The 57,671-nt window shown below is 55.8% G+C and carries 45 protein-coding genes and 2 pseudogenes (1 of these 47 running past the window's edge); 26 read left to right on the top strand and 21 right to left on the bottom strand.

Translation table 11 applies throughout. The features are described from left to right. From cysD to Q0796_RS08190, 3 genes are all read right to left on the bottom strand, one after another. Window positions 1-455: the beginning of a sulfate adenylyltransferase subunit CysD gene (cysD, locus tag Q0796_RS08200; protein ID WP_298441865.1), read on the bottom strand. It extends 457 nt beyond the left edge of the window; only the first 455 of its 912 coding nucleotides appear in the window; the start codon lies at window positions 453-455; the stop codon falls past the left edge of the window. Between the two features lie 237 nt (window positions 456-692). Then, window positions 693-1,640: an efflux RND transporter permease subunit gene (locus Q0796_RS08195; protein WP_298441864.1), complete on the bottom strand. Its 948-nt coding sequence runs from the start codon at window positions 1,638-1,640 to the stop codon at window positions 693-695. Between the two features lie 6 nt (window positions 1,641-1,646). Continuing rightward, window positions 1,647-1,934 carry a hypothetical protein gene (locus Q0796_RS08190; RefSeq protein ID WP_298441862.1) on the bottom strand — a complete coding sequence of 96 codons (288 nt, stop codon included), beginning with the start codon at window positions 1,932-1,934 and terminating at the stop codon, window positions 1,647-1,649. Window positions 1,935-2,138: 204 nt separating this feature from the next. Between Q0796_RS08190 and Q0796_RS08185 the strand changes: the two genes are divergently transcribed. Continuing rightward, a complete protein-coding gene (locus tag Q0796_RS08185; protein ID WP_298441860.1) occupies window positions 2,139-2,660 on the top strand; it encodes a hypothetical protein in 522 nt (173 codons plus the stop codon). Between the two features lie 595 nt (window positions 2,661-3,255). Here the strand turns inward: Q0796_RS08185 and Q0796_RS08180 are convergent. Both Q0796_RS08180 and Q0796_RS08175 read right to left on the bottom strand, forming a co-directional pair. Beyond that, a complete protein-coding gene (locus tag Q0796_RS08180) occupies window positions 3,256-4,371 on the bottom strand; it encodes a PilT/PilU family type 4a pilus ATPase (RefSeq protein ID WP_298441858.1) in 1,116 nt (371 codons plus the stop codon). 8 nt (window positions 4,372-4,379) lie between these two features. Next, the gene (locus Q0796_RS08175) at window positions 4,380-5,414 is read right to left on the bottom strand and encodes a type IV pilus twitching motility protein PilT (protein WP_298441856.1); all 1,035 of its coding nucleotides are present in this window, start codon (window positions 5,412-5,414) and stop codon (window positions 4,380-4,382) included. A gap of 33 nt (window positions 5,415-5,447) precedes the next feature. On the opposite strand from Q0796_RS08175, the gene Q0796_RS08170 reads away from it, so the two are divergent. From Q0796_RS08170 to Q0796_RS08130, 9 genes are all read left to right on the top strand, one after another. Then, window positions 5,448-6,134, top strand: coding sequence for a YggS family pyridoxal phosphate-dependent enzyme (locus tag Q0796_RS08170; protein WP_298441854.1), 687 nt, complete (start codon window positions 5,448-5,450; stop codon window positions 6,132-6,134). Between the two features lies 1 nt (window position 6,135). Further along, window positions 6,136-6,954, top strand: a complete 819-nt coding sequence (gene proC / locus Q0796_RS08165) for a pyrroline-5-carboxylate reductase (RefSeq protein ID WP_298441852.1) — start codon at window positions 6,136-6,138, stop codon at window positions 6,952-6,954. Window positions 6,955-6,970: 16 nt separating this feature from the next. Next, the gene (locus Q0796_RS08160) at window positions 6,971-7,519 is read left to right on the top strand and encodes a YggT family protein (protein WP_298441850.1); all 549 of its coding nucleotides are present in this window, start codon (window positions 6,971-6,973) and stop codon (window positions 7,517-7,519) included. Continuing rightward, entirely contained in the window at window positions 7,519-7,815 is a 297-nt protein-coding gene (gene yggU / locus Q0796_RS08155; RefSeq protein ID WP_298441848.1) for a DUF167 family protein YggU, read from the top strand. Before Q0796_RS08160 ends, yggU begins: the two co-directional genes overlap by 1 nt. A 94-nt stretch (window positions 7,816-7,909) precedes the next feature. Continuing rightward, complete coding sequence (locus tag Q0796_RS08150; protein WP_298441846.1) at window positions 7,910-8,347, top strand: DUF4426 domain-containing protein; 438 nt, start codon at window positions 7,910-7,912, stop codon at window positions 8,345-8,347. 51 nt (window positions 8,348-8,398) lie between these two features. Beyond that, on the top strand, window positions 8,399-8,998 hold the full coding sequence (locus Q0796_RS08145) for a histidine phosphatase family protein (RefSeq protein WP_298441844.1): 600 nt from the start codon (window positions 8,399-8,401) through the stop codon (window positions 8,996-8,998). Window positions 8,999-9,082: 84 nt separating this feature from the next. Beyond that, window positions 9,083-9,679, top strand: a complete 597-nt coding sequence (gene rdgB, locus Q0796_RS08140) for an RdgB/HAM1 family non-canonical purine NTP pyrophosphatase (RefSeq protein WP_298441842.1) — start codon at window positions 9,083-9,085, stop codon at window positions 9,677-9,679. After that, window positions 9,676-10,818 carry a radical SAM family heme chaperone HemW gene (gene hemW, locus Q0796_RS08135; protein WP_298441839.1) on the top strand — a complete coding sequence of 381 codons (1,143 nt, stop codon included), beginning with the start codon at window positions 9,676-9,678 and terminating at the stop codon, window positions 10,816-10,818. Before rdgB ends, hemW begins: the two co-directional genes overlap by 4 nt. Before the next feature lie 147 nt (window positions 10,819-10,965). Next, window positions 10,966-12,807 (top strand): DUF885 domain-containing protein, encoded by a 1,842-nt coding sequence (locus Q0796_RS08130; protein WP_298441837.1) that lies wholly within the window; start codon window positions 10,966-10,968, stop codon window positions 12,805-12,807. A 500-nt stretch (window positions 12,808-13,307) separates the two neighbouring features. On the opposite strand, the gene Q0796_RS08125 is transcribed toward Q0796_RS08130, so the two are convergent. Further along, window positions 13,308-14,291: a Gfo/Idh/MocA family oxidoreductase gene (locus Q0796_RS08125; RefSeq protein WP_298441836.1), complete on the bottom strand. Its 984-nt coding sequence runs from the start codon at window positions 14,289-14,291 to the stop codon at window positions 13,308-13,310. Next, window positions 14,288-14,614 carry an antibiotic biosynthesis monooxygenase gene (locus tag Q0796_RS08120; RefSeq protein WP_298441834.1) on the bottom strand — a complete coding sequence of 109 codons (327 nt, stop codon included), beginning with the start codon at window positions 14,612-14,614 and terminating at the stop codon, window positions 14,288-14,290. The genes Q0796_RS08125 and Q0796_RS08120 overlap by 4 nt, the downstream gene beginning before the upstream one ends. 111 nt (window positions 14,615-14,725) lie before the next feature. Here Q0796_RS08120 and Q0796_RS08115 point away from each other — a divergent pair, with 111 nt between their 5' ends. After that, window positions 14,726-15,574 (top strand): LysR family transcriptional regulator, encoded by an 849-nt coding sequence (locus Q0796_RS08115; RefSeq protein WP_298441832.1) that lies wholly within the window; start codon window positions 14,726-14,728, stop codon window positions 15,572-15,574. A gap of 95 nt (window positions 15,575-15,669) precedes the next feature. Here the strand turns inward: Q0796_RS08115 and Q0796_RS08110 are convergent, their stop codons facing one another. Next, the gene (locus tag Q0796_RS08110; protein WP_298441830.1) at window positions 15,670-16,632 is read right to left on the bottom strand and encodes a glucokinase; all 963 of its coding nucleotides are present in this window, start codon (window positions 16,630-16,632) and stop codon (window positions 15,670-15,672) included. Window positions 16,633-16,729: 97 nt separating this feature from the next. Here Q0796_RS08110 and Q0796_RS08105 point away from each other — a divergent pair, with 97 nt between their 5' ends. After that, a complete protein-coding gene (locus Q0796_RS08105; protein WP_298441828.1) occupies window positions 16,730-17,785 on the top strand; it encodes a substrate-binding domain-containing protein in 1,056 nt (351 codons plus the stop codon). Here Q0796_RS08105 and Q0796_RS08100 read toward each other — a convergent pair. Together Q0796_RS08100 and Q0796_RS08095 are read right to left on the bottom strand one after the other, a co-directional pair. Continuing rightward, the gene (locus Q0796_RS08100; protein ID WP_298441826.1) at window positions 17,745-19,400 is read right to left on the bottom strand and encodes an alpha-amylase family glycosyl hydrolase; all 1,656 of its coding nucleotides are present in this window, start codon (window positions 19,398-19,400) and stop codon (window positions 17,745-17,747) included. The genes Q0796_RS08105 and Q0796_RS08100 overlap by 41 nt on opposite strands. Beyond that, window positions 19,397-20,914, bottom strand: a complete 1,518-nt coding sequence (locus tag Q0796_RS08095; RefSeq protein WP_298441824.1) for an MFS transporter — start codon at window positions 20,912-20,914, stop codon at window positions 19,397-19,399. Before Q0796_RS08095 ends, Q0796_RS08100 begins: the two co-directional genes overlap by 4 nt. Before the next feature lie 172 nt (window positions 20,915-21,086). Between Q0796_RS08095 and Q0796_RS08090 the strand changes: the two genes are divergently transcribed. Together Q0796_RS08090 and Q0796_RS08085 are read left to right on the top strand one after the other, a co-directional pair. After that, window positions 21,087-21,263, top strand: coding sequence for a hypothetical protein (locus tag Q0796_RS08090; RefSeq protein ID WP_298441822.1), 177 nt, complete (start codon window positions 21,087-21,089; stop codon window positions 21,261-21,263). Between the two features lie 52 nt (window positions 21,264-21,315). Beyond that, window positions 21,316-22,086: a carboxypeptidase-like regulatory domain-containing protein gene (locus tag Q0796_RS08085; protein WP_298441821.1), complete on the top strand. Its 771-nt coding sequence runs from the start codon at window positions 21,316-21,318 to the stop codon at window positions 22,084-22,086. Between the two features lie 62 nt (window positions 22,087-22,148). On the opposite strand, the gene Q0796_RS08080 is transcribed toward Q0796_RS08085, so the two are convergent. From Q0796_RS08080 to Q0796_RS08060, 5 genes are all read right to left on the bottom strand, one after another. Then, window positions 22,149-24,551 (bottom strand): TIM-barrel domain-containing protein, encoded by a 2,403-nt coding sequence (locus Q0796_RS08080; RefSeq protein ID WP_298441819.1) that lies wholly within the window; start codon window positions 24,549-24,551, stop codon window positions 22,149-22,151. An 11-nt stretch (window positions 24,552-24,562) separates the two neighbouring features. Next, window positions 24,563-26,461: an alpha-amylase family protein gene (locus Q0796_RS08075; RefSeq protein WP_298441817.1), complete on the bottom strand. Its 1,899-nt coding sequence runs from the start codon at window positions 26,459-26,461 to the stop codon at window positions 24,563-24,565. Window positions 26,462-26,471: 10 nt separating this feature from the next. Beyond that, window positions 26,472-29,102 (bottom strand): alpha-amylase family glycosyl hydrolase, encoded by a 2,631-nt coding sequence (locus Q0796_RS08070; protein WP_298441815.1) that lies wholly within the window; start codon window positions 29,100-29,102, stop codon window positions 26,472-26,474. Further along, window positions 29,099-30,601: a tryptophan halogenase family protein gene (locus tag Q0796_RS08065; protein ID WP_298441814.1), complete on the bottom strand. Its 1,503-nt coding sequence runs from the start codon at window positions 30,599-30,601 to the stop codon at window positions 29,099-29,101. Before Q0796_RS08065 ends, Q0796_RS08070 begins: the two co-directional genes overlap by 4 nt. Before the next feature lie 88 nt (window positions 30,602-30,689). Further along, entirely contained in the window at window positions 30,690-33,398 is a 2,709-nt protein-coding gene (locus Q0796_RS08060) for a TonB-dependent receptor (protein ID WP_298441812.1), read from the bottom strand. 634 nt (window positions 33,399-34,032) lie between these two features. Here Q0796_RS08060 and Q0796_RS08055 point away from each other — a divergent pair. After that, window positions 34,033-35,661 (top strand): alpha-glucosidase, encoded by a 1,629-nt coding sequence (locus Q0796_RS08055; protein WP_298441810.1) that lies wholly within the window; start codon window positions 34,033-34,035, stop codon window positions 35,659-35,661. Window positions 35,662-35,758: 97 nt separating this feature from the next. On the opposite strand, the gene galE is transcribed toward Q0796_RS08055, so the two are convergent. Further along, a complete protein-coding gene (gene galE / locus Q0796_RS08050) occupies window positions 35,759-36,778 on the bottom strand; it encodes a UDP-glucose 4-epimerase GalE (RefSeq protein ID WP_298441808.1) in 1,020 nt (339 codons plus the stop codon). A gap of 159 nt (window positions 36,779-36,937) precedes the next feature. Next, window positions 36,938-38,491, bottom strand: a complete 1,554-nt coding sequence (locus tag Q0796_RS08045; RefSeq protein ID WP_298441806.1) for a hypothetical protein — start codon at window positions 38,489-38,491, stop codon at window positions 36,938-36,940. Window positions 38,492-38,829: 338 nt separating this feature from the next. Here Q0796_RS08045 and Q0796_RS08040 point away from each other — a divergent pair, with 338 nt between their 5' ends. Together Q0796_RS08040 and Q0796_RS08035 are read left to right on the top strand one after the other, a co-directional pair. Beyond that, complete coding sequence (locus Q0796_RS08040) at window positions 38,830-39,966, top strand: polysaccharide export protein (protein WP_298441804.1); 1,137 nt, start codon at window positions 38,830-38,832, stop codon at window positions 39,964-39,966. 3 nt (window positions 39,967-39,969) lie between these two features. Next, the gene (locus Q0796_RS08035) at window positions 39,970-42,264 is read left to right on the top strand and encodes a polysaccharide biosynthesis tyrosine autokinase (protein WP_298441802.1); all 2,295 of its coding nucleotides are present in this window, start codon (window positions 39,970-39,972) and stop codon (window positions 42,262-42,264) included. Between the two features lie 202 nt (window positions 42,265-42,466). Here the strand turns inward: Q0796_RS08035 and Q0796_RS08030 are convergent, their stop codons facing one another. Then, complete coding sequence (locus tag Q0796_RS08030; protein ID WP_298441800.1) at window positions 42,467-43,189, bottom strand: GTP pyrophosphokinase; 723 nt, start codon at window positions 43,187-43,189, stop codon at window positions 42,467-42,469. A gap of 447 nt (window positions 43,190-43,636) precedes the next feature. On the opposite strand from Q0796_RS08030, the gene Q0796_RS08025 reads away from it, so the two are divergent. Beyond that, the gene (locus Q0796_RS08025; RefSeq protein ID WP_298441798.1) at window positions 43,637-45,115 is read left to right on the top strand and encodes a capsule assembly Wzi family protein; all 1,479 of its coding nucleotides are present in this window, start codon (window positions 43,637-43,639) and stop codon (window positions 45,113-45,115) included. A gap of 235 nt (window positions 45,116-45,350) precedes the next feature. On the opposite strand, the gene Q0796_RS08020 is transcribed toward Q0796_RS08025, so the two are convergent. Both Q0796_RS08020 and Q0796_RS08015 read right to left on the bottom strand, forming a co-directional pair. Further along, window positions 45,351-45,635 (bottom strand): helix-turn-helix domain-containing protein, encoded by a 285-nt coding sequence (locus Q0796_RS08020; RefSeq protein ID WP_298441797.1) that lies wholly within the window; start codon window positions 45,633-45,635, stop codon window positions 45,351-45,353. A 12-nt stretch (window positions 45,636-45,647) separates the two neighbouring features. Beyond that, window positions 45,648-46,031: a type II toxin-antitoxin system RelE/ParE family toxin gene (locus tag Q0796_RS08015; protein WP_298441795.1), complete on the bottom strand. Its 384-nt coding sequence runs from the start codon at window positions 46,029-46,031 to the stop codon at window positions 45,648-45,650. 142 nt (window positions 46,032-46,173) lie between these two features. Here Q0796_RS08015 and Q0796_RS08010 point away from each other — a divergent pair, with 142 nt between their 5' ends. The 8 genes and pseudogenes from Q0796_RS08010 to Q0796_RS07975 all read left to right on the top strand — a co-directional run bounded on the left by Q0796_RS08010 (window position 46,174) and on the right by Q0796_RS07975 (window position 56,927). Further along, entirely contained in the window at window positions 46,174-46,521 is a 348-nt protein-coding gene (locus Q0796_RS08010; protein WP_298441793.1) for a hypothetical protein, read from the top strand. A 1,265-nt stretch (window positions 46,522-47,786) separates the two neighbouring features. After that, on the top strand, window positions 47,787-48,275 hold the full coding sequence (locus tag Q0796_RS08005; protein WP_298441791.1) for a hypothetical protein: 489 nt from the start codon (window positions 47,787-47,789) through the stop codon (window positions 48,273-48,275). 11 nt (window positions 48,276-48,286) lie between these two features. Continuing rightward, window positions 48,287-49,780, top strand: coding sequence for a hypothetical protein (locus Q0796_RS08000; RefSeq protein WP_298441788.1), 1,494 nt, complete (start codon window positions 48,287-48,289; stop codon window positions 49,778-49,780). Next, window positions 49,777-52,620, top strand: a complete 2,844-nt coding sequence (locus Q0796_RS07995; RefSeq protein ID WP_298441786.1) for a hypothetical protein — start codon at window positions 49,777-49,779, stop codon at window positions 52,618-52,620. The genes Q0796_RS08000 and Q0796_RS07995 overlap by 4 nt, the downstream gene beginning before the upstream one ends. A 15-nt stretch (window positions 52,621-52,635) precedes the next feature. Next, the gene (locus Q0796_RS07990) at window positions 52,636-53,886 is read left to right on the top strand and encodes a hypothetical protein (RefSeq protein ID WP_298441785.1); all 1,251 of its coding nucleotides are present in this window, start codon (window positions 52,636-52,638) and stop codon (window positions 53,884-53,886) included. A gap of 429 nt (window positions 53,887-54,315) precedes the next feature. Continuing rightward, window positions 54,316-55,503 carry a DUF3596 domain-containing protein gene (locus tag Q0796_RS07985; protein WP_298441784.1) on the top strand — a complete coding sequence of 396 codons (1,188 nt, stop codon included), beginning with the start codon at window positions 54,316-54,318 and terminating at the stop codon, window positions 55,501-55,503. Between the two features lie 176 nt (window positions 55,504-55,679). After that, window positions 55,680-55,799 (top strand): annotated as a pseudogene (locus Q0796_RS07980) (helix-turn-helix domain-containing protein); the annotation flags it as partial. A 93-nt stretch (window positions 55,800-55,892) separates the two neighbouring features. Beyond that, on the top strand, window positions 55,893-56,927 hold the full coding sequence (locus tag Q0796_RS07975; RefSeq protein WP_298441783.1) for an IS110 family transposase: 1,035 nt from the start codon (window positions 55,893-55,895) through the stop codon (window positions 56,925-56,927). A 254-nt stretch (window positions 56,928-57,181) separates the two neighbouring features. On the opposite strand, the pseudogene Q0796_RS07970 reads toward Q0796_RS07975, so the two are convergent. Beyond that, a pseudogene (locus Q0796_RS07970) lies at window positions 57,182-57,671 on the bottom strand (IS3 family transposase); the annotation flags it as partial.

The raw sequence follows: 57,671 nt of genomic DNA, 5'->3' as shown, positions 1-57,671 counted from the left end.
AACGAATAGATCCGCTCCTTGGCGCGGGATTTCTCCTCGTCACGGCGAGCACCACCAAAGGCCGCGTCGAACTGATACTTGTCCAGCGCCTGTTTTAACCCTTGGGTTTTCATGATGTCGGTGTGCAAGGCGCTGCCGTGTTCAAACGGGCTGATGTTCATCGCCACCCCTTCCGGGTTCTGATGCACCAACAGCTCGAAGCCGTACTTGGCGGCCATCCGATCACGAAACTGGATCATCTCTTGAAACTTCCACGTGGTGTCCACGTGCAGCAGTGGGAAGGGGATCTTGCCCGGGTAAAACGCTTTGCGCGCCAAGTGCAGCAGTACCGACGAATCTTTGCCGACGCTGTACAGCATTACCGGGTTTTCAAACTCGGCAACCACTTCGCGCATGATGTAGATGCTCTCCGCTTCCAACCGTTGTAGGTGGGTGCGATGCTCTGATGACAGCATGTGTAACCTCAATCCTTAAGACGCCAACGCGTGTTGATAAACGCATTATTGCTTATAAGAACCGAGTTCTTAATTCACTAATGGAATATGTAAGAGCAACATCTTTGTCACAAGCGACACCGGCTGGTGGCCACAAATGGAGCGGATTGCCGCCGCTCGGTAACGAAAACGCCGCCCATTACGGCGGCGCTGATTTCGCATCATCAGTAGAGTAAAGCTGCGGCCATGAACCGAGGCTTAGGGCGCGGTGGTTGCGGTTTTCACCCACCCCAAGTCATTCAAGATGGCGTAGGCGCAAGGCAGTACCAGCACCACCAGCACGGTCGAGGAGAACAAGCCAAACACAATGGAGATCACCAGCGGCTGCACCACTTGCGCCTGCAAGCTGGTTTCCAGCAACAGCGGTAACATCCCTGCCGCCGTGGTCAACGAAGTGATCGCCACCGCCCGAAAGCGTTCACCGGCAGCCTGCACTAACGCGGCTTGCAGTTCGGTTCCGGCGCCAACGTGTTCGCGAATGTATTGCAGCAACAAGATGGAGTTATTCACCACAATCCCCGCCAGCGACACAAAGCCCATGATCGATGGCATCGACAGGGAAAAGCCCAACAGCATGTGGCCCCAAATCACCCCAATCAGGGCAAATGGGATCGCCAACATCACCACCAGGGGTTCGCTGTAGCTGCGAAACTGCAGGCTTAAGATGGCGAAGATCCCAAACAACCCCATTAAGAAGCCCTGCCCCATCGACTTGCCGGTATCGGCGGTCTCTTTCGCTTGGCCTTCAAAGTCCAACCGCACCGAGGGAAACTGCTCGGGCAAGCCAGGCGCCAATTCGGCTTTCAGCTGCGCCACCACTTCTGCGGCGTTGGCGTACCGGTTATCAACGTTGCCGGTTACCGTTACCGTACGCAGGCCATCCACCCGTTGAATACGCACATAACCGCGCTGGAAACTCAGCCGCGCCACGCTCGCGAGCGGCAACGATTGGCCCGAGGCCAGCATCACCGGAAAGCGCTCTAAGGTGCTCATCTTAGCGGCATCGCGTTTATCCAGCAGCACATTGATCTGCAGGTTCTCGGGCCCGACTTGGATCTCATCGGCGGTTTGGCCAAAGTAAGCGGCGCGCAGCTGGGTGGCCACCATCTGCCCATCAATCCCGTAGGCTTCCGCGCCGGGCAGCAAGGTAACTCACACCTCCTCTTTGCCCGGACGCATGTCATCCAGCAGATCCGTTACCCCAGCAAACTGACTGAGGTAGCTTTGCACCGCCACCGAGGCTAGCTTAAGCTGCGCCAGATCCTCGCCTTTTACGCGCACTTCAATGTCTCGACCCGCAGGGCCAAGGCTGGGCTGACTGAATGACAGTGCCACCGGTGCCGCCAGTTCGCCCACGTGCTGACGCCACGCTTCGGTCAGTTCATTCACCGAGGTATTGCGTACTTCGGCGCTGAGCAGATCCAGCCGTACCGTGGCCACGTGCGGCCCCACTTCACCGGCATCTTGGTTGCTGTTGTAGCTTTAGGTTAGGCTCAGCAACAACGGCTGGCCCCTGCGCTGCTTCAAACTTCTGCGCTGGCTTGCTGCAAACCGACGCCGAGTTTGCTCAACTGTGATCTCCCGTGACCGCCACTGGCGGTCGCCTTGAGTTAACCAACATCACCACAAGCAGCGGCAGCCCAGATGCAATTAGAGAAACTCGGCCAACTCATTTACGATCTCGCCAAACAGGAGGAGCGCGACTTAGCTCCCCTCGCCCCAGAAGGGATCTTTTACATGCCAGAACTGGCGTTTGCCTATCAGTGCGGCAAAGCGGTCATGCGCGATCCCGCCGCCATCTTCGGTACCGACAAGGTCACCTGGCACCGCGAGCGAGATCTGGGCAACGGCGGCCCCACCGATCTGCTGTTTGAACTGGATGACGGCCGCCAGCTCGCCATCGAATTTAAGTTACGCAGCACCAGCCGTGCCTATCAAGCCGACGTCAACAAGCTCGCACAGATTGACGACGGCAACTGCACCAAACTGTTTTGTGCTTTAGTGGATGTGTTTAGCAAAGATCTGCCCGACGACGGTCGCCAAAGGCACATTGAAGCGATGTCCACGCCGCAAGTGACGGTGGTGTTTAAACATGAGTTTGCAACTCGACAACAACGTTACGCCTCCGCCGTCAGCTGCGTGGTTGCCCTGTGGCAGATTCATTGACGTTTTAGGGCCAATACTGGCTGTCGCCTACGGCGAGCTTCGATGGCACTGCTTTCAAGTGGTTATGTCGCAATGGCAACGGCACACTCACTCGTAGCAAAGAGGGGGGATTCTCCCTTTGGGATCCCATTGCCTTAGCACAGCTCAACTTTCGCTCCTTGCACTGCGCCATTCGGCACTGCATCGATGCGCCATCCATGACTTAGTGATGCGACAGTAAAGCCAGTGCGGCGTATCTGTCACGGCTAAGTCATCATCTGGCGGTGATAACTTTCTGCCGACTTGGTGACGCCGAGTGCAGCAGTGATGAAGTAAAGCCGAAGGCAGGATGCCGTAGAGGCCAGTTAAGCCATGGATGGCGCATCTGGCCGTTGCTGTAACGTAATGCGGCGAGAACGAGGGGCTGTCGTCACCTCGGAGGCGCTCGGGATTGCAAAGGGATAAGTCCCTTGCCCGCCGCCGGGCGGTCCCGGCAATGACCTTTATGCCGCAGCGGGTCATCCACAATAAGCGCAACAGCTAATTGGTACACAGCACACAAAAACGCCAAGACCGAGGTCTTGGCGTTTGTTATTGGAATCGACAACCGCAACGGTTAATCCAGATCGACGGTCACCCCTTCAAGGTAACCCGAGCCGGTATTGCGTGACTGCTTCAGCTTGATCATCAGGCGCAGATCGTTGGGCGAGTCGGCGTGGTGCAAAGCATCGGCGTAGCTGATCTGATCCGAGTCGTACAAATCAAACAGCGCTTGGTCGAAGGTTTGCATCCCCTGTTCGCGGCTGTTGCTCATGGTCTCTTTCAGCAGGTGCAGATCGCCCTTGGCAATCAGATCCGCCATCCGCGGGGTGTTTAGCAGCACTTCAATCGCCACCCGACGGCCATTACCGTCACGCCGTGGCACCAGTTGCTGCGCCATCACCGCTTTCAGGTTCAAGGAGAGATCGAACATCAGCTGTTCGTGTTTCTCTTTGGGCACCAAGTGGGTGATGCGGTCCAGCGCTTGGTTGGCGTTGTTGGCGTGCAAGGTGGCCATACACAGGTGGCCGGTTTCGGCGAACGCCAAGGCGAATTCCATGGTCTCCTGCGAGCGGATCTCACCAATCAGAATCACATCCGGCGCCTGTCGCAACGAGCTTTTCAGCGCCGCATCGAAGGTTTCGGTGTCCAGCCCTACTTCCCGTTGGGTGACGATGCTTTGTTCGTGGGTATGAACAAATTCAATCGGATCCTCAATGGTCAGGATGTGGCCGCGCTGATTGCGATTGCGGTGGCCCACCATCGCCGCCAGCGAGGTGGATTTACCGGTACCGGTGGCGCCCACCATAATCACCAAGCCGCGCTTGGACATGCAGATCTCTTTCATCACCTCGGGCAGGTACAGCTCTTCCATCGACGGGATCCGCGTTTGGATAGAGCGCAGCACCATCCCTGGGTTATCTCGTTGCCAAAACGCCGAGACTCGAAAACGAGCTTCTTCGTTGTTGCCGGAGTAACCAAAGTTGGCTTCGCGGTGTTTGTGGAAATGGCTTTTAACGTCTTCCGTCATCAAGCTTTCCACCATCGACAACACCTGCTCTAGGTTGAGCACGTCGTTGTTGAGCTTAACCATCTCGCCGTCGACCTTAGCACTGGCGGGAAAGCCGACGGTGATAAACAGATCCGACGCCTTGCGGTCGAGCATCAACTGTAATAGCGGTTGGATATCCATGTGACTTCCTACAGGGTGGTTTGTTTGCCCATTTTGCTCATCGCATCTTGGCGTGAGATCAGGCCGCGATTCACCAAAGTTTGCAGGCTCTGCTCCAAGGTTTGCATGCCGTGGGCCATGCCCGTTTGAATGGCCGAGTACATCTGCGCCACTTTGTCTTCACGGATCAGGTTTCGAATCGCGGGGGTGCCCAGCATGATCTCATGGGCGGCCACTCGACCACCGCCGACCTTCTTACACAGGGTTTGCGAGATCACCGCCTGCAGTGATTCCGACAACATGGTGCGCACCATGTCTTTTTCACCGGCGGGGAACACATCCACTACCCGGTCAATGGTTTTCGCAGCCGAGGTGGTGTGCAAGGTGCCAAACACCAAGTGGCCAGTTTCGGCCGCGGTTAACGCCAAACGGATGGTTTCCAGATCGCGCATCTCACCCACCAGGATGATGTCGGGATCTTCACGCAAAGCGCTACGCAGTGCATTAGAGAAACTGTGGGTGTCTTTGTGCACTTCCCGCTGGTTCACCAGACAGTTTTTCGATTTGTGCACAAATTCGATCGGATCCTCAATGGTGAGGATGTGATCGTGGCGAGCATCATTAATGTAATCGATCATCGCCGCCAAGGTGGTGGACTTACCGGAGCCGGTTGGCCCGGTCACCAGCACCAGCCCACGAGGGTATTCGGCAATGTCGCGGAAGATGTCGGGGGCGCCTAAGGTTTCAAGGCTCAAGACCTCGCTGGGAATGGTACGAAATACCGCACCAGCCCCGCGGCTTTGGTTAAAGGCGTTAACACGAAAACGCGCTAAGCCCGGCACCTCGAACGAAAAGTCGATCTCAAGATGTTCTTCATAGTCTTTGCGCTGCTTATCGTTCATGATGTCGTAGATAAGCCCGTGCACCTCTTTATGGTCCAACGAAGGCAAATTGATTTTTCTTACTTCACCGTCCACACGGATCAGCGGTGGAACACCTGCAGACAAGTGCAGATCAGAGGCGTTGTGCTTTACACTAAACGCCAGTAATTCAGTAATTTCCATGTCACTTCCAGAAGATTAACCCCAAATACTACTATGGCAACCTTAGCAGAGCGGGTATCTGATGCCCAAACAAGAATTGACGCTGCCGCAGCAGCGGCACAGCGAAACTCCAGCAACATCACCCTACTGGCGGTAAGCAAAACCAAACCCGCGCAGATGGTGGTTGAAGCCTATCAGGCGGGGTGCCGCCACTTTGGCGAAAACTACCTGCAAGAGGGCGTTGCTAAAATCACCGAATTAAGCCAATTAGAACACGCCATCTGGCACTTTATTGGCCCGTTGCAGTCCAATAAAACCCGCCAAGTGGCCGAGCATTTTGATTGGATGCACACCCTCGACCGGCTCAAAATCGCTCAGCGCCTGAATGAACAACGGCCCGCCGATAAGCCGCCATTAAACGTCTGCTTACAGGTAAATATCAGCGGTGAATCGAGTAAATCTGGCGTTACCGTGGCAGAATTACCACAATTAGCCCAAGCGGTTGCAGCACTGCCGCAACTGCGCTTGCGTGGCTTAATGGCGATCCCAGCGGCAACCACCGATGTGGCTGCCCAGCGAAACGCCTTTGCCCAGCTGCGCCAGCAATTTGAGCAACTGCAATGCCAGCATCCTCAGCTTGATACGTTATCGATGGGGATGAGTGGCGATATGGATGCCGCCATTATTGAAGGCAGCACCATGGTACGGATCGGCACCGCTATTTTTGGAGCAAGGAATTAACTTGGACACCCGCAAAGTCGTCTTTATTGGCGCCGGCAACATGAGCCGGAGCATCATTGGTGGATTGGTACAAAGTGGCTATCCAGCCAGTGCCATCACCGCCACCAACCCCAGCCAACCGAAACTCGATGCCCTGCAAGCGCAGTTTGGCATCCGCATCGGCAACGATAATCGTCTGGCGTGTCAGCAGGCCGACGTGATCGTACTGGCGGTAAAACCGCAGCTGATGGCATCGGTTTGTAGCGACTTAGCCACATTGGATCTCAGCCAAAAGCTGATCATCACCATTGCCGCGGGCATTCCCGCCAGCCGCTATCAGGATTTCTTCGCACAGCCGATCCAACTGGTACGCACCATGCCCAACACCCCATCAATGTTGGGGCTGGGCTTAACAGGGTTGTATGCCGACGCTCATGTTGAGCAAGCGGATCGCCAGTTTGCCGGCAGCCTGATGGCCGCCGTAGGCGAAATCGTCTGGTTTGAGCACGAACGCGGCATCAATCAGGTGATCGCCTGTGCCGGCAGTTCACCGGCTTATTTCTTCCTGTTTATGGAAGCGATGGAGCAAGCCGCCGCCAAGCTGGGGGTAGCCGATGCCGATGCACGGCTGATGATCCAGCAAGCGGCGGTTGGCGCCGCGCAGATGGTGAAAGCCAATCCCGAGCTATCCTTGGCGCAATTGCGCGCTCAAGTCACCTCGAAAGGCGGCACCACCTTTGAAGCGGTAAACACCTTAGAACAACACAACCTGCGCGACAGCGTAGATGCGGCCATGCAGGCAGCGGTTAACCGCGCCGAGCAGATGGCCGACCAATTTTAATCATTAGGGAATCGATATGAACGCCATGATCTTTTTGGTCTCCACCTTATTTAAGCTGTATTTGATGGTGGTGTTATTACGCCTGTGGCTGCAAAGCGCCCGCGCTGATTTCTACAACCCGTTTAGCCAGTTTGTGGTGAAAGCCACCCAGCCAATCTTAAAGCCGATGCGCCGAGTGTTGCCGTCGTTGGGCAACCTTGATACCGCCTCTTTGGTGTTGGCCTTAATGGTTGGCATCGGCTTTTGGTTCACCATCACCCTGATGGCTGGGCAGCCGCTGGATCCGCTACTGGGCACCTACCTTGGTGTGATCACCGTCATTAAAGAAGCGGGCACCTTACTGTTTTGGGTACTGCTGCTGCGCGCCATCTTAAGCTGGGTATCCCAAGGCCGTAACCCCATTGAATACGTGATGCAGCAGCTGACCGAACCGTTCTTAGCACCCATCCGCCGCTTTATGCCGGATCTGGGCGGCTTGGATCTGTCCATGCTGGTGGTGTTCTTAGCCTTGAACTTCATCAACATCTTGCTAGGCCAATACGTACCGATGTGGGCACAGATTTAATGGCAGCCGTTTCGCAGCAGGGCGATGATCTGCTGCTGAACCTGTACATCCAACCGAAAGCCAGCCGCGATGCGCTGGTAGGATTGCACGGCGATGAATTTAAAGTGGCCATTACCGCCCCGCCGGTTGATGGCAAAGCCAATGGCCACTTAATTAAGTACCTTGCTAAGCAGTTCAAGGTGGCCAAAGGCCAAGTTCACATTCAAAAAGGCGAACTTGGCCGCCACAAACAGATACGGATTATCGAGCCCAAACAACTGCCAGAGTCGATCCGCACGCTGCTTATTGCCCCTTAGGGTTGCAAGCAAAGCCGATGCGTGGCGGTCTACACTTGGTAGATGGGCCTTAAACCACCGCCCTTTGGCGGTGGTTATTCATAGGAGAACCATTATGTTTCGCGCCCTTATTGCACTCATCCTTACCGCCTTAGTCGCTCTGCCTGCCGTGGCCGAACAAAAGATGCAGGTGGGCAAATACGCCATTCACTACGTCACCTTTGGCAGCACCTTTTTAACCCCCGACATTGCCAAAGCCTATGGGGTCAACCGCAGCCGCTACACCGGTTTGGTGAACATCAGCGTGCTCGATAGCAGCCAGCAGGATCTCGACACCAACGCCGTTCGGGTCACCATCAATGGCACCGCCCGGGATTTAACCGGCATCACCAAAACCTTGGAGTTTCGCGAGATCCGCGAAGGCGACGCCATCTACTACATCGCCGAGCTGGATCATCGTAATGAAGAGACCTACCACTTCAATATCGACATCAGCAACCAGCGCGATCTCAGCACCAAGCTCAAGTTCCAGCAAAAATTCTACGTCGATTAAACGGCGCGGCACTCCCTCTGAACATCAGCCGTACCGCCGCGGTACGGTTTGATGCGCATTTCCAACCAAGCCAACGCTGGCCTCCGCTGTGCCGCTGCCCCTAAGCTGCCACCCAAACAGAAGGAGTTATCTGTGCCCCGCTATGCCTTGATGTTGCCGTTGCTGCTGAGCCTGTGCGCCAGCGCCACTGCCGCCCCCTATTCGCTCTATTTAGTCCGTCATGCCGAAAAAGCCGTTGACCCCGCTCAGCCGAAGGATCCGAGCCTAACCGCCTGTGGCATCCAGCGCAGCGCATGGTTGGCGCAGCTGCTGGCCAGCAAACAGATAGAAGCCATCTACAGCAGTGACTATCGCCGCACCCAACACACCGCTGCGCCCAGTGCGACGGCATTTGGGCTAACGGTGCAGTTGTACCATCCGGCTAAGCTGGCCGCCCTGCAGCAATTGCTGCAACAGCGCCAACAAAACGCCATGGTGGTTGGCCATTCCAACACCACCCCGGCCTTAGCGGGGTTGTTGAGCCAACAGCAACTTCAACCCCTTGATGAACAGCAGTTTGATCGGCTCTACCAACTGCAGCTTGATGGCGAACAAGTGAGCTTGAGCATCATTCAGCAAGACTTTAACTGCGATCCCACCCGCACCGACTAGCCACGGGGTTACGGACCCCCCTTCAAGGGAGTGACCACCCCTGCTACACTCTGCGCCAAATTTCCTGCGCGCAAGAGAATGTCGATGCAACAGATCGTTTTGGCCACCGGTAACGCCGGCAAAGTAAAAGAGTTCGCCCGCCTCCTGGCTGATTACCCCTTTGAGGTGCTGCCCCAGTCGCAATTCAACGTGGGTGACGTTGCCGAAGATGGCACCACCTTTGTTGAAAACGCCATCATTAAGGCGCGTCACGCCGCTCGCATCACCGGTTTACCGGCCATTGCCGACGACTCTGGGATTGAAGTGGATGCGCTGCAGGGCCAACCGGGGATCTACAGCGCCCGCTACGCCGGCGATCACGGCAATGCCGAAGCCAACCTGCAAAAGCTGCTGACCACCATGGCAGCCAAAACCGACCGCCGTGCCCGTTTTCAGTGTGTGTTGGTGTTTATGCGCCACGGCGAAGATCCTAGCCCAATCATCGCGCAAGCCAGCTGGGAAGGCGCCATTGCCCACGGCAAAAGTGGCGACGCCGGCCACGGCTACGATCCCATCTTTACCGTGGCGGGGGACAGCCGCAGCGCCGCCGAGCTCAGCGACGATGAAAAGAACGCCGTCAGCCACCGTGGCAAAGCCTTGGCGTTGCTGGTTGCAGGCCTGAAAGAGAAAGGCATTCTGTGAGCCCGTTGCCACCGCTGTCGCTCTACATCCACATTCCGTGGTGCGAGCAAAAGTGCCCCTACTGCGACTTTAACTCTCACGCCCGCAAGGGGGTGATCCCAGAACGCGAGTACGTGGCCGCACTGCTGGCCGACATGGCTGCCGATCTGCCCTTAGCTGGCGAGCGCGCCATCAGCAGCATCTTTATTGGCGGTGGCACCCCATCCCTGTTGTCGCCAGCGGGGATCAAAGCGATCCTCGACGGCAGCAAAGCGTTGTTGCCGTGGGTTGAGCACTGTGAAGTGACCATGGAAGCCAATCCCGGCACCTTGGAAGCCGATCGCTTTAAGCCCTACCGCGACGCGGGCGTTAACCGCTTATCGGTGGGAGTGCAGAGCTTTCAGCAAGATAAGCTGCAAATTTTAGGGCGGATCCACGGCGCAGAAGAAGCCCGTCGGGCGGCCCGCGAAGCACGCAAAGCGGGGTTTGACCGCTTCAATCTGGATTTAATGCACACGCTGCCGAACCAGAGTGTCGAGGATGCCCTGTACGATCTGGCCCAAGCGATTGAGCTCGATCCGCCGCATTTAAGCTGGTATCAGCTCACCATCGAACCCAACACCCAATTTGCTTCTAAGCCGCCAACGCTGCCGGACGAAGACACCCAATGGGCGATCTTCGAACAAGGCAAAGCGATGCTGGAAGCCGCCGGTTATCGCCAGTACGAGATCTCCGCTTGGGCCAAGCCCGGCTATCAGTGCCAGCACAACCTGAACTACTGGCGCTTTGGTGATTACCTTGGCATTGGCTGCGGCGCCCACGGCAAGCTCACCCAAGCCGACGGCCGCATTGTTCGCACCGTTAAGGTGAAGCACCCCAAGGGCTACTTAGACGCCGAGCGACAGCCGCTGGACAGCCACACCGTGGTTGCCAAAGCGGATCAAGCGCTGGAGTACTACATGAATCGGCTGCGGCTGCTCGAGCCGATGCCATTGGCCGAGCTTAACGAACGCACGCAACTGCAAGCTGCCGATGTGGCCGACACACTCGATTGGGCGTTGCAGCGTAAACTGATTGACCGTGATACCAAGCAGATGCAGCTAACCGAACGGGGCCATCGCTATCTGAATGAATTGCTGGGGCAATTTTTGCCAGAGTAAAACCGCAGCGCCCTGCTGCGGGCTCAATTGCACCGCCGTTACGCCAAGGTTACGGCGGTGACAAATCTGTTAACAGTTTCGGTTTTCGCCTTAAATCCACTCCATGCCACAATGCGCGCGATCACCTTTTTTCGCATGGAGTGCTAAATGAACAAGCTCAGTCTCGCCATCGCCTTTGCGCTTGGCAGCGCCACCTTGGCCGGGTGCGCCACCCCCACCGAATCCACGAACAGCAGCAACACCACCACAGCGGTTGTTGCGGTGGCCCAAACCGAATCTGAGCGCGCCAATGCCCTGTTCGAGGCGATGTTCATGGAAAACATCATGGCCTCGCCGGAATACCAAACCTACCTCGGCATTAAAACCGACTACGACAAGTGGGACGATCTGAGCCTCGCCGCCGACGAAGAAGAGCTGGCTCGAAAAAAACGCCACCTCGCGCAATTGGCCAGCATCGACGAAGCTAAGCTCGAAGGCCAAGCTCAGATCAGCTACACCCTGATGAAGCAGAAGCTGGAAAACGACATCGCCGATGATAAGTGGCGCTACTACAGCTACCCGGTAACCCAGATGTACGGCTACCAATCCGGCACCCCGTCGTTTTTGATCAACCAACACAGCATCAACAGCGTCGACGACGCCAAAGCCTACATCAGCCGCCTGCAAGGGGTTGAACTGCGTTTTGAGCAAGCGATCGCCCAGCTGCAAAAGCGCGAAGAGATTGGCGTTATGGCGCCTAAGTTCACCTTCGATTACGTGTTAAACGACAGCCGTAACGTCATCAGCGGCGCGCCATTTGCCGCTGGCGAAGACAGCCCAGTGTGGGCCGACTTTAAAGGCAAAGTGGCCAAGCTCAACATCAGCGAAGCAGACAAAGCGCAGCTGCTGGCCGACGCCAAAGCCGCCCTGCTGAACCAGTTTAAAAACGGTTACGACAACTTCATCGCCTTTATCGACGCGCAATCTCAGCGGGCCAGCACCAAAGATGGCGCTTGGAAGCTGCCACAGGGCGATCAGTACTACGCCAACCGCCTGCAGCGCACCACCACCACCGATCTCAGCGCCAAGCAGATCCACCAGTTGGGGTTGGATGAAGTGGCGCGAATTCACGGTGAGATGCGCGACATCATGAAGCAGGTTGGCTTTAGCGGCGATCTGCAGCAGTTTTTTGAGTTCATGCGAACCGACAAGCAGTTCTACTTAAACTCCGACGAAGAGGGCCGTAACGCTTACCTAGGCCAAGCCACCGCCATCATCGACGACATGGAAGGCCGCTTAGATGAGGTGTTTAACCTCAAGCCACAGGCGCGACTGAAAGTGCAGCGCGTGGAAGAGTTCCGCGAAAAGTCCGCCGGTAAAGCGTTCTACCAGCAACCGGCGCCGGACGGCAGCCGCCCAGGCATTTACTACGCCAACCTGTACGACATGAACGACATGCCCACCTACCAGATGGAAGCGCTGGCGTTCCACGAAGGCATTCCGGGTCACCACATGCAGATCGCCATCTCGCAAGAGCTGCAGGGGATCCCTAAGTTCCGCCGCTTCGGTGGCTACACCGCCTACATCGAAGGATGGGGCCTGTACAGTGAGTACCTGCCGAAAGAGATGGGCTACTACAGCGATCCCTACAGCGACTTTGGCCGCCTCGCGATGGAACTGTGGCGCGCCTGCCGCTTGGTCGTCGACACCGGCATCCACGACAAGCAGTGGACCCGTGAACAAGCGATCGATTACCTCGCCAAGAGCACCCCAAACGCGCACGGCGACGTGGTTAAAGCGATTGAACGCTACATCGTGATGCCAAGCCAAGCCACCGCCTATAAGGTGGGGATGCTGAAAATCCTAGAGCTGCGCGCCAACGCCAAGCAGCAGCTGGGGAATGACTTCAGTTTGCCGAAGTTCCACGATGCCATCCTCGCCAACGGCCCAGTGCCGCTGGACATGCTCGAGCAGCAAGTGAACAACTACATCGGCAGCGTTAAGTTGTAAGCCACAACGGCATCTCGCCGTCATCGTCACATCGTAACAATCGCAAAAGCGCCCTCATGATGAGGGCGCTTTTTTGTGGGGGACAATCCGCTACGGCGCCAACGGCATACCAGAAGCCTCATCACTGTGCTACCTGCCATCATTCAGTCCGCAGAAAAACATCACCACCGGATGAGCGCCTAATCGGGAATGACAACGCCGAGCCTGCTTTGCTGCCGCATCACAGCGTTGAGCGGTGCACTGCAAAATGAGGCTGAGCAACAGGATGTTGCGAGTGCATCGCTAAGCCATGGATGGCGCATCGATGCCGTGCCGAAGAAGGCGGTGCAAAGCGCGAAAGCTAAGCTGTGCTAAGGCGAAGGGATTCCAAAGGGGGGAACCCTCTTTGGGTACCATCGCCACTGCGACCTGCCCCATTAACGCAAAACCGCAGTATCCAGCCGCTGGCATGATCCGAACGGTGCAGCAGCACACGGTTAACTTCCCCTCTCCCCCCTCCCCTACGACACCGCTTGGTGCCACTGCATCAGCAGCGCCATCACTTGGCGGGAATCGTCCACCGTTGCGCTGGGGCGTGCCAACTGCTTCTCGCCACGGCGGAGCGCATCAATCACATGGCGAACTTGGTAGAGGAAACCATCGCCATCGGCGGTCACTTCGATGATCTGCTCCGGCTGTTCATACTCGGCCAACAGCAGCTGATTGCTTTCGCCCGGCAACCACGGGTTGCTGTGACAGCGCAGATAACCTTTGCTGCCCAGCAGCTCAAACTGGTGCGTTAAGCCATAGTCTTCGGCGCTGTGCAGCTGCGCCGTAACGCCATTGCTAAAGCGGGCGGCAACGTTGGCTTCCACGATGTTGCCGTCGCTGCCAACACGGCCAAAGCCGCTGAACTGCGCGCCCTTGCTGCAATCGCTGAGCCCCTGTTGCTGCAACACCAGCTGCAACAACGACAACGGATAGCAGCCCAGATTGAACAAAGTACCTTTAGAACCGGGATTGGTGAATTGGCTGATCGCCGCACTGTAACTGGCGTGCACGCTGTTCAGTTCGCCAATCGCCCCGGTTTGCAGCAGCCGCAACAACTCGCGGATCAGCGGGTGATTCAAATACATCAGCCCTTCGGCGAAGAACACACCGGCTTTGGCAACCGCCGCCAGCGCCCGCTCGGTACTGGCCATGTCTACCGACAGCGACTTTTCGCACACTATCGCTTTGCCCGCCTGCGCCGCTTTCACCACGTACTCGGCGTGCAAATGGTTTGGCAAAGCGATGTAGATGATGTCGATGGCCGGATCGGTGATCAGCGCATCGTAATCGGTGCCATAGGCCAACTGATACTGAGCGGCAAAATCAGCGCAAGTCTGCGGATTGCGACCCGCCACCAGCGCCACTTCACTGCGCCCCTCTAAGCGGATGGCGTCGATCATCACCCCAGAGATAAAACTGGTGCCGATGATCCCCCAACGTAGTGGCTTGCTCATTGCGGGCCTCCGTTGCGGGCGTCGACAAAATCCGCACCGAGCAAACGCCCTTCGGTCACGCTAACCAAGGTCGCGATCCCAGCAGCGATGAACGCTTGGGTGTGGGCCGCATCAAAATGCGCTTGCTGGGCATGCCGATCCACGTAGCGTTCCCACAGGATCAAGCGCCGCTCGTCTTGGCCATCTTGCATCGCATAGGCAAAGCTGCAACCGGGCTCGCGGCGCATGTCGGCACAAAATTGATTGATGGCAGCAAGGCCTGCGGCCAGCTCGATCTGCGGCGACAGCTGCAGTTCTGCGGTAAGGGTAATTTGATGAGGCACAGTGAGGCTCCAAAGCCGATGACAATGCCCCCAGCTTAATTGACAGCCCCACCCCAATAAACCACCATCAGTTTTGTTCTTTATAAACCATTAGTTTTCAATTGAGGTTCAATGGATAAGCTCACCAGCATGCAGGTGTTTGTGAAGGTGGCGGAACTGCGCCATTTCGCCAAGGCGGCGGTGTTGTTCAACATCAGTGCCACCATGGTTGGCAAGCACATCAAAAGCTTAGAGGCACAACTGGGCACCACCTTAATTCAGCGCACCACCCGCAAGCAGTTGCTGACCGAAGCGGGGCAATTTTATTACCGTGAATGTGTGGCGTTGTTGGCGCAGCTTCGCCAAAGCGAACAGCAGCTGCAGCGGATCACCCACAGCCCCAGAGGCGTGGTGCGCTTAAATGCGCCACTGACCTACGGCAATCTGGTGCTGGCGCCATTGCTGGGCAAGTTTCTGGCGCGCTACCCCGACATCGACGTTGAGCTGCAGTTGGACAATCGCCGCATCGCCATTGATGAACAGGTGGATGCCTTGATCCGCATTGGTGAGCTGGGGGAAACCACGCTGGTGGCACGGCAACTGGGGCATTATCCCCTGCGCTACTGCGCCGCCCCCAGTTACTTGGCGAAGCACGGCACCCCGCACACCCCTGCCGAATTAAGCGGCCATCACTGCCTTGGCTTTGATGGCGGCAGCGGCCAGAAACTGCTGCCCAAGCCACGGCTTGTCAGCAACAGCGGCGCCCTGCTGCAGCAAGCGGCGATTGATGGCGGCGGGATCCTGCTGCAGCCGACGATCTTGCTGCAAGCCGCGCTGGAACGCGGTGACTTGGTGCCGATCCTTCCGGATGCCACCCCAGCGCCCATGCCGGTGCAGCTGCTCTACCAAAGCGGCGAGCAGCCGTTGAAAAATCGTGCCTTGATTGAGTTTTTGTTGGCGGAGTTGCGCGAGAACAGTTAAGCGGATGAAGCGCGCGGCCAGCCGACATCACGGCATAAGCCGCGTTACGGGTTCACGGTATCGCCAAACACCGTGATGAACCGCGACCTAAAGCGTTAACAGCGATCCAGATAATACGCCGCCGCGCCCATCACTGCGGTGTCGGATTTTAACGCCAAGATCACCGGCACTGGGGTTAAGTAATCCACCATCAGCCCTTTATTGCCAAAGCAGGCGGTAAAGTCACTGGCGCAGAGGCTATCCACAATGCGGGGCAATATGCCGCCACCCAACCACACCCCACCGCGGGCGCCGTGAGCCAACACCAGATCCCCGGCAACGCTGCCAAGCCAGCGGCAAAATTCCAACACCGTGCGCTGGGCTAACGGGTCGCCATTGGCGGCGGCGTTGGTTAACTGCGCCGGCATATCGTAGCGGGCGGGCTGGCCTTCTAAAATCGCCATGGCGCGATACAGGTTGATCATCCCAGAGCCGCACAGCACCGACTCCACATTGACGTAGGGCAACATCAGCTGCAACTGCCCTAACAGCCGCGCTTGCAGCTCTGACGTGGCGGCCAAGCCGATGTGGCCACCTTCACAAGGATTAACCCGCCAGCCACTGCCGTCGGCCTGTAAGCTGGCCACGCCAAAGCCGGTTCCGGGGCCAAGCACCACCAACGGCGCCCCCGCCAATCCCGTCCCCGCTTTGATGGTTTGGGTGTGCGCCGCAGGCAGCAGCGGCACGCTGTAGGCGTAGGCAACAAAATCGTTGATCAGCCGCACCGGCACCCCCAGTTGCTCACTGAGCTGGCTTTCAGTGGCCAGCCACCCCAAGTTGGTCAGGCTGGCTTCGCCGTTGGTGACCGGCCCCGCCACCGCCAAGCAAGCACCGGTTAAGGTGATGTGGCTGGGTAAGGTGGCCAAATACTTGGCCACCGCATCGGCCAGCGAACGGCAATCGGCGCTGGCAAAGCGTTGCACCAGCTCAATCGAGTGGGCATCGCCAACGGCAATGGCAAAACGGGCGTTGGTGCCACCAATGTCGGCCACCAAGATCTGCTGCTGTGAATTGTTCATATTTATTGCACTTGTCCTTTACGAGGTCTGCGCCTCTTTCTATCCACGAAATCACTAAGTTATAGTGGCAAAACGTCAGTTGAAGGATGATCACATTATGACCAAAGGTAAGGCGACCTCATTTGATATCGCCCATTTGGCCGGAGTATCGCAATCCACCGTATCTCGGGCCCTGCGAAACAGCCCGCTGGTTAAGGCGGAGACCATCGCTCGCGTACACAAAATTGCCCGCGATCTAAATTATAAAGTCGACAAAAACGCCTCGGGATTACGCCTGCAACGCAGCGACACCTTAGCGCTGTTGCTGTTTGAGGATCCCACCAGCGACGATTCCCTGATCAACCCGTTTTTCCACGCCATGCTGGGCGCCATTACCCGCGCCTGCGCCCGCCAAGGCTACGATCTGCTGGTGTCGTTTCAGCAGCTGTCCGACGATTGGACCGCCGATTACGACGACAACCACAAAGCCGATGGCCTGATCTTACTTGGCTACGGCGACGATCTGGATTACCAGCCCAAACTGAAACAGCTTGAGCAACAAGGCACCCGCTTTGTGCGCTGGGGGCCCCAATCGGCGCTGGGGGTGTCCGTTGGCTGCGACAACCGCCGTGGCGGCTTTGAAGCCACCAACCACCTGATTGAACAAGGGCAACAGCGCATCGCCTTTGTGGGTACCGCCTCAGATCACTACCCCGAATTTTTGCAACGCTACCAAGGCTACGCCCAAGCGCTGGTCGCCAACGGCATTGGTCTGGATCCCAGCTTGCAGCAAGACGCCATCACCACCGAACAAGCCGGTGCCGCCGCCGCGTTGGCGCTGCTCGACCACGGCGCTAAGTTCGACGCCATCTTTGCCGCCAGCGATCTGATCGCCATCGGCGTGATCCAAGCCTTAAACGAACGCGGCCTGCGGGTGCCTGCAGACATCGCGGTGGTCGGCTACGACGACATCCAAGTGGCGCGCTTTTGCTCGCCGCCGTTAACCACGGTGCGTCAAGATCCCACCTTAGCGGGGGAAGCCCTAGTGCAAAGCCTGATCCAGCAGATCAGTGGCGACGCCGTCGCCGACACCACCATCCCCACTAAACTGGTGATCCGCAGCAGCTGCGGCGTTAACGCATCATCCGCTGTTGCAACTGCTGAGCAAGCTTAGGCTCGGTTACCGCTTCATCCAGCAACCACACCTGCACCCCATGCGCGGCCACCGTCGTGCTGAGGGTGCCGTTGCTGTGCTGGCCCGTTAACGCTTCGCGCCACGGCCCCGCTTGCAGCTGCTGCGTAAAACGTTGCGGCTGCTCGCCTTTGTTCAACAACACCAACGCCTGCTGCGCCACGCCATCGTGCTGGAATACCCGCATAAAGGCGGCGCGATCGCCCTGAAGTTCCAGCGTCAGTTGCAGCCCTTGCTGCAAAGCAATGTTGGCTTGGCGCACCTTGGCGATGGCGCTGAGCGCTTGCTGAATGGGGTGGCTTTTCGCTTGTTCGATCCGCGCCTGACCAAAGTAGTTGCGATTGCCAAAGTGCTCGCCCTTGCCGCGCTCAAAACCAATCTCAGAGCCGTAATAGATCACCGGAATGCCCCGGGCGGTAAACAACCAGTTGTGGGCATCAATGAAGCCCGCGTCGCTGGTGTTGATCCGTGCCATGTCGTGGTTGTCGTAAAAGGTGGTCAGCTCATAGGGATTCGCGTACGGCTGCTCGCCGCTGTGGGGATCCAGATAGAGGGTGCTGGCTAAGGTTTCAAAGCCTTGCCCCTGTTCAAAAATCTGCCCCAGCGCCTGCTTTTGCGGGAAGTCGAGCACGCTCATGCCGCCATTGTCCGCAAAGGTGTACTGGCCAATTTCTGCCGCATCAAACGAGTACACCTCGCCAAACATAAAGAAATTGGGGTGCTGGGCGCGAATGCGCTGGCTGAACTGCGCCCACGCAAAATTTGGGGCGTGTTTTACCGTATCCAACCGAAATGCCGTGGCGCCTTGGTCAATCCACTGTAAGTAAGCGCCAACAAAATAATCCATCACCGCCGGATTGGCGAAATCAAAGTCCGCTAACTGAGCCAGATCCGGCTGGGTGGCAAACATAGCGTGCAGCGGATTGGCGCGCGGGTTGAGCTGCGCTGGCGGCAGGTTTTGATGATCGGCCAACAGCTGCCCCGCGCCATCGTACAGTTTGCCGTATTCCGGCTGCGGCTGGGCCATGCTGTAAGCGGGCGAACCGTGATTGATCACCACATCCAAGATGGTCTGCAAGCCATTGGCTTGCAGCGCGGCGGTTAAGCCACGGTAATCCAGATCGGCCGAGGGCAGGTGCTCATCCAACTGATAGAAGTTGCTGCCCCAGTAACCGTGATAGGCCGCCTTGCCTCTGTCCATGCCAAACCCATTCAGCTTGATTTCGTCACCGCCAGTAAAGGCGGCGGCTGGGTTATCAACAATCGGCGTTAGCCACACCGCGCCAAAGCCCATGTCGGCAATGTATTTGGCGTTGTTAACCACCCCTTTAAAGTCCCCGCCCAGGTACCCAACGTTCGCCGGGCTATCGTCCTTCAGTTGCAACGGCAGATCAAAGCCAGAACTCGCGGCGTGATTATTGCTGGGATCGCCATCCACAAAGCGATCGGTTAGCAGAAAATACACCGCCTGTTTGGCAAAGGGGTGCAAGGTGCCGTAGTAGCTGCTCGCTTGGTCGCGGGCGGGATCGGCAACCGCGGCACAGCCAGCCAGATTGGCGCTGATCAGGGCGGTCAACAGCAGCGGGCGGATGCTCATGATTGGCTCACTCCTTGAACGTGACCGGCCGCAACCGAATCGTCCTGTACCGCAAACACGGCCACGGCCGCGATAACCCAACTTACGGCACCAATGAACAGGGCGTAGATCGGTTCGCTGTTAAAGCCGAGGCGCAGCAGCAGCCCCAACACGGTTGCCGCCACCAATTGCGGGATCACAATGAAGAAGTTAAAGATCCCCATGTACACCCCCAGCTTTTGCACCGGCAAGCAGCCCGCCAACATGGCGTAAGGCAGCGATAAAATCGAGGCCCACGCAAAGCCAACCCCCACCATCGCCACCATCAGCAGATCCGGGTTGTCGATCCACAGGAACGACATAAAGCCTGCGGCCCCCAACAGCAAGTTAAACTGATGCGCGCCACGCAACCCCAACAGCCGCACCAGCAAGGGGATGATCAGCGCGGCAATGGCGGCAAAGCCGTTGTAACCCGCAAACAGCATGCCCACCCAGTTGGCGCCTTGGTTATACAGCGCCGAAGCCGGATCGGTGCTGCCAAAATGGGTCGAAGTCACCGCTGGGGTCATGTAGATCCACATCGCGAACAGCGCGAACCACGAGAAAAACTGCACCACCGCCAAGCGCTTCATCGCCGTTGGCATCGAGAACAGATCGTTCATCACGCTGGTAACGCCGCTGCCATCGGCCGCCCGCTGGCCACGGCTCAGCCACAACTGCAACAGGCCAAACACCGCCAGCCCTAAGGTTAAGATGTACAGCTCTTTGTCCAGTGCAAACAGCGCAACCACCGCGGTGGCCAGCACCCCAGGCAGCGCCCACATTAAGCCACTGCGTTGCCATTGGGGCGCGCTGCGCTGCTGCAGTTGGTATTCGGCGCTGTGGCTTTCCTCAAAGCTGGCCAGCTGCTCTGGCGAATACTCTTTCGAAGAGAACACCGTCCAGCCCACCGCCAGCAGCAACACCACGGCACCCGCGTAAAACGAGTAGATCACTGTATCGGGCAAGGTGCCGGCGGCAGCGGTGTTGTTGACCCCCGCTTTTTCCAGCAGCCACGGCATGGCCGACGCCACAACCGCCCCCACGCCGATAAAGAAGCTTTGCATCGAGTAACCCTGCGCCTGTTGCCGCTTAGGCAGGTTATCGCCCACGAAAGCGCGAAACGGTTCCATCGACACGTTAATGGCGGCGTCGAGGATCCACAGGGTACCTGCCGCCATCCACAACGCCGACGCGTTGGGCATCACCACCAGCGCCAGCGACGTGGCAATGGCACCGTAGAGGAAGTAAGGGCGACGACGGCCAAGGCGGGTCCAGGTTTTATCGCTGAAGTGGCCAATGATTGGCTGCACCAGCAAGCCGGTTAAGGGCGCGGCAATCCATAGGATCGGCAGGGTGTCCATGTCGGCACCCAAGGTTTGAAAGATGCGACTGACGTTGCCGTTTTGCAGGGCAAAACCAAACTGGATCCCCAGAAAACCAAAACACATGTTCCAGATCTGCCAAAACGACAGCTGCGGTTTTTCCTTACCCATCCCAAGTTCCTCTCAGGCTGCGGAGTGTGCAAGCGCGTGATGCGGCGTTGCCATTCCGTCTCATAATGTGAATTTCAGTGAAATTGATGTAATCACAGCGCCAACGCCGCAACAACTTTTGCATACGTATTCATGCAGCAGTGCAAACTCCTGCGGCGAAATCGCGGCACTTTTGAGCAAATCGAAGAAAGTGGGCCCCCACGGCTTTCGTTGGCTTCCCGTTGGCTTGACCGTCGCCCTAGCCCAGCGCCATGACAAATCCGTTGATGCCGTGGCGCTGACGCTCCAAGCGTGGCTTATGGCCACGCAACGGCTGCACAACAGCGCCGTTGCAACGCTGGATTTTTAACCGCATATGCGTAAGTTAAGCCTTTGTTTATTGTGCACAACAAGGAGGTTTTATGCGTTTGTTCCCCGCCGCGCTGTTGGCGCTACTGCCGCTGACGGCGCTGGCTGACGACACGGTGACCATCAGCGGTAAGGTCACCGATCGCCACGGCCAACCGATCAGCCAGTGCGATGTGATCTTTAACCCCAGCGCCTTCATCGGGGACGATTCCCTCTACTTTAAATGCGATGAAAATGGGCGCTATCGCGCCGAGGTGCCCGCAGGCCACTACAACTCGCTGTACAGCCTCGATCTGCCCCAATACGCCAAGACTCAGCTGGAGTTTTGGGGCTGGAATTTAACGCTGACCGAAGACGAGGTGATCGACATCGCCTTCGACACCATCGAGGTGTACTCCCTTAATGTGTGGGCCTCTAATGGCGGCTCCAATTCGGTGTTCGCGGCCTTTCGACCGATGCATCTGGCCAAGGCGTTAGCGCCGCAATACCGGCGCACCACCATGCAGGGCAATGACATTGCGGTGTTCGACATCACCCCAGAACTGGACGCCAGCCAGATCCTTGCCCACATTGATGGCAAGCCGCTGCAGTTGCTCAACTACCACTGGAGCTATGAGCAGATCGGCGACTGTGGCCAGCAAGCGCCAGCGGGCATTAACGCCAACGAGCCCTGCCATATGCCGATGATCATTGCCCAATTCAAGAAGCCAACGCTGAGCCCCGGCAAACACCAGTTTCGCTTGCGGATCAGTGATAAACGCAGCGGCGACATTGGCGAAGGGCTCACCCACTTTGTCAGCAATCAGGTGGGGCTTGGGTTTTAAGCGCCACTTGGATCCCGCGCAGCAAGGCGCGCCCGGCGTTCGATGCCACCGCGGCTCGGCGCTTACCAGCTGGCCTCAATCCTCTTGTCGGCGTCCGCCCAATCAAACTGCACCACAATGGCGTTGCCATCCCGTTGCCACGACAGCGGCTTGCCATCCAGCAGCAGGCGCTGTGGCTCTGGCAACTGCTGCAGCTTCAGCGTCAGTTGCCGTTGCTCCGGCTTGCCGGGGTAGTCACCGCCTTGGCGCTGCAAGTGGATGCTGACCCCGTTGGCGGCGGCCTTGGCCTTAAACTGCAGCAGCTCGTGCTGGCCGTTGGCGATGGCGTTGGGATCAACGCCGTCGTCTTCGTACATCATGCCGCTGCTGGTGGCGGCGCTGGGATCAAAGTAGTAGTTCAGCTCTAACTCTGCGCTGCTGTACTGCTTGGTGGAAGGCTTAGCCGCCACCATCGGCACAAAGCTGCCCGCTTGCACCAACACTGGAATGGTCTCTTGGGTGACCGGCACCAGCACCTTGCTGCCGCCAACGTAGCGTTTGCCACTGAAGAAATCGAAGTAGATCCCCTTTGGTAGATCAAAGCTAACGTGGGTCACCGCAGCGTCGGTCACCGGCGCCACCACCAAGGCATCGCCAAAGCGGTAGGCGTCGCGCACATCAAACAGTTCGGTTTGATCCATCAACAGCGGTCGCATCAGCGGCACCCCTTGGCTGCTGTTTTGGTAAGCCATGGTGTAGATGTACGGCAGTAAGCGGTAACGCAGCTTGATGTAATCGCGCACAATCCGCTTCACTTCGCCATCGTGAAAAATCGGCTCTGGGGCGATGTTCTCTTGGGCGTGGGGGCGATACACCGGCTGGAACACCCCGTACTGCAACCAGCGCAGGTACAGTTCGGGGTTGAACACTTCGCCGCCAGCAAAACCGCCCAGATCCGAGTGGTTGTAGCCTAAGCCCAACATGCCCATCTGCAGCGACAACTCCACCTGCGGTTTTAGCCCGCCCCAACTGCGAGAGACGTCGCCGGTCCAAGGGATCATGCCGTAACGCTGGGAGCCAACAAAGCCGGAGCGCATCATGATCATCGGCCGTTGATCCGGCTGCGCTTGCTGCAAGCCGTCGAACACCATTTTCGCCCATTGATGGCCATAGGCGTTGTGTATCTCGTCGCCGCTGGCGCTTAAGTTGGCGCTATCCAGTTGGTGTTGGGATCCGGCCGGATGCACTTCCGGCTCGCCCAGATCGCCCCACCAACCACTGACGCCATCGGCCAGTAATCGCTGGTAAGCCTGCCAGAACCACTGCTGGCCGTTGTTGCTGAACACGTCCACTAAGCCGGTGTTACCGAAGTAAAAATCAAAGGTTTGTGGCTGGGCATCAACGGTTGTGGCCAACGCCTTGGCGTCCACCGCTTCTTGCCAGCGGTTGGCGCTGGTCAGCACAAACGGTTCGGTGATCACCACGGTGTTGACCCCTTGCTGCTTGAAGTCGGCGATCATCTGCGCGGGGGTTGGCCACGCGGCGTGATCCCACGCCAGATTGCCCATGTGGCCTTTTACGTCTTTGCCGAACCAGTACAGATCCAGCACGATCGCATCCAGCGGAATGTCTTGCTCGCGAAAGCTGGCCACCACGTCTCGCGCTTCTTGTTCGTTGTGGTAGCCAAAGCGGCTGGCAAAGTTGCCCAGCGCCCAGCGCGGTGGCAGCGGCTGCCGACCGACGGCGGCGGTGTAGTTGCTCAGCAGTTCGGGGTAGTCTTCGCCGGCGCTGATCAAATAACTGGTGCGCCCGCCCATCGCTTCAAAAGCCAGCACCTCGGCGTCGGTTTTGCCGATATCAAGCCAGCCCGAGGCGGAGTTATCGAACACCAGCGCGTATTTGCGATCGGACATCACCGCCGACAAGCCGTAATACATCTGTTCGGCGTGGGTGGTGTAGCCGTAGCTGGCTTTGTTGTACAGCGGCAAGCGCTGACCGCGCCGATCCATCCCCACCACCCGCTGACCGCCGCCCAGCAGCCGTTCCTCGGGGCTTAACGAGAACTGAAAGCCGCGGCGGTCCTCGCTCAGCACCAACCCTGGCGCTTCGCTGGTCAGCAGCTGGTTATGCTCATCAACAAAGCGGATCCGCAGCGGACTGGTGCTCACCAGCGCGCTGATGTCGGCCAAGGCAAAGCGCAGCTCACCAGCGGTTTGGCTGAGCTGACCTTGCCCTTTGGGCGCGTCTTCGGCAACGGCGAACGACGGCAATTGGGTCAGCCCCTCGGGGCGATAATCCACCGCGATGGTGCCCTTGCCGATGGCCCGTAAGGCCACCTGCCCTTCGTCGGTCTGCAGGGTTAAGGTGCTGCCATCTTGGCTCAGTTGATGGCCACTGACGGTGGCGGCCAGCGCGGGCAACGCCAACGTTGGCAGGGTTAGAGCGGTGGCGACACAAGCGCCCAGTACGGTTCGGCTAAACTGCATCCGAATAATCCTTATTGTCGTTGCCAGATCTGCGATTGCAGCGGGGCTACGTAGCTGTTGATGGTGCCAATGCCGTTGCGAACAATCAGCTGATTTTTTAAGCCACTGAGGCGATCGATCACGCTGTAGCGGCCATCGCTCAGTTGCCACTGGCTGATCAGCGCCGCTGGCACGGTCAGCGCCAATTGGCTGCCTTGGTTCTGGCTGAAGTTGTTGACGATCAGCAACTGCTGTTGCTCGCTCCAGCGGGCAAAACTGAACAGTTTCGAGTGGTAGCCGTCGCTGTTTTTATTGGCTTGATGCAGGCTTTGGTACTGCCCCAGCAGCGCTGGGCTGCTGGCGCTAAAGCGCATTAGGGTGACGTAATAATCTCGCAATTGCCGCTCGGCGTCGCTCAGCTGGCCGCCATCGAACTTGCCGTTGTTCATCCAGCGTTGATGGTGCGGTACGCCCCAGTAATCGAAGATGGTGGTGCGGGTGGCTTGGCCAAAGCCCGCATCGCCCGCACCGGGTTCGCCCACCTCTTGGCCGAAGTAGAGCATGGTGGGCGCGGTTGAGATGGTGGCCGACAGCACCATCGCTGGCAGCGCATTTTCCGCCTTACCGGCAAAATCGGCACTGGCGATCCGCTGTTCGTCGTGGTTTTCCAAGAAGTGCAGCATGTGCTGTTCGATGTCCGCCAGCCCCGCTTGAATTGGCGCAATCTCGTCGGTGGACTGCTTGTCTTGGATGATCCCTTTAAGGGTGTCGTACAGTTCCACTTTGTCGTACAGGTAATCCATCCGCCCCAAATTGATGTAGTTGCGGTACTCCTTGGGGTTGTACACCTCGGCCAGTAAGAAGGCGTCGGGGTTGGCCTGCTTGATGGCGCTGTTCATGAAGCTCCAAAACTCGACCGGCACCATCTCTGCCATGTCGTAGCGGAAGCCATCAATGCCGAAGGCGGTCCAGAACAGGGCGATGTCGCGAAACTTCAACCAGGATGACGGCACCGATTTGCCCTGCCAGAAGGCGTAGTGATCCTCGATCGGGCGATTGGCGTAATCCGCCGGCAGCAGCGGGAAATCTTTGCTGCCATCGGGGCGGATCCCGTAGTTCACCTTGATGGTTTCATACCAATCGTGAAAGCCCGGTTTGGCGGCGCGGGCGCCGTTGCCGGTCCATTTGGCGGGGGATTCCGCAAACTGACCATCCACCAGCGGGTTGGCTTCGCCCCCCAGCGGCTGGTAGCCGTCTTGCCAATCCGGCAGCTGGAACGCTTGCCCCGGCACGTAGTAGAAGTTGTTGTCGCGGGCGTAGGCCACGCTGGTGTCGTCATCGGCGCCAAAATCGCGCACGCCTTCCGGCTTGCCCAGCGACCGGTAATCCCGAGCGATGTGGTTCGGCACGATGTCGATCAGCACCTTCATGCCGTGGCGGTGGGTGCGTTCCACCAACGCTTTGAATTCCGCCATCCGCTGAGCCGGATCTTGGGCTAAATCGGGGTTAACGCTGTAGTAATCCTTCACCGCGTAAGGCGAGCCCGCCCGCCCCTTAATCACATCGGGATCGTCGTTGCTGATCCCATGCGCGCGGTAATCGGTGGCGGTGGCGTGGTGCAACACGCCGGTGTACCACACGTGGCTCACCCCCAGCTGTTTGATCCCCTGCAGCGCGGCGTCGTTAATGTCGGCAAACTTACCCACGCCGTTCTCCTCGAGGCTGCCCCAAGGCTGGTTGGTTTGGTTGGTGTTGCCAAACAAACGAGTGAACATCTGATACACCACCGCTTTGCGTTCGGGCTGCGCCGCGCTGGCCGGGGCGTGCTCAGCAGCCCCGCTGCGATCGTTGTGATGGCTGATGTTGGCCGCGCAGCCACCCAGCGCCAAACTGACGCCGATGGCGGTCGCTAATGTGTGTTTACGAAGCATCCACTTGTCCTTATTGATTATCTTGTGGCAGCTGCAACAGCAACTGATCCATGATTTTTGCCCCGTGGCCGCCAAATGCCCAAGGCCCAGGTTGCGCCGCCAGCGGCCGCAGTTCGCCTTCGCCACTGCGATCCCAACTGCTGATGTGGATGGCAACCCCATCCCATTGGGTTATGTCAAAGGCGGCCGCATCGTAGCTTAGGGTGATCTGCTGCTGAGCCGGATCGGTGTTGATGGTGGCCGCCGGCGACACCAACTCGCCCCGTTGTTGTGGTTGGGCGGGGTTGGCGCGAAACAAACTGCTGCCCCAGCCATACACGCTGTGGCCGATGTGCCAGCCTTGCGGCCACTGGGCGTTCAATTGTGGCAAGGCCGTTACCTGGCTGGGGCCACGCTGGGCGCTCAGATCAAAAAACAGCGACAGCGCCAGGTTGTCGAAACCGTTGCTGGGCTGCCAACCGTTGCTGAGCTCGGCCATGGTTAGGGTAAGCCGTAATACGCTGCCCGCCGCTTCCGCCTTGGCACTGAGGATCTCGCGCTGCTGGCCACTGTTGGCGTGGGTGGGGTTGCGGTAGCTGCCATCCAAACCAAAGCCGTCGTTGCTGGGATCTAACACCTGCACCTGCAAACTGGGCTGGCGCAGTTCGGTGCGGTAATGGACGCTGGGACTGACCGCCCCGCTGCCCGGTTGCAGCAGATTAAAGCGGTGCTGGCTCAGCCCCAGATCCGTCACCGGCAACCGCAGCTCAAAGTGGCCATCATCATCCACCGCCAATTCTTGCAGCGTGGCAGGCGCGCCATCAAACAGCAGCTGCAACGACGACACGTCGGCCTGCGCTAACTGGCCGCGCAGGCGGGTGGCTTGGGTTAGGGGGTGCTGCGGCAGTGGGTCGAGCCAACGGATCGCCAAGGGCGCCACGCTGTCGCCTTGGCGGCGCAGCAGCTGATAGACCTGAATGCTGCTTCCTTGCAGCGGCAGCATTGGCCCCCATGGGGTTGCCTCTGCTGCTGTTGAATCGGCTGCTGTTGAATCGGCTGCTGTTAAATCGGCAGCTGTTAAATCGGCAGAGACGGCGCCGTTTTGATCCAACAGCAAGCGCAGCGCATCGTTACGGCCCAAGCCCAGTTCGGCACGGCTAAGCAAACGCGGGCTGGTGGCGGTGTTCATCAACACCAACACTTCCCGCCCTTGGTATTCGCGCAGATAGGCCAGCGCGCCGGGGCCACTGGCTTCGGCGTACAGCTGGGTTAAGCTGCCGCGACTGAACAGCTTGTCGCTGCGGCGCAGCTGCGCCAACTGTTGCACAAAGCGAAACAGCGTCGACGTGTCATCAAACTGATCCTGCTGGCTCAGGTAGCCGCCAGCAAACATCGCTTGGCGGCTGTGCTGCAGCCCTTGCTCATCCCCTTGGTAGATCACCGGAATGCCCGGAATGGTAAAGATTGTCGCCAGCGCTTGCTTAAAACCGTGGCGCGAGCCCGAAGCCAAAAAGCGGGCGGTGTCGTGGTTATCAACGAAGTTGGGCACCAAGTATGGGTTGGCGTAATGGCGCATCTGCTGCGCTAAGCGATAGGCCAACTGCGCGGGCGGCTGCCCTTGGGCAAACACCCGATCCAGCTCGAAATAGAGCGGAAAACCGATAACGCTGCTGAGCTCGGGCTTGGTTGGGCTGCCGCTGTAGCTGGCCACTTGCTGTTCGCCGTCGTCTTGGAACGGCTCGGAGCCAACAAACACTTCGCCAAAGCTGAAGAAATCGGCCTTGCCTACCGCCTTGGCGGCGGCGTTGATGCCGTCGTCGCTGTGAAAGAAGTCGTGCCAAAAATCATGTTCGACGTATTTGGCGGTATCCACCCGAAAGCCATCAACCCCAACCTGTTCAATCCAATAGCGGTAGCTGCGCTTCAACGCTTGCCGCACTTGCGGGTTGCTGGTGTTGAGATCCGCCAAGCTGGCCAGTTGGTAGTTCCGCTCTTGGTGCGGATCCTGATAATCACTGATGGAGGGTGTCCAGTGGTAGATGTCGGCGGCCACGTCTTCAGGGTTGTGGCGATCGGCCTGATCAAATGGCGCTTGGCTGGGGCGCCGGTTGCCGGGGGTGGCATCGGCGTAGCTCACAAAGTTACTGGCGCTGTTGGCGGGATCGTACTGGCCTTGGTAGCCAAACAGGTTGGCGCTGTGGTTGGCGACAATGTCTTGCACCAGATACATGCCGCGCTGGTGCAGGTTGTCCGCCAGCGCTTGGTAATCGCTTAAATCCCCGTAGTGTTCATCCACCTGCATAAAGTTGGTGGCCCAATAGCCGTGATAACCGCCATATTGCCCTTGGGGAAACCACCATTGATTGGCCACCGGCGGGGTGATCCACACGGTGGTGGCCCCCAGCTTCGCGATGTAATCCAGCTGCTGGGTTAGCCCCCGCAGATCGCCGCCGCTGTAACGGCGGCCATCGGCGGGATCGTATTCCCCCGCCCCTTGGTTGTTGTTGCTTGGATCGCCATCGTTAAAGCGATCGATCATGGCAAAGTAGATGATCTGATCTTGCCACGGCGGCGAAGCCACCACCGCCGTGGGCGGCGTTTGCTGGCAACCACTGAGCAGCATCAACGCGGCACTGGCACTTAGGCGAAAGGCACGGTTCATTGCTGGGACTCCTTGGCGCGGCAATAGCGCTGAATAAACTGCTGATGGGTTGGCAACGGCTGCTGCAGCTGGGTGGTGATGCTGGCCAGATCCATCATAAACTGGCTTAACTGTGGATGGGTTAACCCATCCGCTAACGGGTGGTATTGCTGCGGCTGCAGATTCTGGCCAATCATCACCTGCAACCACGCCACCTCGGTAAACAGCTCATCTTGCTGCCGCACAAGGCGGCCACTGTTGGCAAACAGCGCCAGTTTTTGCTGCAAGCTGGCGGGCAGCGCCATCTGTCGCAGCCGCTGCCAAAATGGCTCGTGCCGTTGATTCAGGTGGTAATGCAGGATGATAAAGTCGCGGATCTGCTCCATCTCTAACTGGGCTTCACGGTTAAACTGCTGCCGCTCTGGGGCCATGTCGCTACTGGCGGGAAACAACTTCACCAAACGTTGCACAGCACTTTGAATCAGATGAATGCTGGTGGACTCCAGCGGCTCTAAAAAGCCCGACGACAAGCCGATGGCGATGCAGTTGTGGCTCCACACTTGATCCCGACGGCCGGTGGTAAACTGCAGCCGCCGTGGCGGCGCCAAGGGTTCCCCCTCCAAACTGGCCAACAGCAGCGCTTCGGCGTCGTCGTCGCTCATCGCTTGGCTGCTGTAAACAATGCCGTTGCCTTGCCGATGCTGCAGCGGAATGCGCCATTGCCAGCCTGCTTGGTGGGCAATTGAGCGAGTGTAGGGTTTGAGCTCGCCGCTGTTGCGGCTGGGCACGGCGATGGCGCGATCGCAGGGCAACCAATGCTGCCAGTTGTGGTAGCCCACCCCCAGCGCGTCGCCAATCAGCAGCGCGCGAAAGCCGCTGCAGTCGATGAACAGATCCGCTTCCAGCCGTTGCCCATCTTGCAGCTGTAAGGCGGCGATGTTGCCACAGCCGTGCTGCGCCACCGCGCTAATGCGCCCTTCAATGCGGCGTACCCCTCGCTGCTCGCTGTACTGACGCAAGAACTGGGCATAGCGACCGGCATCAAAATGGTACGCGTGGATCAGGGGGCCGATGGGGCTGCGCTCTGGCATGTTAACCAAGCCAAACTGATTGTGTTTGGCCGCTTGGTAGTTCAACGAAAAGTCCCACAGCGAACTGGCGTGCCCCTGCTGCTTAAAGCGCAACCAGTGCTGATGAAACGGGGTTAGCCCCAGTTGTTTGCCGATGTTGCCAAAGGCGTGCATGTAGCTGTCGTTCGCCTGTCCCCAGCCTTCAAACTGGATCCCCAATTTTACTGTGGCCGCGCAGGCAGACATGAATTCGGCTTCATCCAGCCCAAGGGCTTGGTTGAAGGTATGGAGCGGTGGGATCGCAGCCTCGCCAACGCCAATGGTGCCGAGCTGCTCGGACTCCACCAGCGTGATCGCCACTTGTTGGCCTAAGGTGCGGCACAACAAGGCGGCGGTCATCCAACCGGCGCTGCCGCCACCGGCAATCATTACCTGTTTAATTGGCTTCATGATGGGCTGCTATCCTTTGAATTTTTTAGAAAAAAATACCCCTGCCCGAAGACAGGGGTATAGGTTCCAACTAACTGAAGTTAATCAATTAAAAGGCGTAGCTGGCACCCAGCATGTAGGTGCGACCGTAGGTTTGGTGATCGCGGGTTTGACGCTCGTCGCCATTACGGTAGGTGGTGAACGGTTCGTCGGTTAGGTTACTGATTTGGAACAGCAGCGATAAGCCTTCCAGTGACGCGATCCCCGATTCGGAGAAGTCGTAACCCAGCTGGGCATCCACTACGGTTTCCGCTTTCACCGTATCCAGTACTCGCTTAAAGCCCAAGTCGCTGACTTCCCCTAAGAACTCATCACGGTAGCGAGCGGAGATCCGCGCTTGGAAGCCATGATCTTCGTAGTAGGCGGTGGCGTTGAAGATGGTTTCAGACAGGCCCGGTAAGGTGATCTCGTCGCTGTCGGCAGTCTCTTTGATGGAACTGTCGTTGAAGGCACCCGAGAGGATCACCCCAAAGCTTTCCAGTGAATCATCAATCCAAGCGCCGGTCAGGTGGGTAGACACCTCCAACCCTTGCACATAGCCGCCTTCGCCATTGCGCCACTGGTTGTAGGTACCGGTGGTCCAAGCGGTGTTCTGGCCGCCGTTATAATCGCTGAAGTCGCCTTGGAAGCTCTCTTTGTAGATGTAATCGCTGATGTCTTTGTAGAAGATGGCAGCGGAGAAGTAGCCCTTATCATCAAAGTAAGTTTCGTAGCTTAAATCGTACTGCCACGCGATGTACGGCTTCAGTTCGCCGTTGCCCAGATCGGCGCTCCAAGGGGATTGGCCGTAGTCATCGCCCACTGGGTTCGGCGCTTTGTTGTTGTCGAAGTTAACGGTCAAGCTGGCGTTCATCTGATCCATGCGTGGGCGCACCAAGGTGCGAGCCGTGGCAAAGCGGATCCATTGATCGTCCATCATCTCCCAGCCTAAGTTGGCGCTTGGCAGGAATTCGGTGTATTCGGCGCCTTGGGTTACGGCAACCACATTGCGGTCGTTATCCACTTCAGCGCCCGTTGAGCTTTGATCGGTGCTGACCACTTGGAAGCCGATGTTACCTTTAAAGGCACGCTCAGCCAGTTCGGTATCGATGTTGGCTTTGAAGTAAGCGATCAACACTTTCTCTTCCACCTGCCAATCTTTGGTGGCGTTGGTGGGATCGATGTCCACTTCGTCGTACTTGTCGAACAGATCCAGTACGGCGTTAGGGTCGAACGACACCATCTGCCCCATGCCGATAAAGCCGAGATCGGCGGTGCCCACTAAGGCACTGGTTGGGATCGCCACCGATTCACCCGCCTTCAGCGACAGGTAGTAACCGGTTTTATCCATGGTCTTTTCACGCTTGGCGTAGTTGACCCCAAATTCAAGGCTGCTGAAATGGCCATCGTCAAACAGGTGCTCGGCGCCTAAACGGATCGCACTCAGTTCATCTTCTACGTCGGATTCGTTGATAAAGCCATCTTGAGTGAGGCCATTACCAAAGCCCCAGCCCTGTGGGTTGCCCAGGGTGATCAGGTTGGTGTCGGAGTAATCCAAGGTGGGCGATAAGGAGATCCCTTCGTCGCCGTTTAAGGTGAAACCGATGGTGTCGCCTTGGCCAGATTTACTTTGGCCAGTACCAGAGTAGGTTTCTAGGCCGTAATCATGGCGATCGGCGGTGGAGTAGCTAACGTCCGCTTCAACCGACCAGTTGTCGTTCAGCAGGTATTTGCTGTTCCAGCCAAACGAGAAGGTGTCGGCTTCGCGGTTACTCTTGTCGTTACGAACAATGCCGTAGGCGTTGTCGATGGTGCCATCAATCACCAAGCCGTTTTCAACGGTGCCCGGAGTGATGCCATCGCCCCAAGCGGCGGGAATTTCGATGCCACGCAAGGTGTTGTTGTCATCAAACTTGGAGTAGAACAGATCCACCACACTGGTGAAGCGATCGTTCGGGGCAAACTCAATCACCCCCATAACGCCATCGCGGTTCAGTTCACCGCTGCGAACGTAGGGCTTCAAGCCGCCAATCTCTAACACGCCATCGCTGTTTTCTGGGTAGCCCCAAGATTGGTAGCGTTCTTCTTGGCTTGGGGAGGAGAGCTTGGCGTAGCCTAAGGCGATACCGATGGTGTCATCGGCGAACTGATCGATGTACGAGATAGACGCGCGGTAGCCGCTGTCGTCGCTGTCGGCGTTCAACTTGCCTAAGTCGTTGTATTCGCCCCGAGCGTTAACCACCACGGTGCGTTCGCCGTGGGCCAGTGGGCGCACGGTTTGCAAATCGATGGTGCCGCCGATGGCTTGCGCCATAACCCCGGCATCTGGGGTTTTATAAACCACCGCGCCGTTCATCAATTCTGATGGGTATTGGTCAAACTCAACCCCGCGGTTATCACTGATGGTGACTTGCTCGCGGCCATTCAGAGTGGCGGTGGTGAAATCCGGCGACAAGCCGCGAACGGAAACCACGTTCGCTCGACCGTTCAGGCGCTGGGCGGCTAAGCCGGGAAGGCGGGCTAAGGATTCAGCAATGGAGGTGTCTGGCAGTTTGCCGATGTCTTCAGCGGAGATCGCTTCCACGATGGAGGTGCTTTCCATCTTTACGGCTTGCGATTCGGCCAAGCTGCGGCGGATCCCGCGCACTTCAATCACTTCAACATTATCTGCAACCTGATTGGCCACATTACTGTCGGCTGGCTCGGCAGCGTAAGCGACGCTACTCATTCCCGCTGCAACAATCGCTAAGGTCAACGCACTAGGCTTAAACGGTGACATGTTTATTATCCCTTTGAGGTTTAGTTTCATCCTTGGCTGCCACCACCAAACACTTGGCAATTCCTCTTAATGCCAGTGCCCACAACTTGTCAGCCAGGTTGGTTTAGAGCGATGGTAATCACCGTGCCGAGCTGTGAACAATGTTATGCATACGTATTCAAAGCCCCGCAGCCACGATTTGGCCCCAGATAGTGCCCCAAAATGAAACAAGCGCATGGGGGCTAACTCACACTTTTTCCCAGCCAAACGCGCATTCCAGAGCAATTACTCGAAACGGATCAAGGCAAATAAAATAAATTCACACTTTTGCACGCAATCGCACATCCGCCGAACGCATTGCTGAAAAAACACCCCGTAAACGGCGGCGATTGCATCCATTGCCGCAACATTGTTCGCTGCAGAGAACTTTTCGGCTCAGTATAAACGCCAAGGAAACAAGATATTTAAGTTAAATATCAATAGCTTAAATATAAAAGCGCAACCTCAGCTGACCGCCTGCAGCCCCCCCATTCCAGCCGGTGCCAAGCTGCATACGTATGCACAGTGACTCTACGGATGTGAGTCAGTTACCGTATGCTGCAATTTCGTAGCAGTCGCGCTGGCCACTGCCTCAAGCTTTAGTAAGGAAACGGCGATGAATTCGACCCAATGGTGGCGTGGCGCCCTCATTTATCAGATCTATCCGCGCAGCTTTGCCGACAGCAACCACGATGGTATCGGCGACATTCCCGGGATCACCGCCAAGCTGGATTACGTGGCCGGGCTTGGGGTTGATGCCATCTGGATCTCGCCGTTTTTTACTTCGCCGATGAAAGATTTTGGCTATGACATTGCCGACTACCGCAACGTCGATCCGATGTTCGGCACTCTAGATGATTTCAAACAGATGCTGGCCAAAGCCCATCAATTGGGGCTTAAGGTGATGATTGATCAGGTGCTTAGCCACACTTCGGATCAGCACGATTACTTTCTAGAGAGCCGCGAAGATAAGACCAACCCAAAAGCCGATTGGTACGTGTGGGCCGATCCCAACATGGATGGCACCCCGCCCAACAACTGGCTGTCGATCTTTGGTGGCGTAGCGTGGCAGTGGGAGCCGCGGCGTGAGCAATACTTCCTGCACAACTTTTTAAGCAGCCAGCCGGATCTGAACTTCCACAACCCCGATGTGCAGCAAGCGATGTTGGATAACGTCGAATTTTGGCTGCAGCTGGGGGTGGATGGCTTGCGCTTGGATGCAATTAACTTCTGCTTCCACGATAAGCAATTGCGGGATAACCCCGGCAAGCAGCCCCACGAGCGGGTGGGTCGCGGCTTCTCTGAAGACAACCCTTACGCTTACCAAAAGCACCTGTACAACAACACTCAGCCGGAAAACGTGGCCTTTTTAGAGCGGTTGCGGGCGCTGCTGGATCGCTACCCCGGCACGGCAGCGCTGGGGGAGATCTCGTCGGAAGATTCGCTGGCCACCATGGCCGAGTACACCGAAGCCGGTCGTTTGCACATGGGTTACAGCTTCGAACTGCTCACCGACGACGCCAGCGCCAGTTACATTCGCAATACGGTCTCGACCTTGGAATCTCGTGTAAGCCAAGGCTGGCCTTGTTGGTCGGTCAGCAATCACGATGTGATGCGCGTTGCCAGCCGCTGGAATCACGGCGAGCGCAGCGAGGCGATGTGTAAGATGGTGACCGCGATGGTGACTTCATTACGTGGCAGCGTGTGTTTGTTCCAAGGGGAAGAGCTGGGCTTAACCGAAGCGGATGTGCCGTTTGAGCAGCTGCAAGATCCCTACGGCATCACCTTTTGGCCTAACTTCAAAGGCCGCGATGGTTGCCGCACCCCAATGCCGTGGCACCACAACCGTGCCCATGGCGGTTTCTCGGCCAATACGCCGTGGTTGCCGGTGCCCAGCGATCATCAGCGCCTAGCGGTCGATACGCAGCACGAGGATCCGCAATCGGTGCTTAACCAATTCCGCCGCTTTACCCAGTGGCGACAGCAGCAGCCGGCACTGCAATACGGCGACATCGAGTTTATTGATGCCCCCGAACCGCTGCTGTTGTTTACTCGTCAACACCACGGCGACACCTTACTGTGCGGCTTTAACATGAGTAATGCGCCGGTCGATTTTGAGCACCAGTTTGTCACATTCGGTTCGAGTGCTCCCATCGTAGATTTGGATCATGGCCTGGCCAGCGCGCAGCTGGTGGATGGTCACTTGCGGTTTCCTGCCTACGGTGTTTTTTACGCCAAGTTGTGATTCTCCCTCACAACAAACCAAAGGGGCCGCTCAGATGAGCGGCCCCTTTTCTATTCGCGATAACAATGGCGCACTTAAACGCCCCACGAACACCCGATCACTCGCTGTAACCGTTCGGGTTTTTCGACTGCCAGCGCCAGGTGTCTTTGGTCATCTCGGCCACGCCGCGAGTGGCTTTCCAGCCCAGCTCTTGCTCGGCCAATTTCGGATCGGCGTAACAGGCGGCGATGTCTCCTGGGCGACGCGCCACCAACTGATAAGGCACCGCTTGGCCGCTGCCCTGCTCAAACGCCTGCACCATCTGCAGCACGCTGTAACCAATGCCGGTACCAAGGTTGTAGATCACCACCCCGGGTTCGCTTTGCAGTTTATCCAATGCTTTTAAGTGGCCAATGGCCAAGTCGACTACGTGGATGTAATCGCGCACGCCGGTGCCATCAACGGTGTCATAATCGTTGCCAAACACCGCCAGCTGTGGCCGCTTGCCCACCGCCACTTGGCTGATGAACGGCATCAGGTTGTTGGGGATGTCGTTAGGATCTTCACCAATCAAGCCGCTTTCGTGGGCGCCGACAGGGTTGAAGTAGCGCAAGATGGCGATGTTCCAGCGGTTATCGGACACGTACAGATCTTGCAACACCCGCTCGACCATGTATTTGCTGGTGCCGTACGGATTAGTGGTGGCGCCAACGGGAAAGTCTTCTTTGATCGGCAACGAGGCCGGATCGCCATACACGGTGGCCGAGGAGGAGAACACCAAGTTAAATACGCCTGCTTTGGCCATGGCGTTGCACAGCGACAAGGTGCCGGTAACGTTGTTTTGGTAGTAACGGATAGGGTGCGCGACCGACTCGCCTACCGCTTTCAAGCCGGCAAAATGCACGACCGAGCCGATTTGATGTTCGGCAAAGATGGTGGCGAGGATCTTGTCATCCAGAATATCGCCTTGGTAAAAACTGACGGTTTGGCCAGTGATCTGCTCAACTCGGCGCAACGACTCTTCCGAGCTGTTGCTTAAATTATCCAACACCACCACGTCGTTGCCGCTTTGCAGCAATTCCACCAAGGTGTGACTGCCAATGTAACCGGCACCACCGGTAACCAATACTTTGCTCATCATCTTTCCATTATCACGTAACTCTATGGCGCGAATGATACCGCGTTTTTAGCTAAATAGGGGTTACTCCTTTGTATGCGTTATGCCAACATCAATGTAAGCCTTTGCCGTATGGGTTTGCGTTATTTGGCGTTAATGCGCGTGAATCCGCATCGCACTCTAAAATCGCCGCCGCGCCACGGCCCGCCATTCCCACTCATTCACGTTGTCGTTATCGCTGATGGGACGGGCAAAATCCAGATGCAGGACGTTACGGCCACCGTGACTGATGTAAAAGCGCAGGCCAACCCCAACGCTTTGCAATACGCCAGCGGGGTTGTTGGGGTAATCCGAGCCACCACTGGCGCGGCCGATGTCGTAGAACACCGTACCGGCCACCTCCGCCAGCTGCCAGATATCGATGCCGGGGTAATAGCGCAGCTCGGTGGTCAGCAAGTTAACGCTGTCGCCATGCTGATATTCCGCTGGGTAGCCCCGCAGCCCAGTAAAGCCCCCCAGCGCATTCGGGGTATCCAGCGGCAGATTATCACTCCAGCGGCTGGCCCACTTGCCGTACCAGCGCCAAGACTCCCCCAGGGAGTAAAACAACTCGTTGGTGAAAGAGGCAAAATGCGATTGCTCGGTGGCGTTGGGCTGATCGCGCCACTGAAACTGGGTTAGCCACAGCAGCGACTCGCTCAATTCGGTGCCCTTATCAAAGCTGAACTCGGCGTATTCCCCTTGTTCGTTATCGCTGAAACTCCACCCCAAGCGCAGCTGCGCAGTCCAACCCAGATTAACGTCTTCGGTGGTGTTGATTAAGAACAGGTTCTGCCGGCGCTGGAAGCGGTCTTGATGCCAGCGTACCCCTGCCCAAAGCAGATCCAGTTGCCGATCTTGCGGCAGCAACGCGGTGGATCCGTTGTCGTTCGTAAAGCGGTGGCGTTCGTGGGTAAACCCCAATTGAAAGCGGCGGCTATGATGACGCCACAGCACCGGCGCCCAGCCATACCACGCTTGATAACGCTCAAGCTGGTGCCGAAACCGGTTCACCTCTTGATCGTTTTGATCAATGGCGTCGATGCGATCGTCCAACTCTGCCCCGGCCAACATCGCCTGCTGCGATAAGCTGCCCAAGAACGGTTTGCTCAGCTCCAGCAGCATGCGATCGCCATCTTCGGTATCCGCCAGCGCCATCCGGCCGTAGTAGTTATCCCAGCCATACAGCGGCGCTTTCAGTTTCAGTTCATAGCCACTGCGCTGGTAATCATCGAAATAGACCAACTCGGCATCCACTCCGTAACCGCCTAAGTTGCTGTCTTTAATGCCGGCGGTAAATTCGTTTTCTCCGGCGGAGCGGGAAAATTCGATGATCGGCAACAGCGACCAGGTATCCCAGGTTTCAACCAACACTTGGTTGCCTTGCTGGGCGGTAACTTTGGCATCGCGGAAATAGCGTTTACCGCGCAGGTGGCGTTCAACCTCATACAGGGAATCGTCGCTGATCTCGCAGATAGGAAAGGCGTTCAGCTCGGTATTGATGGTTTGCTCTTTGGTCAGAAAATGCAGCTGATTGCCCAAGCGGTGGAACCAAGAGAAGCTGTGATCGTTGGGATCAAATACGGTGTGGCGCTTAAGTTGGTACTCGATCGGCAGGCATTGGGAAAGCTGCACACTGGGCTCGGCCACTGCTGCGGTTGTGCAAACTGCCCCGAGCCACCACCAACGTGCCACTGCATTCCCCTTACCTAAAAGTCCCTTGATTAACAGTGGGCGATCCTGAAGAAAAAGCCAGCACAGAAAAAGCTAAAGAAAATTGATCTAGAACCGATATTTTACATATCGGCAACTTGGCCAGTGCAATTGGTGCGACTCGCAACAACAAGCACTGGAAGGCCGCCGCAGTACAGTGAAAATCACTGGAAAGCCATCCCTTACAGCGACATCGCACGAACATGGATTCATCCAATTGTAACAAAAAAGCAATAAACTCAGGCCGTCGTTGCAGTTAAGCGGCGGAAAATAAGATGGCGGCAACAACGAAGCCACAGCATAAGTAACAAGGATTGGCAGTGAACTCTTTTTTAAAGCACCGCATGTGGCTGTTTACCTGCGCCACCCTCTTGCTGCTGAGCGGCTGCAGTTTGAGCCCTGGTAGCCACCTGGCTTCGGCGCCCCCTCCCCCTTTCACGCCGCTGCAATCGGCCGCAGATGGTTCGGTGTTAGTGCAGCCGATCACTGCGATGCTGATAAGCCAGCTTACGCTTAATAACGGTAGCGGCAACGACGGCCAGCGCAGCCGCCCCAACCCCAAATTAGACCGTGCCCTGGCCAATTATGATTACGTGGTGGGCCGCGGTGATGTGCTGAACATTACCGTGTGGGATCACCCCGAGTTAACCATTCCCGCCGGTTCTTTTCGCAGCGCCGAAGATTCGGGAAACTGGGTGCACAACGACGGCACCATCTTTTATCCCTACGTTGGCAAACTGTTTGTGGCGGGCATGACCGTCACGCAGATCCGCGACGTGCTCACCAAGCGCCTAAGCCGAGTGGTGGAATCGCCGCAGGTGGATGTGGCCGTTGCCGGTTTTCGCAGCCAGCGGGTGTACGTGACCGGCGAAGTGGCTCAGCCTGGGCAGGTGGCGATCAGCAATGTGCCACTGACCTTGGTGGATGCGGTCAATAAAGTTGGCGGCTTATCGGAAGCGGCGGATTGGCAGCGGGTAAATCTAACCCGCGATGGTAAGGTGCACACTCTGTCGCTGCGGCAGATCTACCAGTATGGCGACATGAGCGAAAACCAGTTGCTGCGCCACAACGATGTGATCCACATTCCCCGCAACGATCATCTGCAGGTGTTTGTGATGGGTGAAGTGAGCAAACCGCAGGCGCTCACCATTAATCGCACCGGCATGTCGTTAGCCCAAGCGTTAGCAGGCAGCGGCGGCTTGGATGAGCAACACGCCGATGCCAGCGGCGTTTTTGTGCTGCGCAGTGTGCCGTCCAGCCAAGGGATGTTGGCCAAAATATTTCAGCTCAATGCCAGCGACGCCAGCGCCTTTTTACTGGCGCAGCGCTTTCCGTTAGAGCCGCAAGATGTGGTGTACGTAACCAAGGCTCCGCTGGCCCGCTGGAACGACGTCGTGCAGTTGCTGCTGCCTACCATTCAAAGCCTTAATCAGCTTGATAACCTGTTTGGCAGCTAACCGATGACGGAACCCCACGCAGCGCCAGATCAAGCCTTAGCAGCCAAAACCGCACCAGCCCTTCAGGACGACGAGATCGATCTGGGCCAGTTGCTGTCAATCTTTCGCATTGACCGCTGGCTGATCCTCGGCGGCACCCTCTGCGCCTGCGTACTGGGGATCCTCGTTGCCAGCAGCATCGCCCCCACCTACCGCGCCGACGCTTTAATTCAGCTGGATCAACGCACGGAAACCACCCCAGGGGTGGATGAGGCCAACCAACTGGTGGCGGTGGAGTCCTCAGTGCAAACCGAGATCGAGGTGCTTAAGTCGCGATTGGTGCTGGGCTTAACCGTGGATCAATTGGCGCTGCAAAACCAAGTTACACCGGTATACCTGCCCCTGTTCGGCGCCGCGGCAGCCCGCCGCTATCACGGCATCAAACCGGCCGAGCCATGGTTAGAGCCCAAATACCAATGGGGTGGCAGCTATTTGCAACTGCAGATCTTTGACGTGCCCGAGATCTGGCTCGGTGTGCCGCTGCGGGTGGTGGCGGAGGATGGCGGCCGTTATCGCCTGCTTGATGGCGCCGACAACTTGATCTTACGCGGCCAAGTGGGGCAACTGGCTAAAGCCAACGGCATTAGCGTGCTGATCTCGGCACTGCAAGCCAACTATCAAAGTGAATTTTTGCTCACGAAGTTACCGCGCTTTAGTGCCATTCGCTCCTTAGCTGGGCAGCTGCAAGTGGCAGAGCGGGGAAAGCAATCGAACATGCTGGCACTCTCGCTGCAAGGGCAGAACAAAGCCAGTTTGACTCGGATTCTGGATAGCATCACCAACAACTACCTTGAACAAAACCTGAAACGGATGGCGGCGCAGGCACAGCAAAGCATCGATTTCTTAGCCACCCAGCTGCCGCAAGTGCAAACGAAACTGCGGCGGGCAGAACAAGCGCTGAATGATTATCAGCTGAGCGTGCAATCGGTCAATGTGTCAATGGAATCCCAGCGAGTGCTGGATCAGTTGGTGGGAGTGGAAGCGGAGATCGCCGATTTAGAGGCGAAAGAGGCAGAGTTGGCGGTGCTGTTTACCCCGGAGCACCCAAACTTTCAGACCCTGAGCAAGCAGAAGCAATCTTTGCTTGAGCGCCGTAAACAGATGAATAAGGTGGTGGAGCAACTGCCCAAGACTCAACAGCAGATCGTCCGCTTTCAGCATGACGTTGAACTGAATCAACAGATCTACCTGTCGCTGCTGAAGCAAAAACAGGAACTGGAGCTGCTGCGCGAAGGCACCAGTGGCACAGTGCGCGTGCTGGATCACGCCCAACTTAATCCGGCTCCGATCAAACCGAAGAAGGCGTTAATTGTGGTGTTGGCAACGCTACTGGGCGCCATGGCTAGCGTGGCAATTGCCTTACTGCGACTGATGCTGCTGAGCCGAGTAGATAACCCCAAGCAATTGGAAGAACTGGGCTATCCGGTATTGGCCAGCGTACCCCAAAGCAAAGCCGCACGCCGATTAGAGACGCAGCAGCGCAAGCGGCCGTTGCAGCAGCGCTTAAACGGTGCCCACGCCCTATTGCCGTTAGCGGCACCGCAAGATCTCGCCGTCGAAGCCCTACGCAGTCTGCACGCCAGTTTGCACCGCCCGCTAGTGCAGGCCGACAACAAGGTAGTGATGATAACGGGCCCCTCCCCCAACATTGGCAAAAGCTTTACCGTAGCCAACTTAGCCACGGTGATGGCCTTAGCAGGGCAACGGGTGTTGGTGATTGACGCGGATCTGCGAATGGGCTACCTGCAACGGGCTTTTGGCACCCACTACGACAACGGCCTTACCGAATACCTGCAAGGCAACATCAGCCGCGCTGAAGCGTTGCGCCGCAGCACCGTAAGCAACCTCACCATCATTCCCCGTGGCGCGGTGCCGACCAACCCAACCGAGCTGTTGCAGCATCCGCGCTTTGAGCAACTGCTGCAATGGGCCAATAAGGTGTTTGATGTGGTGTTGATCGACACCCCACCACTGCTGGCCGTGACCGATCCCAGCATCATCGCCCGCCACGCTGGCACCCGTTTAATGGTGCTGAAACAGCAGCACTCCACCACCAAAGAGTTAGCGTTAGCCCAGCAGCGGCTGCAACAAAAAGACGCCAAGATCAGCGGGCTGATCCTCAATGGCATCGATCGCCACGCGGCCTACAGCGGCCTGAATTATTACGATGATTATCAATACAGCCGTAAGCGTAAGCAGGAACAAGGTTTCAAAGCCGTAGCGAGAAGAGGCATCAGCCTGAAAGGGTTATTTTCTTAGGCTAACAGCCTTATCAAACACAGCATCGGCATCAAGACACAGAGTGCATTGGGTCAATCGTTGAGACTGCCGTTGTAAGCCGAGCTGCGCCGAGAGCACTGAAAGGCAGCCGCCTAAAAACGCCAACGGCAACCCGAAGGTTGCCGCGATTGAACCAACGATGATTTAACCTAACAATGGCTGCTGCCGAAGAACCATGCCGCTAGGCCAGTCGCGCACTGCTGGGCAGATAACGCTGCCACGCTTCCTCGTACAAGGCGCGGCTATAGCGACGAAGACGGCTGATCTTAGCTTGCTCCCACACGCTCAGTGGTCGTTGTTCTTGTTCCGCTTGGCGCTCGATCGATTGTTGCTGCTGATAAGCCCGATGCTCTTCGCCGCTTTTCACTTTCTCAATCGCTTCTAGGTGTATTTGCACCTCGGCCACCATGCCGCTGTTGGGTAAACGCACCAGCACTTTAAGATCGCGGTAGCCATTGGCTTTGGGCTCAGCAAAACGGTTAAGCAGATAGATGATGTCGGCCTGTTCACACAAACTTAAGAAGGCATTTACCACACCGCTAATGTCACTGCCCACCAAGGTGGCACGGGCTAGATCCGTTAAGCGGCGGTGCTCGCCTTGCAGTTCAGTGGCGACTTTGGCTTCGGCTCGGGCAAAGGATTTGACTTGCGGCAACGTTAGGCTGGCACCACTTTCGGCCGCCACTTGGGTTAACAGCAGACCCAATTCATGCTGGGCGTCGGTGGCCAACTCGTGCAGTTGCTGTAAGGGAAGATCTGGCTGGAATAGATTGGATTGGGCAAAAGAGTGGAACTGACGCAAGATATCAAGCTGCAACTTGCGCTGTTTGGCTGGCATACCCTGCCACTGACCCACACCGCGATGTAAACCCGCGTGTTGCAGCGAGGCTTTACTTAGCCGCATGAGCATCCGACCTGATGACAACAATAGAATCACTCCCTCTCCATAACCAACATCACGACACTTTGGTGCGTTAGCTGCACGCTCAGACATCGGACAGGGACGAGGATAATGTCGCATCGAATGGATTCAAGTGATGATTAATGAATTTTGAAGTAAACGGCTAAAATTTACATTGAATGGTGATTTATCCACCAAGATGACTCTGCAAAAGGTAAAAACATTCGCAGCGATGCAAACCCGCAGCAAAAAACGCCACCAACGATAAAACAGCCGCAGCACTCAGGCTCAAGCGACATTGGCCAACAATCCGTCAACAATTGGCTCAAATGGATAACTTCGCAGCACCACACAAAGGCCAATCGACAGCAGAATAAGAGATCGACCAATACAAATGGCGGCGTTATCCCCGTATAACCTGCGGCAACTTTGCTATTTACCTGCGACTCAATGAAATCCCACGCTGCCGCTCTATTTTTTGCCTTATTTACGACTGCCGCCTCTGCTGCTCCTTGGATAGCACCTGACGATCTCCACCTGCGCGCGGATCTACAACGCCTTGGCGATGAGGGGCTGATCACCGTGCCGCTGACCACCTTCCCACTGATGTGGTCAGGCATTCGCGACAACATAATGGCCAATGGCGCCATGCCACTGAGCGACGGCGGTTTAGATGCGTTACGGCGGGTGCGCCATCGCATGAACCAAGAGATCAACAACGGTGGCCGTACATTCGCCTCACTTGGCGGCGGCAGCGACACGCCGCGGTTCCAGCACTTTGGCAGCGCGAATCGAGAACAAGGTGAAGCACAAGTCGGCGCAGAATTTTTAGGGGATCGTTTTGCTGGCAAACTGGCGGTGACTTACGCCTACGATGCACAGGACGATGAAGCGTTTCGCCTTGATGGCAGCTACCTTGCCGCGGTGTGGGGCAACTGGATTGTTGCCGCTGGCCAAATCGAACAGTGGTATGGCCCAAGCATGAACTCGGCACTATTGATGAGCACTAACGCGCGGCCGATGCCCGGAGTCCACCTAAGCCGTAACAACCCCAAGGCGTTCGACACCAAGTGGCTTTCCTGGCTGGGACCATGGACGTTGACCACCGGCGTCAGCTGGATGAACGACGACGACCGCCATATTAAGGACACCCTGCTGTACAGCTTCCGCGGCACGATTAAGCCGATCCCGCAGTTAGAACTGGGCATATCCCGTGCCGCGCAATTGTGTGGTGATGGGCGCGAGTGCGGCTTCGAAGTCTGGAAGAATATGATTACCGGCAAAGATAATACCGGGCGTGACGGGGTGAATTCAGACAATGAGCCCGGCAACCAGATCGCTGCCATCGACTTCCGCTGGGGCGATACCGCCTTTGGGGTGCCGTACGGTCTGTATGGCGAATCGATGGGCGAAGACGGCTTTAAGTTAAACAAATTGCCGCCATTCCAAGCCAAAAGCTGGCTATGGGGCGGCGACATCTCTTACCAAGCCTTTGGCCAACAGATCCGCACCTTCTTCGAATACAGCGACACTTCTGCTTGGTGCGGTGGCCAATACAACTACACTTACGAACACCGTATCTACAAAACCGGCATGCGCTACAATGGCCGAGTGATCGGCAGCACCTACGACAACGATACTTTTGCTTATGTACTTGGCAACATCGGCTTCGCGCCAAACGGCCACCAATGGAAGCTGAATCTGCGCTACTTGGACGTCAACCACGACAACAGCAACGACGCTGCGCCTGGTGGCAACCCAATATCAGACGTAAATGAGAAAATCTACCAATTGGACGGCAGTTACATCATGCCGTTGTTCGCAGGCAGGCTAGAACTCAGCGCCGGTTACGCACACTCTAAATTTAAAAGTGATAATGACTCTGATGATGAGCTAAACCTTTGGGCCATGTGGGATATTCGTCTTTAAGCGGATTCGTGAAACACAAAAAATCAAAATAGTGCCGCCGCTATTAAAGAACACGACCTAGCACGGTCTTTTCCTCTCCTTCTAACTGTCTCAGTTCTTGGATGGATTGGCGTAACCAAGCCATCCGCCTAATAGGCCGAACTATTGGGATCTGTCCAACAAAGCCCTACTCGGCGTACGACAAAAAGGCTCGGCAACAACGCCGAGCCTAACCATAACTTGGAGCCTTACTTGCTTAAATCACCGCAGAGATGCCGTTACGGTCAATAATCGAGAGAAGTCGAAGGGCTGCGCCCTGAGGCTTGGATTTACCTTGCTCCCACTTCTTTACGCTCTCACTGCTCATATTCAAAACCATTGCTAAAACGCCTTGGCTGATCCCTTCACGGGCGCGCAGTGCTTGGATCCTTTGGGCGTTAAATCCGTCCAGTTTATCCTGCATTGCAAGTGCGTCGATTTTTCGCATGGTCAGTTGATCAACGGTGCCCGTCTGAGCAAAACGCTGTGCCATGCGTTGCATTTTTTTTACCTATTATCCATCCTGCTCAACCTCTCTCAGCAAACCTTGTACGATATCGACGTTTAGCTGCTCATCATCGGCAGAAATCAGTGCCTTACCGATCAGGCGATAGGTCTCCAGCAGTCTACCTGGGATCTCCTTGCCCTTATTAGGAACGTCACTTTTTCGCCAGTCATCGATGAAGAATATCTTCTCATCACGTTTCAAAGCGATGATACTGCGGCTCGCATCGCGCTTGCTGGTGCCCCTAGGGGCGATGCGCTTTTTCAATACACCGCCCAGATCAGCATCCACTAGGCCATTGTTGACCTCAACGGCCGATTTAATGATGTCGGTATCCTTCAATCCCCCTCGTTTCATGAAATCTTCAAATTCGTCGGTAACAAAGATTCTCATTGGGGATCTCTTACACAAAAGTGTAGTAAGCAGTACCACACTTTGACTTGTTCATTCAAAGTTAAGCGATTTGTAGACAGGGTCTTCACGTACACAATGATCAGTATGGAACAACGGTTGCCGGTCAAAGGGGACGTGCCTCGTGGGAGCAAAACAGCAACAATTTGAGTATGCCGGCCTGTTGGGCCGGTATGCCCTGTTGACGCAGAACAAGGGCGTTGATTACGCCTCTGGAGAACCAAGAAACGATAACAGCTCACCTACTGCCGCCGTCCGTACTGGCGTTATCAGCACCACAGCACAGGGCAAGCGCTGCCTGGTGGTTGGCATTACCGATATGCGAAAGTCCATTTATGGCCTACCGATGATCTTGAGCGAATTAGTGGGCCCTACCCTATCACCGTTCCCGCTTCGCTTTGGAGCCAACACAAAAATGCTTGGCGCGGTTTGCCGTTATCTGATGGCACCGTTTCTTCATGCTGGGGCCTGACTGAGTGGTTTACCGGATCAGCATGAAATCGTTCTAGCATTAGTGCCTGTGCTCAGTATGGATACGCAAATGAAGTGCCACACCGATGCCGCGTAAATGACTTGGCTTGCTTTTGTTCTGTCGTGAGGGCCGTCAACGACCTATCGCTGGATTCCAGGAATAAGTTCCGACACAGCGCCTTGTCGAGCGCTTCTTGAAACCATCGATTCAATACGCGAAAAAATATTGATTCGCCCTTAGCATGGCGAAGCATAAGGCGCGATTGATGCGGATGCGGTTTTCTCCCTCGTCAGGGACGACGCCAACTCGCGAAACATTGTCATATCAAATTATCTACAATGGCATTGACGACAACCTCGAGAGTGAGATACGTTCAATCTAAGGGGCATTTTACCCCGTAGCCATATATGCTCGGTTACTCATTACGGGACAACAGAGCATCAGATGCTAAATCGAAAGCGACCAAACGGTCGACTTTCTATCACGCTCGGTATGTGTTGCACGGCAACCATAACGAAGAACGACGTTTTAACGTTGTATCAATAATGAGCTGTTCGGCGGAACTCGCCTTGCGGCCATCGAGATACGAATGAGCAGTTGCCCGCTATCGGACGACTGTGAATGATATTTACATCGAAAGTGACCAAACGGTCGACTTTCCCTCCAATGCCCCGTGTATTTGGACTTCACTTGTATCGAATTTACCGCTTCGTCGAAGCGGGTAAATCGATCATCCGCTGACGAATCAGCCCTGACTAGCAACAAGAGTCTACTTGCTTTCAGGATAAAATGTTGACTGAGCAAGTCGATCCTGAAAATCACCATTGCTACGCCGTAATTTCCACTTGGCAACCATACGTTGTGTTGAACCGCTCAGCATAGGCTGACTGCTCTGATTGAGCCGTTCTCCTATCAAGAGCCTCAGTATTCAATGGCTTCTGTTTGCCGATGTGGGAGCACTACGTGACTTCCATGGTCTTCAACAGTCAATCTTCGATAACTCAATCGAGTTAACTCGCGCGGTTTCTCTTGCCGCAACGTCGCTACCGACTTCTGCAAAACACCTCCGCAATCACGCCATCCAAGCTGACATTGCGTGTGCGTGTGCGTGTTGCACAGCCGCATTTCACTACGCGCAAAAAAATTGATTTTTTTCAATAAATTACCTTGCCCATCCCAAAAGTCGTGATGGCCCAAATAGCAACCAAAACCAATGGTGCTGTTCATCAACAACGTAAAAACACAAACCCAAACAAGGAGAAGTTATGTACAAAATTAAACGCCAAATGGCCAACGTGGCCACGCTCACCATCAAGCTTCACCCACTGACTGCATCATTGTGCAGTGACGATCCGATCTCGCTTTACGACGAGAGCTACAACCAGCTGAACGTCGAACAAATGCAGCTGCTGGGCCATGGCACACCATTGTATGTCACTCCGGTGGGCGAATCGTCGGATGGGTTCTTCTTACTTACCCCTGAGCCCATGCTTGGGGTGTTACAGCACCACCCTGCAGCCAAAAAACTGTCCATCCCACTGAATGTGATCAGTGGCGAACAACCGGACGAACTCGAAGCCATGATAACAACGCTCAATCTCACTCAGCCTGCGTTGCAACACCGGTTTCAACCACTGCAATCATTCTCAACATTAAGCCAGCGAGTTAAGCGCGGGCAGTCCCTCAGGGTTCCATTACCGACCAAAACCAGACTCGCTCAACTGGCGGGCCGCTGTAACAGCAACTTCAAATAGGGGCAGCCAACATGAGTCAAAGTCACATTAGAAAGCGCAACCTCAACGCGGGCAGTGGCACGGCCGCGCCGTCGTACCAACAGGCAATGGAATCGTTGCGCTTGGTCTTTCACGCCCTTAAGGACAATCGGCTGCTGTTCGTATGGCTCATTTTATGGCTCTCCAATCGCCTGGATAACACGCTCGATATCACCAAGGTGCGCTTATTGGCGCGTCGCACGAGCAATCAACTGCCAACGTCGGCCTGGGCCGTGCGTACCGTGTATGACGGCACCGTGAGTTGGGTTGAATTCAGCCACCCTGTCCCCGGTGAACCCCGTCGATACCTCTGGCTGCCGGTCCCAGCTTGTCTGAATCAATTTTGTCAGGCGGTGCTCAGTGAAGCCGAGTATGAAACGCCATTACTGAACGAAACCCAAGCACAGCAATTGGTGGACTTTGTTCATAAAAAGCTGCGCCCACGGGCCATTAAGTTCAAAGGCAAACCAAGGCTCGATAAGCGAATTTGGCATCGTTTTTGGCTTAAATGCGCCCTAGCCAATGCGACCTTGGACGTGCCTGCCATCGAATTAGTGTTCGGTCCAAGCGCACTCCACCACCGTCATGCTTTGGCTTACACCAGCCAAGCCCACAGTGCCATTCGTGCCCAATGGTTTGCGCTACAAAATCGGATCTTTGAACGGATCATCGGCGCTGCACGCCATCTATCCTGCGACGCTGACTTCAATCGAGTCGTTGCTGGCCGTGCTATGGCGATCGATCCTTCCCCACCGTTGGCGAAATACCTAAGCGCTTACCCCAATAAGATCGTTGCCATCGTGATGAACCCCGGCCGCGAAGAGATCCCAGATGAACATTTTGGCGGCAAACGTTGCGTCGACTTAACGGCTCTCCCTAGTGTATTTGCCACTATCCAAGCCAATACCGACTCGCTTAAACCCGAACGCGGCTCGCTGTCCAAGGCGCAACTGCTGCGGTACCACAACGCTTGGACCTGCCAATTGGCATTGCAAACCATCGCGTTAACGTCGATGCGTCCAACCGGCGCCGTCTCCCCCACGGCAGAGAGCGTGTGTGGCGACACTGCTGCCGTCAAAGACAAAGGCACATGGCGTCGTTTATACCTCAATCTTTTTCTGCAAAAGGAACTGGCTAAGTATCAAGCGTTTGCAAAGCAATTAATGCCCTCGTTCAGATTCGATACCGATAAACCCCTGTTCTATCTGCTCGATGAGGATTTCGCTGGTACGCCGTTAACGGCTCGTGTACTGCGCCGGTTTCTGGCGACGTTTTGGCCTGGCCATGTGCCCTATCAACTTCGGCACGCCTGCGCCCAAAGTCTGGCGCTGCGTAAGCTTCCCACGCATTTGATCGCTCGGGTGATGGGGCATTACCTCGATGGCGAACAGGTTGAGATCACCTTGGCCGATCGCCACTCCAAGCAACAGATCTTAGTCGCCCTGAACGGCTTAACTGCCGATTTGGGGATCCGAGGTGCCTCATGATTAACGCACTGGCGCAGCACATCCTGCAGTTCAATCGACAATCGGGCGCGGCACCGATTGAACCAGCGAGCTTAATCTGGCTACTCAATCGCTGGACACAACTGCCACAGCAGCGACGTAAAACACTGACGAATGAGGCGCTGAGAGAAGCCAAAGGGTTAATCGAGCAGCATTTTTCTCAGCATCAGTCTCATCAGGCAGCACTGCATGCGATCTTGGCCTATCTGATCCACGTGCTTGGTTGGACCGTCCCCACAAGCGTTCAGAAAACCCTGCATCAACAAGAGCAACAACGCTTTAGCGCGTTGGCCACACAGGGGCACCGAGTCGCTAAATTGAAAATCGCACTGGCTCCCATCCTTAAAGGCGATACGGTCTCCAACAGGCTCGATATTGGCGTCACCGCGTTGTATTTCCTTACTCAGATTGCGCCGCTGCCACTACGTCATCTGGTTAGCATCATCAATGTTCCCCATGCAGTAGCGATCATCGATGGTGATACCCCAATCGTCTATTTCGAGCTCGGACGCGACTTGGCAAACGGTACTGCCCATGCCGCCAGCTACGGCGTCGACCTGTTCGGCTGGCAACGACTCAAACAGCACCATCAGCAAGGCGACAAAAGCAGCGAGATAAGGCTACTGGCGGCAATCAATTGCACGCTGTCGGAGGCGCCACTCTATTTTGAGCCGCTATCGAAACACGAATTGACGGTACTCATTCAAGCCTACTGGCATATCGCACATGGGTTCGACATGCCCACGCTGAGAGACTGGAGTCACCCAGAATTGAGTGCGGCCATCCCACGAGCCCGCTTGCTTAAGCCGGCATTAACCACGCCCAACAGCAAACCGGCACGCGCCTCTATTTGGTCAACGCCGAAAGTGAGCCACGCCACTGGCGGCAACAACACCCCAAAGTGGCCCCACAAAGCGCTGCTCGATTCCATCCGTAAGCGCGGCAAACACAATTTTGATGGATTGTTGGAGCAGTCGGCTCCGGTTATCGAAGCCAACAACGTATTGCCTTACGTCGTGTACGAGCAGACCAAGAGTCTGCTCATCTTTGGTGGCAAAACGAAAGAGAAGTTGGCCCAGTCATCCATTGCAATCTACACCAGTTTGGATGGGCTGCTCGAGTCCCACCCACTGCCATTAGCCGCCTGTGCCGATGAAGAGGCCATTACCGCATGGGCACAGCGACTCACCGAGGCAGCCGAGAACGATTCGCAGCGCACCCACCTGTCCTACCTGCTGCGTTTCATGGCCACCTTTGAGCTGACCGAGGCACTGCAACTCGAACAGATTGAAAGCTCGACCACCTCTCTCTCGATCAATCCCAACCGAGTGTCGCCACTGGAATTTGGCAAAACCATCGAGTGCTTATTTGAAACCAAAAGTGATTCGGCACTGATCACCTTGTTTGCTGTTATCGGCGCGATATTAGGGTTTTACGGCGCTCTACGCAGCGGCGAAGTGGCTCGCTTGCGTATGCGTGACGTTCGCTCAATGCCCGGCAGCAAGAGTACGTTTCAATTAATAATCGGCAATACGGCCGAGGGCAAAACCAAAAATCGGCGCCGACGAGAGGTATATCTCAGCCTCCCAGAGAGTTGCGCTTACTGGCTACGCCTATTGCTTGTGATCAAACAAGGCGCTGACGCCGATGCCCCATTGATTGGCTTTGCCACAGAGGCAGTATCCACTCGCATTTCACGTTACCTCGCGGTGGTATCTAAAGCACTGCAGTGGGTTACCCAAAGTGACATTCGCTTTCATCATCTGCGCCACAGTGGCGCACAGTTGCTCACCGAACAAGTTCGCCTACTGCGCCGTGGCCCAAGCGCGCCAGTGTCTGAACTCAACTACGATACGGCCAGCTACGATCATGCCTATCAACGCTTTAGTGCGCACCATCAAGGGGAGTCGATTGAGCACCTCAACGACGCGGTGCTGTTTGGCTTGGTCGGCACGATGCTGGGGCACAGTCATCATGCGACGACCCGTAAAAGCTACCTGCATGGGCACGAACGCATGCGGCTGTTTTTATTGCCGGAGAAAACGTTGTTCGAAAAGTGGGAGCTGCGTTTTGTCTTAGGGCTAGCACCGGGCAGTAACGATCTCTCACGGCACCTAAAAAAGCTGCAGCCCAATCCTGACATTGGCGTTCGTCAACAACGGAAAAACCAAGCGGTTGAACTTGCTCCCCAGGCACTCCGAGCTTACGTCCTTCGAAAACATCGGCAAGGCACTAACTCGCCTGCAGCGCTATTGCCGCTTAAGGCGCTAAACCGTCTTTGGCTGAGCACGCTAATCCAACAAGGCCAACGCGGCTTTATCGACTACTTGCTGTTGCAGTTGTACCGCGCACAACGCCAGCCATCACCAAACGATACCGCAGCTGTGCCCATCAGCTGGGAGCTGATTAATGCGGCCTTTAACCATACCGGTCGCTACCAGGCGTTGGCGCTAACGCCCAAACAGCGTCGCTGGTTTTCCGAAACATTGCGCCAATTCACACTGACTTATCAACAAGGCAAAGGGGTTGTTGTCAAACGCTGGTTTAACGCCGACAGCGCGGCAATCGACTTTGTGGCCACCCTAACTGGCAACAACACCTTTGGGCTACTTCAGGCCCGCATCACCCTTTACGCCAACCGCAAAACCCAATCCAACACCCTGTTCAATCGGCTAACTAAGGAGGTTCGCCTACCACACCAACTGCTTCCACCGCGCTCGCTGATGAACCAAGGCCAAAGCCAAATCGCGATTGAGCTTAGCGCTTCGCATTTCCCCATCAAGCAACTTGTGTCGCTCTATTGCGACTTTTTGACTCAATAAACTGAGGACAACGTTATGAAAAGTAAAATGTTAAAGCCGCTCACCGTGGTGTTGAGCAACGAGAATGTCAAGCAACTTATCGATATTCTGAGCATCAGTCGACCGCGCGCTAAAGAGGGTCATCAACTGATGACGGTATGCGCCGATCCACAGCTAAAGCGGATGCGATTTCTCACCAGTGATCACAGTCAAACCTCACAAGTGGATATCGAAATCGCGAATTGGACGTGGTCGGTGCCAATGCAATTCGCTATCGTCGCTGACTTTGTGGAGACCATCTTAAAAACGCCTTCCCCTCAAGCGCTAACACTGTTGTTTACCCCTCAAGGGGACGGTTTGATCGAGATCAGCTTTCCCCATCTGGATCAATATCGCCACACTTACAGCCAACCTCCTGTAAAAGCGCATCTGCAAAGCCAAGAGTGGCAATCAAGCGTCAGCCCAACAATGCACGATGTCAGTCAATTTGCTCTGCTTGCCGAGCAGCTTTCGCCGCAGTGCCCGTTTGACATCGTCAAACTGAATCCGGGTTGCGACAAAATCACGGTGCTTCGCTCCGGTGTGATCAGCGAGGTACACAGTCCACTGGCGGAAACACTGAACTGCGATGCGGCGGTAACGGAGCAAGCGTTAACCAGCATCCGTAAAATCACCCAAAGCAATACCCAGAAGATGGGGTTGATGCAGGTTGGCGATAAACTGTTGATCAAAACAGACACCAGCAGCCACGCCTATCAAATCGCTAACATCGATTCTTTTCAAGCGGCAATCAACACCACGCAGACGGTGGTTGCATTTATCACTGACGGGATCGCCTTTAAACAGGAGATCAAGGCTTACCAAAAAATCGTTGAAGTCAAAAAAAACCAACGTAGCTTCCTATTGGTTCACGACAACCGCTTGATGATCAGCGCCACCACGGATAATCATAAAATGGCCGATCTGCCGGCGGTGCTCGAAATGAAGCCCAGTAACGTCAGTACACTTTACTCGCTGCAGTTAAACGACATCAATGCAGTCAAACTTCAGGGCGTTATCGACGATCGCAACATCGTACTTCGAATTGAATTATTCAGTGATGGTTCGCACCAACTGGTCTTTTACAACAACCAAAAGCCTTACGCTTTCATCCCACTGCTTCCAGAGCCGGAAAAACAGCCAGAGATGATCGCGCTTTATTGCGACTATCTAAAACAGATCAGCGACGAGCCACAATCTGAAGGCCAAGTGGATCTGTTTGGTTATGACGATCTGCTGGATATTTAGCGCAAGAATTAACGCGGCGGTGGGTAGGTAAACTGCTGAGAGTGTGACCGCTTGATTGCGCGATACTGGCTGCTCGTTCGGCCATGCGCTTTGGGGCGGTAAGTTAACTCATGTGAGAACACAGCGCTGTGATCAGCGGCGACACCTAATCAGCGCGAAAAGGAAACGAAGGGAAATAAAATCAGCACACCTGAACTGTACAAATATACAGCTGCATGTATAGTACATGTATAGTGAGTGTATAGTTAATGACCAATAGCTGCGAAATCAGCATCTAATGGTACAACTATCAATAAAGCAGTTGGGATAGGACGGCGGCAACCGCCCTACCCCGTATCGGCTGCAGAGCACTTAAACCCAGTCCAGCCGATGGGCGCATTATACGGCGCGCCATCGGATAGGGACAGATCTATCTGAGGAGGGCTAGAAATGGCCAATATCCGCGTGCGCCCAAACGGAGTCATTCAGTACGACTTACACATCTACGGTCAGCGTTTTCGGGAAAGCTCTGGCCTGCAAGCCACACCGAAAAACCTGAAAGCCTGTCAGCAGACGTTGAAGCAGATCAACGCGCAAATCGACCTAGGCACCTTCAGCTATCGGGATTTCTTTCCCAACAGCCGCAAAGTTGCCCTGTTTGAGCAGCTGGAGCGCGACCGTAATCCAGAGGCACATTTTCCCTACTTTGATCGTTACGCCCGCGACTGGTTAGCGCGCCAAGCCCACCGCTGGCAAGCGACCTACTATCGCACCGTCGAGATTAACCTCGAGAAGTACCTGTTTGCCGATTTCGGTAACACGCTGATGAATGAGATCACTTTGGGGCAGCTCGAAACCTTTCGCGATGGCCTGGTTAATCTCACCAAAGCCGATGGCAGCCGAGCCTTATCCAACGCTCGCATTAACAACATCCTTGGGCCGTTGATCAGCATCGTCAGTCGCGGCGCGGAAGAGTTAGGCTTTCCCTACCCGTTTCGCTTATACAAGGCGCTACGCGAAGAAAAGGCCGACTCAAACCCAATGACCGTCGAAGAAGTGAAGCGCTTTTTAGATTGCGTTGATCCGAAATGGCACGACTACTACGTCGTGCGTTTCTTTACTGGCCTGCGCAGTTGCGAAGTGCACGGCCTGCAAGTGGAACACCTCGATTTCAATCATCACCTCATCAAGGTGCGAAAGAACTGGGTGAAAGATCAACTGACCGTGGTCAAAACCCCTAAGTCACGTCGAGATTTGCGCATGAGCGAACCAGTCTATCAAGCGCTGCAGCGCGTCATGGCAGCCAAAAGTCGAAACGAACTCGACAGCAGCAACTTTGTCTTTACGACGCCAATTGGCACACCACTCAGTACGCATTACGTTAGCCGCCACATCTGGTACCCAACGTTGACCAAAGCGCGCCTAACCAAACGCCGCCCTTATGAGACCCGACATACTGCGGCAGTACTGCACATGGCCGCCCATGAGAATCCACTCTATATCTCGCAGATGCTCGGCCACAGCAATACCAAAATGCTGTTTGATATCTACGCGCCTTATGTGATCAACGCAGCACGTCAGGATGGTAAGGCGTTTACCCAGCTTATGACCGAACAGCAAGTGGTGAAGAAAAACTAGGTTCCTGTTACGCCGAAACTGACTAAATTAGCCATTTCACTGAGGCTAAAATACGAAAAGCCCGAGCATTGAATTGTATTAGTTCAGACCAGATCTGACACTTTGGTTTGAAAAACCGAGGGTTACCTCCTTTGATTGAAAGTGACCAAACGCTCATCAAAGAAGAGGCAACCCTCATGTACGAGAGTAATCAACAAATCATCAAACACAAGCTCGGTTTGCTCAACTTGGCTGAAGAACTGCGCAATGTATCCAAAGCTTGCAAGGTCATGGGCCTCTCCAGAGATACCTCCTACTGTAGTGATGTGATGGACGCCCCTCCCATAGACGGCGTCACAATGCGCCAGAATTAGCCACGCAATGCTAATTCGCTAGAAGGAGCGCCCACCATGAATATTAAGACAGCCGGCATCGATCTCGCAAAGAACGTTTTTCAAGTCTGTGTGCTGCGTGATGATGGCAGCATCAAATGGAACCGTAAGGTTGCTCGAAGCAAACTACTTCATGTAATCAGACAGTTTCCGGAGGGTACAGTAATCGCGATGGAAGCCTGTGCATCCGCCCATCATTGGGGACGGACATTGCTGGAGATGGGATTTAAACCACTATTGTTGCCTGCACAGGCGGTTAAGCCATTTACGCACCACCAAAAAAATGACGTTAATGATGCACTAGCAATCTGTGAGGCAGCACAGCGCCCGAGTATTCATGCTGTGTCGGTAAAATCCACAGAGCAGCAAGATATCAAGGCACTAAGGTGCGTACGTTCAAGAAGGGTTGAGCAACGCACAGCCACTTCCAATCAGATTCGGGCATTGGCAATGGAGTACGGTGTTGTATTCCCGCAAGGAATAACAACCCTGCTAGAAGCAGTGCCTGATGCTATTGCTGAGCCTACCAATGGGCTGACAGCAACAATGCGGAGTCTATTGGCTGGTTTAGCTGACGACATCCGATTATTAAATGGCGATATAGAAGAGCTCTCCTGCCAAATTGCAGCTCTCTGCAAGCAGCAAGATAGTTACCAATCGCTACTCGAAGTACCAGGATTCGGTCCCATTTGCGCCGCTGCACTAATCAGTGAGGTTGGGGATGGTAAGCAGTTTCAAAATGGCCGTCAGCTATCAGCGTGGTGTGGGTTAATACCAAGTCAGCACAGCTCTGGCGGGAAGTCGAAACTCGGTGCCATAACGAAGCATGGAAATAAAGATCTACGTGTCTTGCTTATACATGGTGCAAGGGCAGTCATCAGATTTATCGACAAGCGGGATGACCCACTTGGCAGCTGGGTTCGCCAACTCATTGAGCGTCGAGGTAAGCACAAAGCTACGGTCGCTCTTGCGAACAAACTGGCTCGAATTTCATGGTGTATTTTGTCAAAAGGGTGCCGGTTTGATGCAAGCTTAGCCTTTGTTAAGGCGTAGCCTGAACAGGCTTTTATCAAGTAATTGACAGGGAGAACACTGCCCTCCGAGTTTGCCGGAACTGATGAAAAAACGGTTAACCGTCCCTAGTTGAACCTGATCTTGACCATGGCACAGTGTTGATGCCGATGTAGTGATTAGGAGCTAGGGTTCGGATTACATCAAGGCGCGGTCGCAAGGCCATTACGACGCCGGATATATGGTCGCGAACCGAACGTTATCAGACTGGCAAAAACCGGGGCGTCCATATATGGTCAACTAAATTTGGCCACGTTTTTGTAAGTTTTCCAGTATCTTCGCTCTGACTCATTGGGCGTCAAACCGCCGTTGTAATGATGAGGTCTGAGCGAACTGTAATAGCCGATGATGTAGTCAACAATCTCACACCAAGCTTCGGCAAAATTTTGATACCCGGTTGCAGGTATCCATTCCGTTTTCAAGCTGCGAAAGAAGCGTTCCATTGTGCTGTTATCCCAGCAATTTCCCTTTCTAGATAGGCTTTGCTTGATCTGATAACGCCACAATAGCTGTCGGTACTTTCGGCTCGTATAATGGCTTCCTTGATCACTGTGAAACATCAGTCCATTTGGTTTTCCTCGCGATTCATAAGCCATCGTTCAGGCCTTAGAAGTCAATTTACTATCCGGTGAAAATGACATTGCCCAACCGATAGGTTTACGCGCAAAGAGGTCTATCACAACCGCTAGGTAAGCCCAGCGACTCCCAGCCCACACATGGGTAACA

The organism is uncultured Ferrimonas sp. (assembly GCF_947489035.1).
Taxonomy (GTDB): domain Bacteria; phylum Pseudomonadota; class Gammaproteobacteria; order Enterobacterales; family Shewanellaceae; genus Ferrimonas.
The sequence above is the reverse complement of the archived record's forward strand: the minus strand, read 5'-3'. Positions and strand labels throughout refer to the sequence as shown.

Excerpts from the sequence above, each read along its gene's own strand:
- Q0796_RS08185 (WP_298441860.1), top strand. The coding sequence starts at position 2,139 with ATGCAATTAGAGAAACTCGGCCAACTCATTTACGATCTCGCCAAACAG.
- Q0796_RS08180 (WP_298441858.1), bottom strand. The coding sequence starts at position 4,371 with ATGGATATCCAACCGCTATTACAGTTGATGCTCGACCGCAAGGCGTCG.
- Q0796_RS08175 (WP_298441856.1), bottom strand. The coding sequence starts at position 5,414 with ATGGAAATTACTGAATTACTGGCGTTTAGTGTAAAGCACAACGCCTCT.
- Q0796_RS08170 (WP_298441854.1), top strand. The coding sequence starts at position 5,448 with ATGGCAACCTTAGCAGAGCGGGTATCTGATGCCCAAACAAGAATTGAC.
- Q0796_RS08160 (WP_298441850.1), top strand. The coding sequence starts at position 6,971 with ATGAACGCCATGATCTTTTTGGTCTCCACCTTATTTAAGCTGTATTTG.
- yggU (WP_298441848.1), top strand. The coding sequence starts at position 7,519 with ATGGCAGCCGTTTCGCAGCAGGGCGATGATCTGCTGCTGAACCTGTAC.
- Q0796_RS08150 (WP_298441846.1), top strand. The coding sequence starts at position 7,910 with ATGTTTCGCGCCCTTATTGCACTCATCCTTACCGCCTTAGTCGCTCTG.
- Q0796_RS08145 (WP_298441844.1), top strand. The coding sequence starts at position 8,399 with ATGCGCATTTCCAACCAAGCCAACGCTGGCCTCCGCTGTGCCGCTGCC.
- rdgB (WP_298441842.1), top strand. The coding sequence starts at position 9,083 with ATGCAACAGATCGTTTTGGCCACCGGTAACGCCGGCAAAGTAAAAGAG.
- Q0796_RS08130 (WP_298441837.1), top strand. The coding sequence starts at position 10,966 with ATGAACAAGCTCAGTCTCGCCATCGCCTTTGCGCTTGGCAGCGCCACC.
- Q0796_RS08125 (WP_298441836.1), bottom strand. The coding sequence starts at position 14,291 with ATGAGCAAGCCACTACGTTGGGGGATCATCGGCACCAGTTTTATCTCT.
- Q0796_RS08115 (WP_298441832.1), top strand. The coding sequence starts at position 14,726 with ATGGATAAGCTCACCAGCATGCAGGTGTTTGTGAAGGTGGCGGAACTG.
- Q0796_RS08110 (WP_298441830.1), bottom strand. The coding sequence starts at position 16,632 with ATGAACAATTCACAGCAGCAGATCTTGGTGGCCGACATTGGTGGCACC.
- Q0796_RS08105 (WP_298441828.1), top strand. The coding sequence starts at position 16,730 with ATGACCAAAGGTAAGGCGACCTCATTTGATATCGCCCATTTGGCCGGA.
- Q0796_RS08100 (WP_298441826.1), bottom strand. The coding sequence starts at position 19,400 with ATGAGCATCCGCCCGCTGCTGTTGACCGCCCTGATCAGCGCCAATCTG.
- Q0796_RS08095 (WP_298441824.1), bottom strand. The coding sequence starts at position 20,914 with ATGGGTAAGGAAAAACCGCAGCTGTCGTTTTGGCAGATCTGGAACATG.
- Q0796_RS08085 (WP_298441821.1), top strand. The coding sequence starts at position 21,316 with ATGCGTTTGTTCCCCGCCGCGCTGTTGGCGCTACTGCCGCTGACGGCG.
- Q0796_RS08080 (WP_298441819.1), bottom strand. The coding sequence starts at position 24,551 with ATGCAGTTTAGCCGAACCGTACTGGGCGCTTGTGTCGCCACCGCTCTA.
- Q0796_RS08075 (WP_298441817.1), bottom strand. The coding sequence starts at position 26,461 with ATGCTTCGTAAACACACATTAGCGACCGCCATCGGCGTCAGTTTGGCG.
- Q0796_RS08070 (WP_298441815.1), bottom strand. The coding sequence starts at position 29,102 with ATGAACCGTGCCTTTCGCCTAAGTGCCAGTGCCGCGTTGATGCTGCTC.
- Q0796_RS08065 (WP_298441814.1), bottom strand. The coding sequence starts at position 30,601 with ATGAAGCCAATTAAACAGGTAATGATTGCCGGTGGCGGCAGCGCCGGT.
- Q0796_RS08060 (WP_298441812.1), bottom strand. The coding sequence starts at position 33,398 with ATGTCACCGTTTAAGCCTAGTGCGTTGACCTTAGCGATTGTTGCAGCG.
- Q0796_RS08055 (WP_298441810.1), top strand. The coding sequence starts at position 34,033 with ATGAATTCGACCCAATGGTGGCGTGGCGCCCTCATTTATCAGATCTAT.
- galE (WP_298441808.1), bottom strand. The coding sequence starts at position 36,778 with ATGAGCAAAGTATTGGTTACCGGTGGTGCCGGTTACATTGGCAGTCAC.
- Q0796_RS08035 (WP_298441802.1), top strand. The coding sequence starts at position 39,970 with ATGACGGAACCCCACGCAGCGCCAGATCAAGCCTTAGCAGCCAAAACC.
- Q0796_RS08030 (WP_298441800.1), bottom strand. The coding sequence starts at position 43,189 with ATGCGGCTAAGTAAAGCCTCGCTGCAACACGCGGGTTTACATCGCGGT.
- Q0796_RS08025 (WP_298441798.1), top strand. The coding sequence starts at position 43,637 with ATGAAATCCCACGCTGCCGCTCTATTTTTTGCCTTATTTACGACTGCC.
- Q0796_RS08020 (WP_298441797.1), bottom strand. The coding sequence starts at position 45,635 with ATGCAACGCATGGCACAGCGTTTTGCTCAGACGGGCACCGTTGATCAA.
- Q0796_RS08015 (WP_298441795.1), bottom strand. The coding sequence starts at position 46,031 with ATGAGAATCTTTGTTACCGACGAATTTGAAGATTTCATGAAACGAGGG.
- Q0796_RS08005 (WP_298441791.1), top strand. The coding sequence starts at position 47,787 with ATGTACAAAATTAAACGCCAAATGGCCAACGTGGCCACGCTCACCATC.
- Q0796_RS08000 (WP_298441788.1), top strand. The coding sequence starts at position 48,287 with ATGAGTCAAAGTCACATTAGAAAGCGCAACCTCAACGCGGGCAGTGGC.
- Q0796_RS07995 (WP_298441786.1), top strand. The coding sequence starts at position 49,777 with ATGATTAACGCACTGGCGCAGCACATCCTGCAGTTCAATCGACAATCG.
- Q0796_RS07990 (WP_298441785.1), top strand. The coding sequence starts at position 52,636 with ATGAAAAGTAAAATGTTAAAGCCGCTCACCGTGGTGTTGAGCAACGAG.
- Q0796_RS07985 (WP_298441784.1), top strand. The coding sequence starts at position 54,316 with ATGGCCAATATCCGCGTGCGCCCAAACGGAGTCATTCAGTACGACTTA.
- Q0796_RS07975 (WP_298441783.1), top strand. The coding sequence starts at position 55,893 with ATGAATATTAAGACAGCCGGCATCGATCTCGCAAAGAACGTTTTTCAA.